The sequence below is a fragment of the Plesiocystis pacifica SIR-1 genome, from assembly GCF_000170895.1.
Taxonomy (GTDB): domain Bacteria; phylum Myxococcota_A; class Polyangia; order Nannocystales; family Nannocystaceae; genus Plesiocystis; species Plesiocystis pacifica.
In genome coordinates this window covers 1-49,026 of the sequence record NZ_ABCS01000076.1, presented here as the reverse complement: position 1 = coordinate 49,026, position 49,026 = coordinate 1, and the positions used below count along the sequence as shown (strand labels likewise).

Here is a 49,026-nt window from a genome sequence, read left to right as displayed (position 1 = left end):
AGACCCCGGGGGAGTGGCCGCGCTTGCCCAAGAAGCTGCCAGGCTTGCTCGCGCGAGTGCCCGCCCACCTCGTGCCGGTGGAGGCGGTGATGTACGCCGAGGTCCTGCGCCTGGGGGGCTCGGGCGTCGAGTTCGCGTGGCTCACGAGCGACTATGGCTACGTCCTCGACCCGACCCTGGCGCGGCCGAGCGCCCGCGATTTTTGGGAGGGGGCGGTGCGCTGGCTGGCCCGCCACCGCGCCGAGTTGGGGGAGGACTCGGCGATGGCGATCCTCGCGTGGGCCCGCCACGTCCACACCGAGCGCCACGGTCGGGGCGAGCGCTTTGACTGGACCGGCCGGAGCCCCCGGGCGGCCCGGCGAGAGGCCGAGCGCTACGCGATGGAGCGCAGCCACTACCGCTGGCGGCCGCGGCTGCGGTGGTCGGGCCAGCGCTGGGACTGGGAGCTGAGCGAGGGCGAGCGGACCTGGGCCTTCGTGGAGCTCGTCACCAGCGAACAGCTCGCGCGGGAGTCGGCGGCCATGGCCCACTGCGTGTACGGCTACGACCGCGCCTGCGCCGAGGGACACAGCGCGATCTTCAGCCTGCGCTGCGACGGCGAGCGCTGCTTGACCATCGAGGTTCGCCTGCCGACCAAGCGAGTCGCCCAGGCTCTCGGTCGCTGCAACCGAGCGGCGCGACCCTGGGAGCAGGCCGTGGTCCGTCAGTGGGCGGACCGGTTCTTGCGCGAGACCCAGCGCGAGTGAGCGGGGTGGTCTACTTGGAGAACAGGCGCCGCCACCAGGAGCGCTCGGGTTCGGGCTCGGGCTCGGGAGTGGGCTCGACGGCGAGGCGGCGCCAGCTCGAGACCAGCGCGTCGAAGGTCGGTCGTTGGTCCTCGAAGGCGATCGCGCCCGAGAAGCCCAGGCTGACGCGGAAGGACTCGCCGTCGTCGTCGACAAACCAGTAGACCAGGGTGTGCCGCGGTTCGGACTGGGTGCGCATGCTGACCTGGCTGCGCACGGCGACGGCGTGGGGCCCATCGCTGGCGACCTCGCTGTGGACCTGGACCTCCTCGGCCCCCTCTTCGGACCACCCGCGCAGGGTCTGATCGGCAAATTGGCGCAGCCCTCCGGGCCCGCGAAAGCGCTGCTCGAGGCGCCACACGTCGATCATCGAGTCGGGCGCGGGCTCGAGGCCGATCCGCACGAGGCTGGCCAGGGTGGGCGCCATGGGCAGGACCTCGCGGGGCACGAACAAAAAGCCCGGCGGAGGGACGATGGAGCTCGCGGCGGTGGGCAGCTCGACGCGCGCACCCGTGGCCTGGAGCGGAGGTGTATCGAGGACCTGGAGGCCGTCGTCGGGATCGAGCCACGCGCTCAGCCCCCGGCGGACGCAGCTGAGCCCGTGCTGGGGGAACTGGGCGTCGTGCTGCGGGTCGTCGTAGAAGGGCTGGCCGGGGTGCTCCATGGCCGCGGGGTCCTCGGCCGCTTCGAGCAGGGGCACGCTCAGGGCGCTCTCACGAAAGCCCGTCAGCCCCGCGCGGTGGATCAGGGACAGGCGCAGGTGGCCCTGGGCGAGGGGCAGGGCGAGCTGGCCGCGGATGAGCTCGTGGCCGGGCTCGTAGGTGATGCGGCTGAGGGTCCGCAGGACGCGGCCGGGCTCGCGCTCGACGAGCTCGCACTCGACCATGGGCGACCAGCTGGGGTCGGCGGTTCGAGGCGGGCGATCGAAGAGCGCGGCCTCGGCCTTGGCTCGTTCGGGGTCGGTGTGTTCGAGGGCCGCGCGCTGCGTCGCGTTGGCCGCGTGGGCTCGCTCGAAGATCGCCCGGGCTTCGGCCTCGAGCTCGGCGCGCAGCGTGGGTCTACGGGCGTCGGAGAGATCCAGGGGAAAGGGGCTGTGCGCGGCCATGCCGACGGCGCCGAGCTCGGGGTCGTGCCAGCGCAGGTGTCGAGGGCCCTGGTCGACGATCTCGAGCGTCGTTCCCTCCGTTCCAAGTTGCACGCGGACACCGAGCAGGCCCGCGCGCAGTCGATCGTGGAGCAGCATGGAACCATGCTACCCCAGTCGTCGGGTTTGCGGCCCCGCGGCGAGCCTGGGAGCATGCCCGCGTGTACGCGCGTCTGATCGCCCTTGGAGTGTCCTGCTTGCTCGGGTTCGGAGCGCTGGGCTGCGTGTCGGCGCCCGCGTCGACGACCCGCCCCGACGAGCCCAAGGCCCCGGTCGCCGCCCCGACCAGCGAAGAGCGAGCCGGCATCGAGGCGGCCATCGCCGACTACCTCCACGGCATCGCCGAGCCCGACCGCGCCCGCCTCGAGCGGGCCTTCGTCAGCGAGCACGCGACCATGGTCCGGGCGGTGCGCGACGGGTCCGGGGTCATCGAGGTGTCGACCTTCAAGGACATGGGCGCGGTGCTCGACGAGTGGGGCGCGCGGGAGGACCCGCCGCGCGGGGCGGTGGACAGCGAGATCCTGTCCATCGAGGTCATCGACGGGCGCCTGGCCCTGGTCTCGCTGCGCTACTGGAACACCGTCTACGACGCGCTGATTCTGGCTCGCTTGGAAGACCGCTGGGCGATCGTCGCCAAGGCCTACACGGACCAGTGAGCGGTCACGCGCAGCCCTGAGGCAGACCGAAAGTTCCAGGGTTCACGCGTCGGGGCGAGGGCTGGCCTCCGAGCGGTGTGTTGTGGGACAATCGCCGCGGAGCCCGCCATGCCTCGCTTGATCCCTTGTTCGACCTGCCACAACCACATCCGGGCGACGGATGGCAACTGTCCCCACTGCGGCGCCATCGTACGCACGACCGTGAGCCCGGCCGTGCCTGCGCTGATCCTCGGCCTCGCGCTCACGGGCTGCCCCGAGGCCGAGCCGGCCTACGGCGTCCCCGTGACCACGACCGAGGACGGCGACACGGCGACGGACGACACGGGCGACACCGGGACGGACATGGGCACGGCCGAGGACACGACCGAGACCACGACCCTCGACGCGGGCGAGTCGGAGTACGGCGTCGCGTCTACGGGCAACGAGGGCGAGGCGTCGAAGCCCGGCGCGCCCGCCCTGATCGACACCCACACCCCCACCGAGTAGGAGCTGTTCACCATGGCACGCATGACCACCTGTCCCAACTGCGCCAACCACATCCGCGTCACCGACTCGGTCTGCCCGCACTGCGGCACCCGACACCGGACGGTGGCCAACCCCGTCGTCCCCATGGTGCTGCTCGGGCTGACCCTCGTGGGCTGCCCCGCGGACGACGGCGACGACTCGACCAGCTCCGACACGACCACCTCGGACACCGACGGCGACGCGGACACCACGACGGAGACCGGGACCACCGGCGACACGTCCACGGACGAGACGACCACCGATCCCGGCGACTCGGAGTACGGCGTGCCGGACACGGGCTTCGAGACGGACACCACGACCGACTCGGAGACCGAGGCGGGCGAGGCGGAGTACGGCTTGCCGGACACCCTCGACACCGACACCGGCGGCTGAGTCTCGAGCCTGAGCGCGAGTGGTGGGCGTCCCTTCGGGGGCGCCCATCTTCGTTTGGGGGCGCGAGCTCGCGAGGTGCCCAGTCGCGGGCAGCAGGCGCCCGGATCCTGACATTGTCGGGCGCGCCCGGCCTCCTAGGCTGAGGGCATGTTTGATCGCCAGTTTCATCTCGAGCCCTTCGTCCGCTTCGAGGAGCTTCGCCGGCACCGCCCGGTGTTCTACGTCGAGGCGCTCGACGCCTGGCTGCTGCTCCGCCACGACCACGTCAAGCAGGTGCTGCAGGACCCGCGGACCTTCTCCTCGGACGATCCGCGCTGGCACACCGAGGAGTTCGAGACGGCGCCGACGATGATCACCTCGGACGACCCCACCCACCGACGGCTGCGCGCCCTGGCCCAGCCCGCGTTCACGCCGCGGCGCATCGCCAAGCTGGCGACCGCGGTCGAGGAGCTGTGCGAGTCGATCCTCGACGAGGTCGAGGCTCGCGGCGATCGCTTCGACCTCGTCGAGGCCTTCTCCGGGCCCTTCCCCGCCATCGTCATCGCCGAGCTGCTCGGGGTGCCGCGGGAGGACTACCCGCGCTTTCGTCGGATCGCGGCCCAGGCCGTGCTCGCGACCCGGCCGGAGCCCGAGCGCAGCGTCGGCATGCGCGCGGGCCAGGAGCTCAACGCCTACTACGGGGCCTTCCTCCGCGAGCGGCGGGAGTCGGGGGAGCTCGGCGACGATCTGACCAGCGACTTCATCCGCGCCCAGCGAGACGGCGCCGAGTGTAGCGACGGGGAGCTCGAGGCCATGGGCAGCCTGTTCTTGATCGCCGGCCACGAGACCACGACCAACCTGATCAACAACGCGGTCCGCTGCCTCGACGACGCCCCAAAGCTGCGCGCGAAGGTCGTGGCCGATCCAGACTGCGCCCGCGACCTGGTCACCGAGGTGCTGCGCTACCGCGGCCCCGTGCTCGGGAATTTCCGCTTCACCACGCGCACCGTGGAGATCGGCGAGACCGTGCTGCCGGCTGGCTCGCGGGTGTTGCCGATGTTGATGGCGGCCAACCACGACCCGAACGAGTACGAGGCGCCCGGCGAGTTTCAGCTCGAGCGCCGGGCCAAGGGGCACCTGGGCTTTGGGCGGGGGATCCATCGCTGCCTCGGCGAGCCGCTGGCCAAGCTCGAGGCCGAGATCGCCATCCCGGCCCTCTACCGGCGCTTCCCCGAGCTGCGCGTCGACACCGAGCGCGACATCCTGCCCGTCGAGGTGCCGGTGATCCACGGCTGCCGCGAGCTGCATGTGCGCGTGTGAGGTTGGCATGGACGGAGCTGAATCCAGGCCAGAGCAGGTGACGCTGATCCTCGAGGGCGAGCGCCACACCATCGCGGTCCCCGAGGGCGAGACGATCCTCAGCGCGGCCCTCGGCGCGGGCCTCTACGTCGAGAGCTCGTGCGAGGTCGGCGACTGCGGGACCTGCAAGCTGCGTCGCCTGTCCGGCGCGGCCGAGCAGGACAACGACATGGGGCTCACGGACGAGGAGGTCGAGGCGGGCTACGTGCTGTGCTGCGTCGGCCGCCCCCAGGGTCCGGGGCTGGTGCTCAGTGACGAGCGCTAGCAGTCTGCTAGCGCGGCTCTCGAGAGGCGCCGCGCAGGCGCATGGCCTCGACGCGGTCGAAGCCCGCGCGCTCGAGCAGGGCGCGCAGCTCTCGACCCCGCTCGGTGTCGCTGAGCCGCTGGCCCATGCTGCCGTAGATCCGCCCGGGCCCGCGGATGGTCTCCGGCAGCACGGGCACGAGGTCGCCGAGGGTCAGGCTGTCGGGCAACAGGGCGATGCCGCGGTGGGCGTAGACCATCTCGAGCACGGCGCTGGAGCTCGTCGACAGGAAGCGGGGGTTGACGGGCAGGGTGCCCCCGTCGCGCAGCGGCCAGGCGAAGGGGGACACGCCGCCCACGACCTGGAGGGCGATGCAGGCGTGGTCCTCGAGGGCCTCGGCCGACTCGGGGGCGCCGCTGCGCTCGAGATAGGTCGAGGTCGCCACGCAGCGCCACTCGAAGTCCGTGGGCGGCAGCCGAAACAGGTTGCCGTCCGTGGGCTCCGCGAAGCTGACGACCAGGTCGAAGTCGTCGCGGATCGGGTGGACCTCGCGGTCGGTGAACACCAGCTCGAAGCCCAGGCCGAACTGGGCGATTTCGTCGAGCTGCAGCGTGGCCTCGAGGCGCTCGAGGCCCAGGCCCGGGGGCAGCGCGATGCGGACGCGGTCCCCCGTGCCCGCGCGGACGCTGACCTCGAGCTGGCGGGCGGCGTCGACCAGGGGGGCGCCCTGCTCGACCAGGCGCGTGCCCGCGCTGGTCAGCCGCAGGTGTCTGGAGGTGCGCTCGACCAGGCGCACGCCCAGCTCCTCCTCGAGCTGGGCGAGGCGGCGGGTCAGGGTGCTGCGCGGGAGCCCCAGAGCGCGGCTCGCCCCCACGAGCGTGCCGTGGCGGGCCAGGGCCATGAGCACGACGACGCCGTCGAGGTTCAGCATCGAGCCAGCATAGCCCGACTGGGCGCCGGCTCGACGCGCCGTCGGGGGCACCGCGGGTCAACAGGGCGGGCCGTAGAAGTGCTGGCAGGCGAAGCCCGGCGTGCAGACGAAGGGCGTGGCCTGGTAGCACATGCCCTCGTACGTGTGGTGGCGTGGGTCATGCCTCCAGTCATTGCGACAGAACGCTGCGCGAGTGTCGGCGGGGCGCGATGACACCCGAGGCGCGGACGCGGGGTCTGGTTTTGCGATCAGACGACCGGCAGCGAGCGCTTGCGCGTCGGCGCCGGCACGGGGTCCGACCACGGCTGCTCGCGCAGCTCGAAGCGGCCGAAGTCGTAGGGGCTGTTGGGCGCGGCCTCGGCGTGGACGAGGACCTCGCGCAGGCCCTCGCGGCGCAGCTTGTCGGCGCGGTAGTAGCAAAAGGGGTTGTTGCCCCGGCGGCCCAGGGTGCTGTGGCTCGTGAACGAGCAGCCGGCCATGCAGGTGTCGGCGTAGTAGCAGCTGGCGCAGTGGCCCCACAGCTCGGAGGTGTCGCGGTCGCGGGTGAAGCGGATCGGCGCGGCGTCGGCCCAGATGGTCTCGATGTCGAGATCGCGGACGTTGCCGCCGACGTAGGGCGCGGTGGGCAGGGAGGGGCAGCCCTTGATCACGCCGTCGGACTCGATGCCCATGACGAAGCGCCCCGCCTGGCAACCGGTGAAGTAGCGGTCGCTCCGGTCCGGGCGTGAGCGCAGCTTGCCCTCGTGGCGGCCGTAGTAGCCGAGGTTGTTGCCGAGGGTGACCCGGAAGGCGCGCATCGGGTCGAGGCCGGCGGCCGAGGCCCGAGCCTGCGCCCCGGCCTGGATCTCGGCGAGGGTGTCGATGATGTCGAGGACCATGTAGGGCTGGACGATCCAGCCCGGTCGGTCGGCGGCGCGGCCCATGGGCGCGGTCAGCTGGGCGCGCCAGACCAGGGCGCCGGCGGCCTCGAGCTCGGCGGCGATGGCCGGGAGCTCGTGCATGTTGAGCCGGTTGATCTGCGAGTTGCTCGTGACCAGGAGCCCCGCGGCGCGGGCGTTGTGGATCGCCTGGATCGCGGCGGCGTGGCTGCCCGGGCTGGCGCGCAGGGTGTCGTGGGTCTCGGCGGTGCCGTCGACGGACACGCCCACGGCGGCCAGGCCCGCCTCTTCGAGCTTGCGCGCGCGCCCTTCGGTCAGCCCGCGGCCGCCGGTCTGCATGGTCACGCGCAGCCCGTGCCCGCGCAGGTGGGCGATGAGGGCGTAGACGTCGCTGCGCAGGTAGGCCTCGCCGCCGATCAGCGTGACCTCGCGGGCGCCCAGGCGGGCGAGGGAGTCGGCGACCTCGAACAGCTCCTCGGTGCTCAGCTCGTCCTCGCGCACCGGCCCCGCCCGCGAGCCGCAGTGGGCGCAGGCGTGGTCGCAGCGCAGCGTGATCTCCCAGACCACGTAGACGGGCCGGGGGGTGTCGCGCTCCTCGGGGCGGATGCTGCGGGGGCTGACCATGGCGCGATGGTAGCAGGGCCACGCAGCTCAGCGCCGCTTGGTAGCTTTTTTCTTGGCGGCCCTCTTCTTCTTCTTGGCGACCTTCGGCGGCAGCTCCTCCGCGAACGCGCGGGCCGGCTTTAGCCAGCTCTCGAGCTGCCGCTTGGTCTTCAAGCCCTCGACGCCGACGTAGACCATGCCCTTCATGGGTCGGCCGGTGAAGTCCATGGGCCGGGCGTGCTTGCGGCCGAGGACCTTCTCGAAGCGCGCTTCGCCCACGCGGAGCATGAGCTCGTCCTTGACCACGCCGGCGGTCATGTTGCCGTGGATCAAAAAGCACAGCCCGCCGAACATTTTTTTCTCTGCGTAGCCGGGGGTCGTCGCGAGGAGATCGCGGACCCGATCGGCGAGGCCTTCGTCGTACGCCATGGGGGGAGCATCGCCCAGACGCGGGGTTGGGTGCCAGGCGAGGCGGATCAGCCCCGGCGTCGGGCCCGAACGCGGCGGCGCATCGTCGCCGGAAACAGCGCTCCGTCGAGCAAGAGCGAGCGAAACCAGGACCGGGCCGGGTCGTGGTTTTGCGCCCGCGGCCACCACAGCACGACGGGCGCGGCGGGGAGCTCGATGGGCGGGGCGAGCACGCGGACGCCGAACAGGGCCTTGGCGCGCTCGGCCACGACGCTGGCGACGGTCGAGATCATGTCGGACTCGGCGACGGCCAGCGGGGCCGAGACGAAGTGCGGCACCCACAGCCCGACGCGGCGCTGGAGCTCGCGCTCGGCGAGCACGCGATCGACGACCCCGCGGCCGCGGCCTTCGAAGCGGACCACGACGTGGTCCGTGGCCAGGTAGGTCTCGAGCGAGAGCCGGCGGCCGATGCTGGGGTGACCCCGGCGGGCGATGACCTCGAAGGGCTCTTCGAACAGCACGGCGTGGTCGAGGCCGGCTCCGTGCACGAGCCCCGTGCCGGCGAGGATGAAGTCGAGGCCGCCGCCTTGGAGGGCCGCGGCCGACTCGGCGGTGAGGCGCTCGATCGACAGCCGGACCCCCGGGGCGTGGTCGCGCAGATAGGCCAAGACGGTGTGCAGCGCGGTGAACTCGAAGTAGTCGACGGAGGCGACGCGCAGGGTGAGGGAGGCGCTCGCGGGGTCGAAGGCGGGGCCGCCCCCGAGCGCGGCGCCGAGCTGCTCGAGGGCGTCGGGCAAGCTGGTCGCGATCTCTTGGGCGCGGGCGGAGAGCACGAAGCGGCGGCCCTGGGGGACGAGCAGGGGGTCGTCGAACTGGGCCCGGAGCTTGGCCAGGGCGTGGCTCATGGCGCTCTGGCTGACGCCGACCTCCCGCGCGGCGGCCCCAACGGCGCGGTGGCGCAGCAGCGCGGCGAGGGCCGGGACGAGGTTCAGGTTGAAGGACCGAATATCGAAATCGCTCATGTGTGACCTGATTAGATTTCACTTTTTATCATGTCCGGCCGACCCTAGGCTCCAACCCATGCGACGAAGCGCGCTTGGATTCATCGTCCTGTCTGTGCTCCTCGGGTGTCGCCCACGGCTGGACGCCGTGGCGGTCGAGTCGAGGACGCCGGTCGCCGAAGGGTCTGGGGTCCACGCCTGCTGGGTCGAGAGCCGGGCGACCCTGGGCTTCACGGCCTCGGCGATCCTGATCCACCACCCCACGGGCGGCTCGATCCTCATCGACGCGGGCAACAGCTCGAATTTCGACGCCGAGATCGAGCCCTACGAGGGCCAGACCAAGCGCTGGCTGGCGACCTTCCCGGCCGCGCTCGCGCCCAAGCTGCCCCTCGACGAGCTCTTGCGCGAGCTCGGCGTGGACCCGGCGAGCCTGACCGCCGTCGTGCCCACCCACGCCCACCTCGACCACATCGGGGGCATCTTGGATCTGCCCGAGCCGCCGGTGTGGGTCTCGGAGGAGGAGGCGGCGTTGATCGAGCGCGGCCGAGAGGCGGTCATCGAGGAGGTCATGCCTGCGCACGCGGAGGCGGTGGCGGGGCTCATCGAGCCGCTGCGCTTCGTCGACGAGCCCTACGAGATCTTCGACCGCCACGCCGACTTGTTCGGCGACGGCAGCGTGGTCGTCGTGCCCATGCCGGGGCACACCCCGGGCAGCGTGGGTGTGTTCGTCACGCTCCCCGACCACCGCCGCGTCTTTCACGTCGGCGACGCGGTCAACGAGCGCGCTCAGGTCAGGAAGCTCCGGGGCAAGACCCTGGCGATGAAGCGGACGGACTCGGACCGCGTGGCGGCCAACGTCAACGTGGGGCGGCTCCACGCCCTCGCGGAGGCGCTGCCCGAGCTCGCGATCTTGCCGGCGCACGAGCGGGCGGCCTGGGTCGACGCGTTTGGCGAGCCGACCTCGTCGTGTCCGGCCGGGTGAGCGCAGCCATGGTTGGGGTCCTGCCCCGCCCGCGCGTGGGCGTTGCTGTCCCTCGCGCAATTCTTCCCCGGCGAGGGGAGGCCTCGGCTATGCTCGCGCCATGCGCATGTGCCCCCAGTGCGATGGTTTTGTCCCGGCTAGCATCGATCGATGCCCAAACTGCGACCATCGAGTCGAGCCGCCGCGCGCCAAGGGCATGAGCTTGCGCGGCAAGGTCGCGACGACGCTGCTCGGCGCGGGCACGGCGATGACCCTGATGGCCTGCTACGGCGCGCCCTGTGGGGCCGACGACGAGTGCTTCGGGCCCATCGACGACACCGGCGGCCCCGAGGAGACCTGCAACCCGCAGGCGAACGTCACTGCCCTGACCCCAGGCACGACCACGCAAGGTGGCAGCCTCGCGGCGCTGGCGGGCAGCGACAAGGGCAGCTGCGGCGGCGACGGAGACGAGGACGTCTACCAGTGGACCCCGCCCGCGCCCGGCGACTACCGCCTGTCCGTCGACGCGAGCATGGACACGGTGCTCTACGTGCGCACCCCGGACACGGTCCAGGGCGGCAGCTGCGGGACGGAGCTGGCCTGCGTCGATGATGTCGACGGCGCGCAAAACCCCGTCGTCGACGTCACCGTCAACGACACGGAGCCGCTCATCGTCGTCGTCGACGCCTTCGGCACCGACGGCGCGGGCGACTACGCGCTGACCATCCAGGAGATTTGAGTCGTGGGCGTGGGGCAGGGAGGGCGCGGCGTCGTCCACGACGTCTAGAGTCGTCATGGCGGGCCGTCGCCTCGACGTGTTGTCGACGGACTTCTTCCCGGCCTACGTGGTCTGGGAGCTGACCTTGCGCTGTGATTTGGCCTGTCGCCACTGCGGCTCCCGGGCAGGGCCTGCGCGGCCGGTCGAGCTGACGACGAGCGAGGCCGTGGCGGTGGCCGAGGAGCTCGGGCGCATGGGCGCCCGGGAGGTCGTGCTGATCGGCGGCGAGGCCTACCTGCACGAGGGCTTCCTCGAGGTCGTCGAGGCCCTCGCCCGCGCCGGGGTCGTGCCCGTGATGACCACCGGCGGCCGGGGGGTCGACGAGGCCCTCGCGCGGGCCATGGCCGAGGCCGGGCTGCGCCGGGTCAGCGTCAGCATCGACGGGCTCGAGCCGACCCACGATCGCATGCGCGGCTTTAGGGGCAGCTTCGCGGCCGCGCTCGCGGCCCTCGATCACTGCGCCGCCGCGGGCCTGTCGATCTCCGCCAATACCAACCTCAACCGCCTCAACTGGGGCGACCTCGAGGCCCTCTACGAGCAGCACCTGCGCGGGCGCGTGCGCAGCTGGCAGCTCCAGATCACCACGCCCCTGGGCCGCGCGGCCGACCGCACCGCGATGATCTTCCAGCCCTTCGATCTGCTCGAGCTGCTCCCGCGGGTCGCCGCGCTCAAGCGCCGGGCCTTCGCCGAGGGCGTGCTGATCCTCCCGGGCAACAACCTGGGCTACTTCGGGCCGGAGGAGGGCCTTTTGCGCTCGCAAACGCCCGAGGGCACCGACCACTGGCAGGGCTGCCAGGCCGGGCGCTTCGTCATGGGCATCGAGTCCGACGGCGCGGTCAAGGGCTGCCCCTCGCTGCAGACGGCGGCCTACGTCGGCGGCAAGGTCCTCGAGCGCGGGCTCGCCGAGATCTGGAACGAGGCGCCACAGCTCGCCTTCACCCGCGAGCGCAGCGTCGAGGATCTGTGGGGCTACTGCCGCGGCTGCGTGTTCGCAAAGACCTGCCTGGGCGGGTGCAGCTTCACGGCCCACGCGGTGTTCGGGCGCCCAGGCAACAACCCCTACTGCCACTACCGGGCCCGGGACTTCGCCAAGCGAGGCCTGCGCGAGCGCCTGGTCCCGACCGAGGCCGCCGAGGGGACGCCCTTCGACAACGGGCTGTTCGAGGTCGTGGAGGAGCCCCTCGACGCGCCCGATCCCGAGGCGGCGCTGGAGCCCCGCGAGCTCGTGCAGATCACCCGACGGCCGGGGTCGACGCCTGCTCAGACGCCGCGGGATCCGGCCGGCGGGGGAGCGTGACCGTGAAGGTGGTGCCGCCGCTGTCGTTGCCGGCGTAGGCAATGTCGCCGCCGTGGGCCCGGACGATGTCTCGGACCAGGGGCAGGCCGAGGCCCATGCCCGAGGACTTGGTCGTGGCGAAGGGCGCGAACAGGTCCGGGAGGTCCTCGGGCACGCCGACGCCCTCGTCGATGACGTCGACGCGGACGCCCCCCTCTTCGGTGGCCTGGGCGCGCAGGCGCAGGACCTCGCCGCGCTCGTGCATGGCCTCGAGGGCGTTCTTGCACAGGTTGAGGAACACCTGCTCGAGCTTGTTGGCGCTGGCGAACAGGCGCGGGAGCTCGCCCTCGATCTCGGACTCGATGAGCAGGCCTCGATCCTTGGCCTGGAGGGTCAGGGTGTGCTCGACCTTGGCGAGGACCTCGGCGATGTCGGTCATCGACAGCTGCAGCTTGGTCGGCCGGTGGTAGGAGCGGAACTCGTCGAGCAGGGTGTTGAGGCGCTGGATCTCCCCGAGCAGGGCGTCGACCTTGGGCCCGAGCTCGCCGCGGTCGGGGCGATCGACGCGCCTGCGCAGGAGCTGGGCCTGGAGGAACATGGCGTTGAGCGGGTTGCCGACCTCGTGGGCGAACACCGAGGCCATCATGCCGATGCTAGCGAGGCGCTCGGACTGGGCGAGCTTGGTCCGCAGCTGCTCGCGCTCGGTGATGTCCTGGCCGACGCTGACCAGGCCGAGGACCTCGCCGGCCTCGTCGTAGACCGCGTTGCCCCACCACTCGATCAGCCGCTCCTCGCCCGAGCGGGTCCGGATCGGGTTGACGTTGCGCGCGACCTCGACACCGTCGATGCCCCGGGCGTAGAGCTCGCGCAGCCGCTCGCGCTCGTGCTCGGGGATGAAGCGGTCGAACCAGTCCTTGCCCTCGACCTCTTCGAGGGCGTAGCCGCTCAGGTCGCGCATGTAGTCGTTGAACAGCACGACGCGCCCCTGGGGATCCATGAACAGCACGATCGCGTTGGTTGAGCGCATCAACCGGGCGACGAAATTGGTCTCGCTCGAGAGTTCGGTCAGGGAGGTCATGGAGGCGCAACCACCAAACCACGATTCGCCAGCGGCGAAAAGCGCGGGCGCTGATTGGGCGGCGAGGGAGCGGCCGCGAGCGCGGGGGGCCCTTGGGGGCTCGGCTCAGCGCAGCAAGGTCAGATAGCCGTCGATGCTGTAGTGCCCGCCCGAGCCCTTGAAGTCGAGGCGGAACATCTGCGGGTTGAGCAGGCCGGCGCGGGCGAAGGCGCCGTCGTCGAGGCCCTCGAGCGCCACGCTGATGATGCGCGTGCCGATCAGGTCGTCCTGGGACCACTCGCGCATCCAGCTGACGAAGGAGCTGACGACCCAGGAGGTCACGGCGACGACGGGGACGGCTCGGGACGCCAGGCCGGCGACCCCGGCGACGGCCCCGAGCCGGCCGCGGACGTGGGGTTGGAGGCCGGACCACAGCTGGGCGACGTTTTGGTCGAAGCCCTCGACGTCCTTCTCGACCAGGGTCAGGGTGATCGAGTAGGTCGCGGGCCAGCTCGGCGCGGTCGCGAGCAGGGGGACCTCGGCGAGGACCTGGCCGCCCTCGTACTCGACGAGCTCGCCGACCTCGAAGTCGTCGTCGATCATCCGGGGGTCGAGGGGGGTGACGTTGCCGAAGGGGTCCGTGCAAAAGCCCCCGAGGACGATCTCGTCGGCGCCGGCCTCGTTGGTCTCGGCCCAGCAGCGGACCTCCGTGCCGACCAGGGCGATCCTCGGGCCGCGGGGCACGGCCGGGGCCTCTGGCTCTGGCTCGGGCGCGTTGGGGTCGATGATCTGGATGCCCGAGAAGCTGGCGGAGGAGGGCGGCGCGGCGCCGTCGAGCTCGGCGTGGGCGCGGGCCTGGTCGCGGCCCGGGGCGCGCTTGGCTCGGGCGGCGACGATGTTCTGGACCCCGCGATCGATGTCGTTCTTGGCGGCGCGACCGGGGGCGGCCGCGTGCGCCCGGAAGCTTCTTTGCAGATCGCCGAGGACCTGCTCCCCGACGGCGCGGATCTGCGGGTCGCTCGGGGCACAGGGCGTGGGGAAGGAGGGCAAGCCCGCGCCCGAGGGCTGCGCTCCAGCGGCGACGACGGCTCGGGGAGACACCGGAGGGAGAAAATACTTGGGCATGGCTACGAAGCCAGTATAGGCGCGTCCACGGGGGACGCCGCTGCCCAATCGCGTCGCCGTCATGGACCACGCGAAGCGGCCGGCTTTCACGCTGACCTCGGGGTGGGCTTGGTTGTCTCGATCGTCAGGGCATCAGGCTCAGCCAGCGCTCGACCTCGGCGACGGCTGCGTCGTCGTGGGCGGCCGCGTGGGCGTCTCGAGCTCGCTCGGCGAGGCGTCGGGCCCGGTCCAGATCGCCGCCGCTGCGGACGAGGGCCTTGGCGTGGACGAAGCGGACCTCGGCGGACGGTCGGGGCCCGGGGCGGGCGCGGTCGAGGATGGCCTCGGCCGTTTCGGCGCGGCGCAGGGCCTCGGCGCCGTCGCCCTCGAGGAGCGCGAGCTCGGCCAGGCCGACGAGGCAGGGCAGGGCAGGGGGTCCGAGCTCGAGGTCCCGGTCCTGGTCCCCGCGAGGGGAAGACCCGTTGTGGGGGGCGAGCTGCGCGGCGAGGTCGAGGGCGCGGGCATAGCTGGCCCGCGCGGCCTCGAAGTCGGCGCGGGCGCGCTGGCTGTCGGCGAGCTGGACCAGCGGCGTGATCAGCCGAGGGTCTCGCGTCCCGTGGGCGACCTCGAGGCGGGACAGGGCGTCTTGCCGGCGCCGCTCGGCCTGCTCGGGCTCACCTCGGGCGAGGTCGACCTGCACGCAGCGCTCTTGGACGCGGGCGAACTCGGGGTGCCCAGGCTCGAGGACCAGCTCGGCGATGGCGAGTCCGCGGGCGCAGTGGGCCTGGGCTTGGTCGAGGTCGCCGCGGGCCAGGGCGAGGGCGGCCTGGTCGACGAGCAGGGCGGCGGTCGTGGGGTGGCGCGGCCCGAAGGCCTTGCGACGGATCGCCATGGCCCGGGTCAGGCTGCGCGCGGCGTCCTCCAGGCGTCCGCTCGCGAGCTGGGCGCGGGCGAGGGCCGTGAGCGTGTCGGCCTGATAGGGCTGCTCGGGGCTGGGAATCTGGGCGTGCAGCTCGAGGGCTCGCTCGAGCAGCTCGCGGGCGCGGTCGACCTCGCCCATGGCGAGGGTGGCCTCGCCGCGCAGGGTGAGCAGCTGGGCGACGTAGGGGTGGCGCTCACCGACGATCGGGCGCCACAGCGCGAGGGACTCGTCGAAGCTCTGCAAGGCGGCGCGGGCCTGCCCGTCGGCGAGCTTGGCCATGCCCAGGTTGCGGATGGCCGAGGCGGTGATGGGGTGGCGGGCGCCGATGGCCTGGGTGCGCAGCTCGACGGCCGCGCGGCTCGAGTCGATGGCCGCCGCGTAGTCGCCGAGGCCCAGGTGGATCTTGAGCATCAGGTAGTGGCCCTCGGCCGCGTCGAGGCCCGTGGGGTCGGGGAGCTCGGCGGCGAGCACCTCGGCGTGGCGCATCCAGCTCTGGGCCTCGCGCGGGGAGCCCTGGTTGGCGAGGGTCGTGGCGAGGGAGCGCGCGCTCCGGAACGCGACCTCGACGGCGCCGGCGTCCATGGCCCCGAAGTAGGCGCGCTCGAGGCTGGCCCGCGCGGTGGGCAGGCCGTTGATGAGCTCGGCGCGGCCTTCGGCGAAGCGCGCGGTGGCCAGCAGCGGCGGCCAGTCGAGGGCCTCGGCCTCGATCCGGGCCTGCCGGGCGAGCTCGAGGGCCTCCTCGAATTCGCCCCGGTTGCGCAGCCGATCGGCGGCGACCACCTGGGCGCGCACGCGCTGGAGCTGCGGGCGAATGTCCGGGGGCGGGAGCGGCAGCCGGCGCAGGGCGGTGGGGTCGAGGCAAGAGTCGATGGGGTCGAGGTAAGACGCGATGCGGACGGCCCGGCGCGCGGTCTTGCGGTCGAGGGTCGCGAGCTGGTCGACGGTGGCCTCGAGCTGAAAGCGGCGGTCCTCGAAGCACCACGCGGCGCGATCGAGGCGCTCGGCGTCCCAGTCCCCGGCGATGCTCCCGTGGGCGCAGACCTCGGCCCGCCCGCTCCGCCACGCGCCGGCGTAGTCGTCGAGCCAGGGCAGCAAGGTCTCGAGGTCGTCGCGGGTGAAGTCCAGCTCCGTGGCCAGGAGGTTGGTCTCGATGCGCTCGCGCGCGGCGGGGTTCCAGATCGCGTCGATCACCGCGCCCTCGGCCTCGCACGCGGCGACGCGCGCTCGGGCCTGCTCGCGCTCGTGCTGCCGCCAGCCCAGGGCCAAGCTCGCGCCCACGGCCAGGACGCCGACGCCGGCCAGGGCGCCCTGCCAGCGCCACCGCCGGCGGCCGCGGTCGAGGGCGTCGAGGAGGGCGCCGAGGCTCGGCCAGCGCTGCTCGGGCTCGGGGGCGAGGCCGCGGCGCAGGACCTGCTCGAGCCAGCGCGGCGCTCGGGACCGGGCGTCCTTGGGCAGGGGCCGGACGCGCTGCTCGGTGATGTTGGTGTAGCGCTCGCCGAGGTTTTGACCGTCGAAGGGGCGCTCGCCGTAGAGGGCCTCCCACAGGCTCACGCAGAACGCGAACTGGTCGGCGGCGGGGGTCAGCGCGTCGGCGCGCAGCTGCTCGGGGGCCATGTAGGCCGGCGTCCCGGCGATGTGCCCGACGGTCGCCTCGGTCAGCACGGAGCTGGAGCCCGAGATGGAGTCGACGTCGGCGTCGTTGGTGGGCTCGGTGTTGGCGCTCGGGCGGGCGAGGCCGAAGTCCATGACCAGGACCTCCCGCCTGCGCGAGACCATCACGTTGTCGGGCTTGAAGTCGCGGTGGATCAGCTCGCTGGCGTGGGCCGCCCGGAGCCCCTCGCCGGCGAGCAGGAACAGGGCCAGGATGTCACGCCAGCGTCGCTCCCGATGCTCGAGCCACGCGCGCAGGGTCCGGCCCTCGACGAAGGCCATGGCGACGTAGACCCGGCCGTTGTGCTCGCCGACGTCGTGGACCGCGACGACGTTGGGGTGGGTCAGCTTGGCCATGGCCTGGGCCTCGCGCAGCAGGGCGCGGCGGTTGGCCTCGTCGGTCCCGCCGCGGAGGATCTTGAGGGCGACCCTGCGGTCGAGCTCGGGGTCGTAGCCGAGGTAGACCGTGCCCATGCCCCCCGCGCCGAGCTTGCGCAGGACGACGTAGCGGCCGAGGGCGTCGCCCTTGTCGAGGCGCCGGCGCAGGCCCGACGCGGCCGCGCGCTCGCCCTGGTGGTTTCGCTCGCCCGACCCCGACAGACGCACCACGGTGCTGGCCGCGGCCAGCTCTCCGGTGGCGGGCAGGGTGTCTTGCGAGGACTCCATCGCAGCGTCCGAGGGACGCGACGACCCTAGTGCGGTACCGCCGCAGGTGGCAAGCTGGGGAGACCTTCAGTCCTGCCCGGGCAGGCTGCCGCAGCGGTCGACGGGCCCATGATCGGGCGTCGTGAACGGATGGCTCGGCTCGGGCATGATGAGGACGATGAGACGCTCGCGCTTCACTGCACCGTTGACCACCCTGGGGCTCACCTTCGCGCTCACGATCAGCTTCGCAGGCTGCAAGTCCGAGTCGAAGCCCGTCCACGACGATCGCTGCGGCTGCACCTTCACCCCCGCGCCGATGATGCGGGCCGACCCCGAGGTGCGCGAAGACGGGCTGCTCGGCTACGGCAACGGCTTCGCCGAGCTCTACGCGCGCATGGACATCGTGCCCCGCAGAGAGGGCGAGGCGCTGTCCCTGGCCTCGTGGCTCTACCTCCAGACCGTCGCCGAGATCTCCGAGAGCCCCGAGACCATCGTCTCGCCCAAGCCGCGCTACTTCGAGGTGCCGGGGGAGGGCGGCAAGCGACCCGCGGCGATGCTCGAGACGACCTTCCACGTCAACGGGGTCCAGGTCCGCATGCGCCGGGTGATGGTCGACACGGGCCGCGACCTGTTGCTGTTGCAGCTGTGGACCCTGGCCAATCGCTGGGAACGACACGCCGACGCGATCGAGACGATGACCCGATCGCTTCGCCTCGACGACGTCGAGCGCAGCACCTTCGGCAAGCCGGCGGCCCTCGACTCGGCGCCCTTGTTCGAGGCGCGCGAGGCCTTCTCGACCAAGATCGCCGTGACCGAGGAGGCCGATCCGGAGCTCTCCCCGGAGGAGCAGGCGGCCGTCAGCGCGGCCCTCGACGAGCAGCTCCAGCCCCCCGAGGGCTCGGGCTACGAGCTGATCCGCTACGCCGCCGCGCCCGGGCCGATGCGCGCCTACCTGACCCAGGACCCCGGGGACGGCAAAAAACACCCGGCGGTGCTGTGGGTCGAGGGGGGCTTCGGCGGCCCCTCGGAGGCGCTGTGGACCGAGGCCCCCGCCGACAACGACCCGAGCGCGCTGGCCTTCTCCAAGGCGGGGATCGTCGTGATGTCCCCGGCCTTCCGCGGCGAGCTGGGCAACCCCGGCCAGGTCGAGCAGTGGTACGGCGAGACCGAGGACGTGCTCGCCGCCCTCGAGCACCTGCGCGCCGTGCCCTGGGTCGACCCCGAGCGCGTCTACCTCGCCGGCCACAGCACCGGCGGGACCCAGGTGCTGCTCGCCGCCGTGGCCGGCGCAGAGTTTCGGGCCGCGTTCGTATTTGGCGCCCGGGCCGATCTCGAGCCCGTCGTCCGGGAGGGGGGCTACGGCTTCGAGGTGTTCGACATCCAGGACCCGCGCGAGGCCTACTTCCGCTCGCCGATCCACTGGGTCCGCTTCCTCGAGCGCCCGGTGTTCGCCTTCGAGGGCGACCGCGAGTACGTCGCCGATCTCCTCGACATGGCCGAGCAGGCCCAGGCCGCGAACAGGCCGATGTGGACGTATTTGGTCCCCCTCGGCGACCACAACAGCATCCTCGCCCCCGTCGAGGGCCTGGTCGTCCAGCGCATCCTCGGCGACACCTCCCCGCATCCGGTGTTCACCTTCGCCGAGCCCGAGCTCTTCGACGCCATGCTCGCCGCGCAGCCCGACCTGCTCGACGACGTCGACACGCTCCTCACCGGGGAGTGAACGCCGCCCGCTGCGACCAATGCGCGTGTGGCTTTGGGGGGTTTTGAAGCTTTGACTTCACCAAGGTCGACCCTCATGGGGCTGCAAACGCCGTCCGGACCCGTGATAGGCTGGCGCCAACATGCGCAAGCTGTCTGCTCCCATCGCGCTGATCCTGAGCCTCGCGCTCCCGACCTCCGCTCTGGCCATGAGCCCCACGCCGACCGGGCCGCGAGCCGTCGTCGCCCCGGCCGATGAGATGAGCGAGGAAGAGAAGCTCGAGAAGGCCAAAGAGCTCTACGTCGCCGCCGAGGGCCTGGCCCAGGACGGCAACTGGACCGCGGCCATGCCCCTCTACGAGCAGGCCTACTACCTCGTGCCGGGCAAGCACGGCTTCGCCTACAAAGTCGGCATCGCGTCCCACAAGATCGACGACTGCGACAAGACCTACACCTACCTCACCCACTTCGTGACCTACGCGACCGACGAGAAGTACGCGGACAAGGTCGCAGAGGCCAACGGCATCCTCGCCGAGCTCGAGGAGCGCAACTGTCGGACGCCGGAGCCGGAGCCGGAGCCGGAGCCGGAGCCCGTCGCCGACGAGAACCCCCTCGACAACCCCCTCGCGGAGGACAGCGACACGCCCGGGGGCGGCAAGGACAAGGACAAGGAGAAGAAGGACAACGGCCTGCTCGTGGGCGGCGCCGTGATGCTCACCATCGGTGTGCTGGCCGCGGGCGCGGGCGGGGCGGGCTTCGCCGTCGCCAACAGCCGCGTCAACGAGCTCCAGAGCCTGTCCTCGCTCCAGACCAACACGGGCTTCCCCGTGGGCGACTACTCCTGCCCCAGCGGCGAGCCCTGCCCCTCGGACCTCGAGGGCCAGGCCCAGGGCATGAACGTGCTCGGTTACGTCGGCGTGGGCCTCGGCGGCGCCCTGGTCATCGGCGGCGCGGCGCTCATCGCCGTGCACGTGGTCAAGAAGAACAAAAAGGGCGGCAAGTCGGCGTCGACGAAGAGCGGCGCGGAGCTGACCGGGCTGGGGCCGATGATGCTCCCCGGCGGCGGCGGTGCGGCAGCGTCCCTTGCCTTTTAGGACCCCGCAGGCGGTTGGGGCTGGGGTCGCTTCGTCGCTCCGCTCCTCCGCTTGGGCTTGTCCTCAATGATGTTCGTGCCCTCTAGGGGGCGTGTGGTCGCCCCTAGGAGTCGCCCACCCCGGCCGCGCCGGGACCCATGATCCACGAAAGCATCGTCCACGGACTCAGCTGGCGCTGAACCCGTGGGCGGCTGCCTTTCTCGGCAGGGGCGTTTGTCTTTGTGGGGGTGTGGGCGTCGAAGGGGGCTGGGGGCCTCGAGCTGGTCGTTCGGCTGGCGCGGCCTCATTGCGCTGGTTGCTCGGCTGGCGCGGCCTCACTGGTCGGCGGTTGGGTGGGCGGCCTCGGGGGTCTGGCCGGTGTAGGCGAGGCCGAGGCGGAGCAGGGCCCAGGCGACGCCGGTGATCGCGGTTGCGACCAGGCTCAGGGCGAGGTCGGGGGAGAAGCGGCGGATGGTCGCCATCGGGGCGCCGATCATTCGGGGGACGAGGCCGGTGAGCAGGGCGGCGACGATGGCGGTGCTGAGCAGGGGGAACCACAGGCTGAACAGGCCAAAGGCGCTGCTGGTCTTGGCTCGGAGGGCGTCGCGGCCGAGCCAGGCCCACGCGGCGCAGGCGAGGAAGGCCAGGGGGGAGAGGGCGAGCAGGAGGAAGGTCAGCTTGGCGCCCCAGCGGCCGCCCTCGCCGTCGTCGTCGAGCTCGAGGGCGCGGGCGGTGATGCCCAGAGACAGCGGGGCGGTCTCGCCAAAGCCGACGCCGCTGCCGGCGTTGACGAGCACGACCGCGGCGGAGCGCGTGTCGGGGACGAGGGTGATGAGGGTCTCGGTGCCGGGGCTGGCTCCGGAGTGCCACGCGCTCCCGTTTTGGGGGTCCAGGAACCAGCCAAAGCCGTAGTGGGGCGAGGCCTCGCTGGCGGGTTGGAGCATGGCGGCCTTGCCCTCGGCGCTGAGGATGTCGTCCTGGCCGTTGACCATGACCTGGGCGTAGCGGGCGAGGTCTTCGGCGCTGGCGACGATGCCACCTTGGGGCGCGGAGCCCGTGGGGAAGGCGTAGGGAGGTCGCGGGCGCTTGGTCCCGAACCAGGGCAGGTGGCCGCGGGCGACCTCCGGGTGGGCGGTGCCGTCAGCGGCGAAGCTGTGCGCCATGCCGACGGGCTCGAGGATCTTGGACGCGACGTAGTCGGCGTAGGGTTGCCCGCTGCGCTCCTCGATCACGCGGCCGAGGATCTGGTAGTTCGCGTTCGAGTAGGCCCAGGTCGTGCCCGGGGCGTTGGCGGGCGTCAGCGCGGCGAGGGCCTCGACCTCGACCGCGAGCCGACCCTCGGCGTCGCCCGTGGCCGAGTTGCCCTGCAGGGTCGAGTAGCCGCTGGTGTGGCTGAGCAGCTGGCGGATGGTCGCGTCGCCAGCGGGCCGGTCGGCGAAGGCGTCGAGGTGCTCGGCGACCGCGTCGTCGAGGTCGAGGGCGCCGGCCTCGGCGAGCTGCATGATCGCGAGGGCGGTGAAGCTCTTGGAGATCGAGCCGGTCACGAAGGGGGTCTGGGCGGTGACCGCCTCGCCCCCGCCGAGCAGCGTCACGCCGTGGCCGCCAGCGGCCACGAGCTCGCCATCGACGACCACCGCATGGGCCACGCCGGGGGCTCTGGAGGCTGGCAGCGCGCCCTCGATGAAGGCGTCGATCGAGCCCTCGGGGACAGCTGCCCGGGGCGCACCGGCGAAGCCGAGGGCGAGGACGCCAAGGAGGGCGAGGGCCCCGAGCCGTGCGCGGGGTGAAGTGCTGCGGTCGCGGTGCATCATCGTGGCGACCTTCAGTCGAGGGCGGCGAAGTCGACCCCGGTCAGCTCCGCGGAGACCTCCCACAGGCGCTTGGCGACGGCGGGGTCGTGGGCTCGGGGCTTGGCCGCGACCTTGACCGGCGGGCCCTTGAGCTCGAAGGCGCCGCCGGGTCCGATGTAGTCGCCGCCGCGGACCTCGGGGTGGGTGGCGGCGTAGAGCGTGGGCAGGGCGCCCTGGGCCGCGGTCTGGGCGAAGCGGGTGTTGCCGATGTGCATCATCCGCTCGGACACCGAGGCCTTGGCCATGCGCGGGCCGGCGTACTGCAAGTTGGTGTCGGAGTAGCCGGGGTGCCCGGCGGCGGCGAGCATGCGCCGGGCGGCCTCGTCGCTCGCGGCCTCGAGCTTGCGCTGGAGCTCGAACATGAACAGCAAGTTGGCGAGCTTGCTCTGGCAGTAGGCCATCCACTTGTCGTAGCGGCGCTCTCGCTGGAGGTCGTCGAAGCGGATCTTGCCGAACTTGTGGGCCACGCTGGCCACGCTGACGACGCGCACCGAGCCGGCGGGGTCTTGGCTCCGGGCCGCCGACGCGGCGATCAGCGCCGGCATCAGGCGGCCGGTGAGCGCGAAGTGGCCCAGGTGGTTGGTGCCCAGCTGCATCTCGAAGCCGTCGGCGGTGGTCCGCCGGGGCAGGGCCATGACGCCGGCGTTGTTGATCAGCAGGTCGAGGCGCGGGGAGTCCTCGAGCACCCCCTCGGCGAAGGCGCGGATCGACTCGAGGGAGGCCAGGTCGAGGGCCCGGAACTCGAGCAAGCTGGCGTCGTGGGTGGGGACCAGGCGCGCGCGCAGCTCGGCGATGGCGGCCTCGGCCTTGTCGCGGCTGCGGCAGGCGAGGATCACCTTGGCGCCCTTGCTGACCAGGCCGAGGGTGGTCTCGAAGCCGAGGCCGCTGTTGGCCCCGGTGACCACCGCCGTGGTCCCGCTCAGGTCGGGGATGTCGTCGGCGCTCCAGGCTGCGTTGGCGGGCATGTCCGGGTCATAGCGCCTGCAGCGGGACCTGTCAGGCCCCTCCAGCCAAAAGGCGGGAGGGGCCCGTCACACCCCGCGCGAAGCGGGGGCTCGCGCTCGCTTCGGTCAGCGACGCCGACGAAGGCCCAGGCCCAGGGCGCCGAGGATGGCCAGGCCGAACAGCCCGTGGCCGCCGCGCTGCTCATCGCTGGCCGAGCAGGTGCAGCTGCCCCCCTCGGCGTTTTGGATCGCGTTGGCGCGGGCCTTCTCGTTGTGCTCCGCGAGCATCTGGTCGATGAGATCGGTGTTGTCGACGAGGTTGATCAGCGGGGCGTTCTCCGCCATGGACTCCTGGTCGACGTCCTCCTCCCAGGGCATCTCGTCGGGGAACTCGGGCCAGACCGGGTTGGGGTTGTCGAAGGCGACGACGCGGCCGTCGGGCAGGGTCACCTCGGTCACGCCGTTGCACAGGTTGTTCTGGCTGGCGATGCGGGTCCGCTGGACCTCGGGCAGGGTGTCGTTGATCCGGAAGATCGGGTCCTCCATCATCTCGGCCGGCGAGATGGTGGTGTACATCCGGGTCAGGTAGCTGTTCTCGTCGAGCAGCGCGCGGGCGGCCAGGCCGGGGTCGGTGATCCGCTCTTGCATGCGCTCGGCGAAGGCGGCGGCGTCCCAGGCGGCCAGGTCGACGTCCTCCTCGTAGCAGCTCATGCAGTCATAAAAGACCGACTCGTCGACGCCCTCGGGGGCCGGGATGAACTCCTGCAGCATCCCGCGCAGCAGCGGGTGGTTGTAGATGCACTCGTTGTTCCACTCGAGGTCGCACTCGAGGATGCCCTTGCCCTCGAGGGCCTCGATCACGCCCACGGGGCTGTCGGCGAAGGCGTCGAGGCCCGAGGGGTCCCAGCCGAGCTGGTGGACCCGGTTGCGGTTGATCACCGAGCTGGGGCCGGCGTACTCGGTCACGAAGGCGTTGCCGTTGGCCATGTCCGCGTCCACGGCCATGGTGATGACCTCTTTGTAGTTGGCCGCGTTGTTGAACCAGTCGATCTTGAGGGGGTTGACCAGGACGTGGCGGTAGTTGACCGGGACCGTGCGCGCGTCCTGGAGGAAGAACACGCGGATGTCCATGTTCTCGACGGCCGCGATCCGGGTCAGCTTGATCGGCACGCAGGACTCGTCCCCGTCGTAGCGCAGGGTGACGGGGTGGATCTCGCTGACCTCGGCGTCATTGGTCAGCTTGAGGGCCACGAACAGGTGCCCGTCGGCGAGGTACTCGCCGAGGATGGGCTCGGCGGCGGGGTCCTGCTGGTAGCCGTTGTCGTTGAGCCAGGTCATCACGCCCTCGACGGTGCCGCCGTCGAGCACGGCGATCTCGAAGGCGCCGACGGTGGTCTCGAGCACGACGTTGGGGTTGCCGTTTCCGCCGTCCGTGCCCTCGTCGCTGCCGGCCTCGTCTTCGCCGAGGTCGTCGCCGCCCCAGCCGTCCTCGGTCTCCTCACCGCAAAACTCGTTCGACACCGTGAGCCCGTAGCTGGGCACGGAGGCGTTGAGCATGGTGCTGAACAGGTTGTCCGAGCCGACGCTGAAGGTCGGGATGGCGGTCACGGGGATGACCCAGGCGAACTGCTCGGCCTCGGCGTCGGGGTCGTACTGGATCTGGATGTGGGCCTCGACGAAGCCGTCGCCGATGTGGAACAGGATGTTCTCGCCGGTCTGGTCGACGGGCATGGCCTGGGGGCCCTGGTCGCAGAAGGTCCCGCCGCAGGCCTGGGCGAGGTTGGGGAGGAGGAGGGCTCCCGCCAGGGCGGCGGTCGCGGCGAGGGGGGCGAGGTTCAGGGTCTTCATGGTGCGGGGGGGTCGCAGGCAAAGTGCCATGGGCGAGGGGTTTCGATCACGCGGTCGCAAGCGTTCGCTCCGCGGGGGCGCGCAAATTGCGGACCGCCCCGGCGCAGAGCGCTGGGGCGGTCCGATCGCGCCCGATTCGGAGCCGAGGCTCAGCGGGGCAGCGGGATGTCGTCGTCGGGGACGATGCCGGCGACCACCACGGGCTCCGCGTCGTTCAGGCCCAGGTCGAGGCTCGGCGCCAGGCAGGCGAAGGCCAGCACCAAGGCGGCGGCGAGGGGGGCGACGAGGAGGGCGGCGGTGGTGCGGGGAGCGGTCATCTTCGGTCCTGATTTGGCGCTCATCGAGCGGCTTCGACTTGGATGTGCCGTGACCCCGACGCATCGATCACGGTTGGGGCATTCTGGGATGAAAAAAATGTCGTGGTGCTTCTCTCGGCCCGATCAACCCGCCAGGCGCCGCTGATGGCGCCGACATGCACGAAGAGCGCTCGGCGCGGTTTCGCGCGAGCGCTCTTCAGAGTCACGTCTTCGCTGTGGGAGAGGGGCAGGCTCAACCCTCGAGCTTCTCGACGATGATGTCGATGAACTCTTCGGAGTTGAGATCCTTGTACTTGTAGCTGCTCTCGAACCACCCGACGATCGGATCGTCCTCGCCGCCCTTGGCCCGGCGGGTCAGCGAGCGGTGCTCGTTGCACAGATCCGCGAGCCGACCGAGCACGCCGGGCCCCGCGTCGTGGTCGCGGTAGCGCTTGCGCAGCCACTTGAAGATGAAATAGACGAGCACCGGGTCGGCGTCGGAGAGCTCGCGGAAGGACTCACCCGTGGTCATGGTGCCGAGCTCGATGCCCTCGAGGAGCCTCAGGGCGGTTCGTTTTTCGTGTTCGAAGGCCATCGCGTGCTCGGGCCAGCATAGCCGTCTTGGCCGCCAACGAAAGGGGCGATGGCCGAGCTTTTGCGACTTTATTGAGGCAGCCCGAGTCAGCCCTCGCGCAGCCAGGCGAGGGCCTGGGCCTGGTCTTCGAAGAAGCCGACCCGGTCCGAGCGACCGATGAGGGCGATGATGATCCGGGCCACGACGCGGTTGAAGTTGTCCATGCCGCAAAAGGCCATGCGGTGGTAGTCGAGCTCGGCGGCCCGGGCCTCGAGTTCCCTGCGCGTCGCCCTCGGGATGGCGCCCGGGCTCTCGGCGTGGTCGAGGAGCACCAGCCTCCGCTCGAGGCCATGGATGAGCGCCTTGGACTGATCCAGGAGCGAGTCGACGTGCTCGGGCCGGAACTCACCGACGAGCTCGATGCGCGCGCAATGGTTGGCCTCATCCCAGCGCACTCGGTGATCCATGCCCCATCGTACCCACGCGCGGCTCGTGGGGCGCGCTCAGTTTTGGCGTAGCCAGGTCAGGGCCTCGGTCTCGGTCGCGAAAAAGCCCGTCTTATGGGCGCGTCCGAGCAGCGCGATGATGATCCGAGCCACGATGCGGTTGAAGTTGCCCATGCCGTAGAAGGCCAGGCGGTCATAGTCGATGGCCTCGCCGCGCCGCTCGAGGACCTCGCGGGTTGCGCTCGACACCACCCCGGGGCTCTGGCTGTAGTCGATGACCAACAGCCGAGGAGCGCGGGAGGTCAAGAGCACGGCGGCCTGCTCCATGTTGGCCTCGGCCTGCTCCGGCAGCAGCTCGCCGACGACGCGAATGCGCACGCAGCCGTTGCCTTCATCCCACCAGACCGCGTGCTCCATGGGCGCCGGAAGGGCTCACTCGATGTCGCCCATGGACTGCAGGCAGGCGGTCAGGCCCTGCTTGAGGTTGCGGTGGGTCTGGACCTCGGAGATGTCGAGGCCGAGGCTGACCATGGTCAGGGCGACGGCCGGCTGGACGCCGGTGAGCATGCACTGCACGCCGAGCAGGCGCGCGGCCTGGACCACCCGGGTCAGGTGCGCGGCGGTGTCGGTGTCGACGAGCTCGATGCCGGTGACGTCGAGGAGCACGAAGCGGACCGAGCCCGAGTGGATCATCTGCAGGAGCCGGTCGGAGACGTCGTTGGCCCGGTCCGAGTCGAGCACGCCGATGATCGGCATGACCAGGATGTGGTCCCACAGCTGGAGCACCGGCGTCGACAGCTTGAGGATGGTCTCGCGCTGGCGCTGAATGAGCTCCTTTTGCGCGGTGATCTCTTCGAGCTTGGCCTGGAGCTCGCGCTCGTTCTTCGTCGCCCTGTCGATCTCCTCGTTGAGATCCTGCATGACGATGTTGACCCCGTACTCCACGGCAGCCAGGGCGTCGTCGTGATCGACCCGGATGGGCTGGAAGGTCCCGGCCGCGGCCGCGGCGAGGGATTCTTCGAGGGCCGTCAGTCTCTGGTTGAGATCGTCGATCGACATCGTGGGGAGCCGAGCTTAGCACCTCGGCTAGAGGCCAAACAGGTATGCGAGCTTCACGAACAGCACGTCCTCGTGGCGAGCATTGCCGGCGCCGAGGTTGGTGAACATCTTCTCCGGGCGATACTCGACGACACCCTCGGTCTCCGAGAGCACGGTCCGGTGTGTGTACGCGACAAACAGGAAGGAGCCGGGCAGGTACTCCCAGCGAAGGATCGAGTTGCTGGTCAGGCTGGTCAGGCCGCGGTCGACGGTGCCAAACCAAGGGTCGCGCTCGATGGCGACCAGGAGGTCGGGGGCGTCGAGCTGATAGAAGCTGTAGTGGCGAGCCGTCGAGTACAGCAGCTGATTGAAGCTCGTCAGTGACAGCCGGGGCGTGATCGCCAGCGTGAGCCGAAAATTGATGTTGGAGTTGATGAGCGCCGCCCGAGCGAAGATGGGCTTGGCGTCGATTTCGCGCTCCGCGACCCAGCGCGGCCGGTTGAACTGGGTGTTGACGCTCGAGCCCAGGCTCATCTGCAGGCGGTCGACGGGGCGCACGGCGAGATCGAGGAACACGTCGGGGCCCGGGTTGCCGTCCTGCTCGCCGTAGGCGCCCCCGAGGCTGCCCGATACGCGCTTGTTTCGGGGCGTGCTCACGCGAAAGCCGCTCCACCAGTGGAGGGGGACCTCCCAGGGGATGTTGCCCCGGGTCTCGAACAGGTTGTACTGGGGGAGGTGGCCGCCGGCGAAGGCCGTGATCCGCCACAGCCCGAGGGTCTCGAGGCTCCAGTCCGTGAACAGCTGCTTGCGCGTCAGCTCGCCCTGGAAGCTGGTCCCGACGATGACCTCGGCCCGACCGGACAGCTGGCGGACCTGGCCGATGGGTTGGGCGTTGAACACCGACAGCCCCGTCGCGGCGCTGACGTAGTTGTTCCGGGTCATGAAGCCCATGTCCGAGAAGTTGGCGTGGGGCGTCAGGAACTCGCTGTTGAGGTTCCAGCGGGTCCGCCGGCCCGAGCGGACGAGGGAGGTCTGGCCGCCCATGCCCGACTTCTCGCCGTCGTGGGTGGCGATGACCTGGGCGCCGTGGGTCCAGCGCTGGCGGAAGTTGATGTTGTAGTCGATGCCGCCCGTGGTCGCGCCGGGGTGGTCGGGGCTGGCCCGGGTGACGTTGGTGACGATGCCGCCGATCCAGGTCTGGGGGTCGAAGTGCTTGCGCACCCGGGCGACGTTCCAGGAGGTGAGCGGATCGGCCGGCACGCGCTGCTCGCTGCCGTCGCTGAAGCGCTGGACGCCCCAGGTTGGGCCGGTCACGGCCGAGAGCGCGCCGACGATCCAGCCGGGGGCGACCTGGCCCGTGAGTCTGGCCGAGCCGAGCACCCGCGAGATGGGGTCGAGGCCGACGAGCGAGGCCTGCTCCTCTTCGCCGAACACCACCCGGCTCGTGGGCGAGGCCGCGCCGGGGCTCGGGGCCGCGCCGACGCGGCGCGAGTAGAACAGCGCGAAGCCGGTCTCGAAGATCTCCTTGGACTCGAGGAAAAAGCGGCGCTTTTCGGGGAAGAAGACCTCGAAGGGGCCGAGGTTGAGGACGGCCGCGTCGACCTCGGCCTGGCCAAAGTCGGGGTTGACGGCCAGATCCAGGGTCAGGTCGCCGGTGATCCCATACTTGAGGTCGAAGCCGGCGTTGGGCAGGGCGCGCCACGACTGGTCGAGGCTGTCGGGGGGGCGCTGGAGGGCGAAGCGGCCGGAGGTGTAGGGCTGCAGCTCGAGGTTGAGGCCCGCGTCGATGCCGGTGATGTTGGTCCAGTCGATGGCCTCGGACACCCGCGCGGGCACGCCCTGGGGCACGAAGCTGAGCCGGTCGACCTCGTCGCCCTCGTTGATCGAGCGCTGGACGTTGACGCCGATGGTGTTGGCGTCTTGCCGCTCGAAGCGGAGGGTCGCCCAGGGCACGAAGATCTCGGCCGTCCACCCGACGGGGCTCTTGCTGCCCGCGGCCTGAAACACGCCGTCCCACAGCAGCTCCTGGTTGGTGTCGCGGAACAGCTGGCCGTCGAAGATCGCCCCCGAGGGGCTGACCCCGAACACGTAGCCGTTGGTGTCGTCGCCGTTCGAGTCGATCTCGACGACGACGAGATCCGAGGGCACGAGCTGGTCGCGCTGGAAGAAGGGGGCGATGACCGACTCGGGGTCTTGGTGGCAGACGAAGGCGAAGTAGAGGCCGCGCTCGCCGTAGGCGACCCGGACCTCGGTGCGCTTCGAGGGCGCGCCGCCGAACACCGGGGCGCGCTGGACCAGCTCCGGGAGCAGGGGGACCGGGGCCCAGGCGTCCTCATTGGGGACACCATCGATCTCGATGGCCGCGTCGTCGAAGCGGGTCGAGGGGATCGCGAGGCCGCGGCGGTCGTGAGCTCGCGTGGCGCGGGGTGCCGAGGTGGGTGTCGAGGCCGCGTCGTCGGGCCCGCTCGCTTCGGCCGGGGCGGCGGCGGCTCGCAGCGGGAGGGCGAGGGCACAGGTGCAGGCCCAGGCCAGGACCGCCAGGGAGCACGGGCGCGGGCGCGAAGGGGAGGGCATCGGCGGCTTGGGCGAGGCTCAGCGTGCGGTTCGCAGGCGTCGCTCCGGTCGGCGCAGGGCGATCAGGGTTCCGCAGCCGCCGTTGTCCTCGATGCGCGCCTGGGAGCTGCGTCGGACGTCGAGGCCCACGGCCCGCACGCGCTCGAAGATGGCCTGGTAGCGGGCATCGGACACGGGCGCTTGCGTCGAGGTGGGCACGGGGTTGTAGCGGTAGAGGTGGATCTTCACGCCCAGGGGGGCGGCGCGCTCGAGGAAGGCGTCGATCTCCTCGTCGCCGTCGTTGAGGTCCGCGAGCAGCAGGTAGGCGAGGGCGAGCTTGCGCTTGCGCGACCGGGACAGGCGCGGGATGGCCTCGCCGAGCAGGGAAAAGAGCGGCCCGAGGGCGGGCCCGCGGGGGACCGTGCGCGCCCGGGTGGCCTCGCGTCCGGCGTGGATCGAGAAGGTGATCCCGTTGTGCGGCGGCGCGGCGTCGGGGTCGAGCCACTCGCCGAGTCGGCGCAGCGGCCCGCCGGAGGTCGTCAGGCTCGCGGGCATGTCCCGCTCTCGACACCAGCGCACGAACTGCGCCACCGGCTCATGGTTGTGCAGGGGCTCGCCCACGCCCGACACCGTCACCCGGCGCAGGGCCAGGGCGGCCTCGGGCCCGTCGGTCGCCTCGATGTGGGCGCGGACGGCCTCGACCTGGCCGGTGAGCTCGCCGAGGCGCAGGGGTCGATCGAGGCCGTTGGCCCCAGAAGCGCAAAAAGGGCAGCCGACGGCGCAGCCGACCTGGGAGGACACACACAGCGAGTCGAGGCGGTAGAGTACGGCCTCGACCGAGGCGCCGTCGTCGAGGCCAACGACGAAGCGACGGTTGCCATCGCCCTCGCGGTGTTCCTCGACGATGCGGACCACGGGGGCTGGCTACCCCGTTCAGACCCGCGCGTCCAGGCACGCGCAGAGCACGGATGTAGCGGAAGCTGCGCCGAGCTGCCTCACATGTTGGGCCCCTGCGTCAGCGATAAGCTGTCCGTGTCCAACTTTTCATGACGGGTTGGACATCGTCTGACACTACCCACACGAAGTGGACGGGATGACCTACGCCGACAACCCCAGCAGCCCGACGGAGGGCGACGCGAAGTCGCGCCTGTTTGGCAGCGGGGACAGCAATCATCTGATGAAGCAGATGATCAAAGCCCGTTTGCTGCGCGATATCCAGCAGCCTACCCAAGCCGGCAACGACTCGGAGATGAACGCCGACACCGAGTGCGCCGACGACGACGCGGTCGACGAGACGACCGGGCCGCGCGGGAAGTCCGCACCGGTCGAGCCCGTGCGCATCGGTCGCTTCACCGTCCTGCGCAAGCTCGGCCACGGCGGCATGGGCGTCGTCTACGCCGCCTACGACGAGCAGCTCGACCGCAAGGTCGCCATCAAGGTGCTGCGCGGGGAGCTCAGCGACAGCGCCCGGACGCGCACCCGCATGCTCCGCGAGGCCCAGGCCCTCGCCCGCCTGTCGCACCCCAACGTCGTGCAGATCCACGAGATCGGCACCTGGCGCGACCACGACTTCGTGGCCATGGAGTTCATCCAGGGCCAGACCCTCGACCGCTGGGTCCACGCGCCGAGCCAGCCCCGACCCTGGCGCGAGACCCTGGCGATGATCATGCAGGCCGGCCGCGGCCTCGCCGAGGCCCACCGCGTCGGCCTGGTGCACCGCGACTTCAAGCCCGCGAACGTGCTCGTCGGCGACGACGGCCGGGCGCGCGTGCTCGACTTTGGCCTGGCCCGCGCCGCCGACAAGAGCGAGCCCGGCCTCGCCATGGACGAGATCGGGATCACCGAGGACGACTTCCGGTCGAACCGGTCGAACCGCTCGAACCACGGCTCGTGGTCCTCGGCGGCCGTGCACGACTCCCTCGGGATGTCCGTGGGCACGACCAAGAGCGCCTTCGATGCGGAGCTGACGGTCACGGGCGCGGTCATCGGGACGCCGGCCTACATGTCCCCGGAGCAGCACCTCGGCGCGTCGTCGACGGTGCTCAGCGATCAGTTCGGCTTTTGCGTCGTGCTCTACGAGGCCCTGTTTGGCCACCGCCCCTACAAGGCCGAGACCCGCACCGAGTACGCCGTGCGCGTGGCCGAGGGCGACGTCATCGTCCCGAGCGCCAACTCCGGGGTCCCGATCTGGCTGCGCAAGGCCGTCGTCCGCGGCCTCTCGCCCAACCCGGAAGATCGCTGGCCGTCCATGGACGCGCTGCTGGCCGAACTCGGCCGCGATCGTCTGCGGCGCGTGCGGACGGGCCTGGCCGCGGCCGGGCTGCTCGGCATCCTCACCGGCGGCCTGGCCCTCGGCGCCGCGTCGGCCCCGGAGGTCTGCGCCTACGACGACAGCGCCCTCGAGGGCGTGTGGGCCGAGGACGAGCGCGCGGCCGTCGAAGCGGCCTTCGGCGCGGCCCCGGTCCCGGGCGCCGCGGCCCTCGAAGCGCGCACCGTCGAGATCCTCGACGACTACGGCGCGCAGCTGATCGACGCGCGCAAGGACGCGTGCGAGGACCGCTGGGATCGCCAGGTCCAGACCGACGCGCAGCTGGCCCTGCGCAACGCCTGCCTCGACCAGCGCGAGCGCGAGTTCCGGGCCGTCGTCGACGTGCTCGCCGACGCCGACGAGCAGGTCGTGCGCCGCTCCGCGAGCTTGCTCGGCGGCCTCGGTGACATCGGCATGTGCGCGCAGATGGACGTGCTCGAGCGCACCGCCATGGGCGTCACGCTGCCCAAGGACAGCGAGTCCGCCGCCGCCGTGGCGGAGATCGAGCAAGAGCTCGCGCGCGGCCGGGCGGCGGTGTCCGTGGGTCGCTTCGCCGAGGCCAAGGCCGTGCTGACCCGGACGCAGCGCCAGGCGGAGGGGCTCGACTATCTGGTCATCGACGCGAAGACCGAGCTGCTCGCGGGGCAGCTCGACATGCGCGAGCGCAACAACGCGTCAGCGCGGGCGCACCTGCAAAAGGCGGCGGCGTTGAGCCTGGAGGTCGGCGACGACATGGTCGGCGTCGAGGCCTGGCTCAAGCTGGCCCTCGCTCAGTCCCGGCTCAACGACGACGACGCCGCCCTCGAGACCCTCGGCTACGCCGACGCGAGCATTCGACGGCTCGGCGAGCCGGCGACGCTTCGGGTCCGCTACCACATCATCCGCGGCAACGTGCTCAACGGCGCGGGCAAGTCCGAGTCGGCGCGCGGGGAGTACGACCGAGCCCTCGAGCTCGACGCCCGCGCGCAGCTCGACAACCCCCAGGTCACGGCGGGGTTGCTGGCCTCTCGGGCGGCCGCGTCGGCTCGCCTGGGCCACCGCGCCGAGGCGCGCGAGGACCTCGAGCGGGTGCTCGCCCTCGAGCCGACCCTGGGGCGCACGAACCACAAGATCCTCAACGCCTCCTTCGACCTCGCGATCATCGAGCTCGAAGAGGGCAACCTCGAGGTCGCCGACGAGCTGTTCAGCGACGCCATGGCCGGCTACCGGATCGTGTTCGGGTCCGACTACTCGGGCTTGCTGCAGGGCCAGCTGGCGCGGACCGAGATTGCTCGCCAGCGCGGGGACGTCGACGAGGCGCGCGTGCTCGTCAAGTCGACCCTGGCCAAGCTCGACGCCGACGCCCCCGGGCGCGTCGATGCCCTCGACGCCCTGGCCAACGTGGAGCAGGCCGCCGGCACCCCCGAGGCCGCGGTCGAGGCGATGCGCGAGGCCTTGAAGTTGGCGGAGACGCTGGGCGAGGACGAGTCGGTGCTCGCCTACCTGCACGCGCGCTTGGGCGAGTCGCTCGCCGCGAGCGGGGCGAGGGAGGAGGCCCTGCGCGAGTATGACGCGTCCCTCGACCTCTACGCGATCACCGAGTACGCGGAGTCGAGCGAGGTCGTCATTGCGCTCCTCGGTCGCGGCCGAATCCTTCGGGCGCAGGGCCACCCCCGCGCGGCACTCGAGGTCCTCGAGCGCGGTGTGAAGGCGCAGGGCGAGAGCTCGACGGGTCTCATCGCGGCGGAGCTGTACCTCGAGGTCGCGGAGCTCCTCGCCGAGCTCGGCGAGGACGAGTTGGTTCGCACGCGGCGAGCATCGGCGGCGCTCGAAGTCTTCTCGGGGATCTCCGGGCAGACCGCTCAGGCCGAGCGGGCTCGCGCGCTGGCCCAACCCTAGGTTCTGGTCCATATTCAAACCTCCACCGCACCGAAGAAGGTAGAACGTGAACTACAACTTCATCGACGAAGCCGCTCCGACCCTCGACACGACCATCGACCCTACCGGGAGTGTGACCCTCTCCAACGGCATCGAGCAGGGAGACCTGCTCACGGACAACTTCGGGGCGCGCTCCGTCTCGGTGTCCATCGCTCCGCCCAGCGGCTGGTCCCTCGACCGCGTCGTGTGGACCTCCGGGGGCACCGGGACCTTCGCCGTCCCCGCGGCGGGCGCGGAGACCGAGCACCCCTTCCAGTACACCGTCAGCCAAAACGGCACGTCGCAGACCGCGTCTGGCAGCTTCAAGATCAAGCGCCAGTCCGACGGCGACGGCACGGGCGACTGAGTCGTGGACGTGGGGCAGGGAGGGCGTGGCGTCGTCCACGACGGCCCAAACAGACAGAGACTGTGAATTTTCACAGTCTCTGAGCCCTACTCGCCCTTGGCGTGGATGGACCGCGCCCAGGTCTCGAGGTCCCCGAGGGTGCTCTGCAGCTCCTCGGGGTTTCGGGCCAAGACCTTCATCTTCTTTTCGAGCAGGGCCTTGCCCTTGCGGATGCGGCTGCGGACCGTGTTCTCGGGCAGGTTGACCACCTCCGCGATGGCCGAGCCGGGCAGCTCTTCCCAGTAGTAGAGCTCGAGCACGATCTGGTAGTCGAGGGGGATGCGGCGCAGGGCCTCGAGCAGCAGCTGCTGCTCGCGGCGGGCGCGGAACATGGTGCTCGGCCCGGGGGCCACGTCGCAGGCGCTGACCTCGGTGAACTCGAAGCGGTCGCGCTCGCGTCGGCGGGAGCGGAAGAAGGCTTTGAGCACGTTGTTCGCGATGCCGAACAGGAAGGTTCGAAAGCTCGCGTCCCCCCGGAAGCGGTCGCGGCTCTCGACGCAGGCCTGGAAGGTCTGCTGGACGAGGTCCTCGTAGCCGTCGACGACCTTGTTGCGGAAGAAGCGGTCGATGGCGTCGAAGTGACGCTCGAACAACTCGGACGCGGCCTGAACGTCCCCGCGCGTCCAGGCGTCGAGGAGTTCGCGGTCGGTCTTCCGAGTCGCGGGGGCCACCCGCGCACGCTAGCAGCCCGGGACCATCCGTGTCATGCGCAGCCCCGGCGAGGGAGGATTTGCCGCGCTTCGTGGCACCCATCGGGGCTGCGGGGCCTACCGAGAAAGGCAGCCGCCCACGGGTTCAACGCCAGCTGAGTCCGTGGACGACGCTTTCCTGGATCATGGGTCCCGGCGTGGCCGGGGTGGGCGACTGCTAGGCGCGAGCGCGCGGCCCAGCCGCGCTCTCGTCGCTGGGAGCGGCCGCGCGGTCAGGGCCGGCCAGCTCCCTGGCCAGGTTCAGCAGGTCCGACGGGGTCCACGGCTTGCGCAGCACGGTGTGAATGGCGAGGGCCTCCGCCCGCTCGGGGCTGACCGCGTCGGCGTAGCCCGTGCTCAGGGCGGCCGGCACCGCGGCGTCGCGCTCCCGGACGCGCTCGATCAGCTCGACGCCGTCCATCCCCGGCATGGTCTGGTCGGTGAGGATGAGCCGGATCTCGGCGGCGCGGGCCTGGTAGAGCGCCCAGGCCTCCTCGCCGTCGTGGGCCCGGAGGGTAGCGAAGCCGCCGGCTTCGAGGATCTCGCCGGCGAGGTCGAGGATGATGGCCTCGTCGTCGACGAGCAGCACGAGCGGGTCCGAGGAGGCCTCGGGGGCTGGCTGGGTCGCGGCCGAGAGCTGGGCGTTGAAGTCCCGGACCGAGGCGAGGGTCTCGTCGAGGGGGTTCAAGAGCACGCGGATGCGCGTGCCCTTGCCGGGGCTGCTCTCGATGAGCAGCTCGCCGCCGTGGCTGCGCACGGTCCCGATGACCGCGGCCAGGCCCAGGCCGTGGCCGTCGTCCTTGGTGGTGAAGAAGGGGTCGAAGATGCGGTCGATGGTCGCCTCGTCCATGCCGCAGCCCTCGTCCTGGACCTCGACGAAGGTCAGCTCGTCCTCGGTCCACGCCGGGTTGAGCAGGCCGGGGCCGACCTCGGACGCGGCGACCATGCCCGAGCGGACCCACACCCGCCCGGCCTCACCCTCGAGGGCCTCCGAGGCGTTGGTCAGCAGGTTCATGACCAGCTGCTGGAGCTGGACCGGGTCGCCGAACACCCGCGGCGTCTTGGCGGTCAGCTCGGTGACGATCTTGGTGTTCGGGTGCAGGCCCGGGCGCAGCAGCTTGCTCAGCTCGAGGCACAGCACGCGCAGATCGACGGGGATGTCCTCGGGCTGCTTTTTGCCGGCGTAGGTCAGCATCTGCTCGGCCAGCAGGGCCCCGCGCTCGGCGCTGTCGAGGATCGCGTCGAGGTGCCGGGCCTGCTCGCCCTCCCCGAGCTCGCCGCGCAGCAAGTGGGCGTGGCCGGCGATGGCGGCGAGGATGTTGTTGAAGTCGTGGGCCACCCCGCCAGCGAGCATGCCCACGCTCTCGAGCTTTTGGCTCCGGCGCATCTCGGCCTCGAGCTGCTCGCGCTCGGCCTTGGACTGAGCGCTCGAGCGCTCCCAGATGAAGGCCATCACGCTGATCGTGAACAGGGCGAGGAGCAGGTTGAGCCAGCGAAAGGCGATGGACTCCGGGGCGATGGCGCTCCCGAGCAGGTCCTCGGGCCACCCGCCGGGCAGCTCCGCGAGGGCCCAGAACGCGGTCAGGATCAGCGCCGAGAGCATGGTGAACGCGGCGGTCCAGCGCGCGCCGAGGACGAAGCTGGCGACGGTCGGGATGAGCAGCAGCCAGACCGTGAGGATCGAGTGCAGGCCGTGCTGCAAGGTGGTGGGGATCACGGTCCCGACGACGGCCGCGAGCAGCAGCCAGCCGGCGGCGAAGTTGACCGAGTGGCTGCGGCGGAGGACGGCGGGGGCGAGGGCGAAGGCGAGGGCCACGGGCCAGGTCGAGGCCGGGGTGGCGGGTCCGGGCTGGCCCTCGATCCACTGGCCGAGGTAGGGGACGACGGTGACCAGCGTGGCCATGGGCGCGAACGCGACGATGGCCCGAGCGCGCGCGGCGACCTGGGGTCCCTGGTCGAGGACGGCCTTCGGTACGAAGTGGTCGACCCAGCCCGTCGCCCGCTCCCAGGCGCGCGTCGCAAAGGATGCGAGCGATGGGCGATTGGCCTCAGACTCCACCTCTCCGTTTTACTTCCATCATATTTTCGGCGTCCACACCCGGGTGAGATAGCCTGCGAGGGTGCCGACCTACCGCGCGCGCGTGCTCTCGCCCCGGTCTCCGGAGGCCGTGGACTACTGGGAAGACGGCGTGGTCGTCGTCGAGGGCGAGCTGATCGCGGAGGTCGGGCCCTACGACGGGCTGCCCGTGGACGAGGACCTGCGCCCGGGGCTGCTCACGCCGGGCTTCGTCGACGCCCACGTCCACTACCCGCAGTCGCGGATCGTGGGCGCGGCCTCGGGGCCGCTGCTCGAGTGGTTGGCGCGCTCGGTGTTTCCACAAGAGCAGCGCTTCGCCGACGACGGCTACGCGCGCGAGGTCGCGGACAGCTTCGTCGAGGGCCTGGCCCGGGCGGGCACGACCCTGGCGATGATCTACGGCTCGGTGCACGCGAGCGCGACCCAGATCTTGCTCGAGGCCCTCGAGGCCCGGGGGCTGCGGGCGATCGCCGGCCCGGTGCTCATGGACGTCGACTCGCCCGAGGCCCTGATCCGCCCCCCGGAGCTCGCCCTGCCCGAGCTCGAGGCCCTCGCCGAGCGCTGGCGCGGGCACCCGCGGCTGCAGGTCGCCGTGATCCCGCGCTTTGCCCTGAGCTGCTCCGTCGAGATGATGGAGGCGGCCGCGGAGCTGGCCCGCGCGCGGGACCTGTGGGTGTCGACGCACATCTCGGAGAACGCCGACGAGATCGCCCTGACCTGCGCGCGCTTCCAGGCCCAGGACTACCTCGAGGTCTACGAGCGCCACGGCCTCATCCACGCCCGGACCGTGCTCGCGCACTGCATTCACTTCAGCCCGAGCGAGTGGGAGCGCATGGCCGAAGCGCAGGCCGTGGTCGCGCACTGCCCCGACTCGAACGCCTTCCTCGGCAGCGGGTCCATGCCCGTGGGCGAGGTGCTGGCTCGGGACATCCCGCTGGCGATCGGCAGCGACGTCGCCGCGGGGCGGAGTTTGAGCATCCCCCACGGCCTCGCTCACGCCTACGACAACGGCCTGCGCACGGGGACGCGCCTCGATCCCCGCCGCTTGCTGTGGTGGGGCACGGCCGGCGGGGCGCAGGCCCTCGGCCACGGTCCCACGGGCACGGGCGGCGGCCTCGGGGCGGTCGGCAGGCTCGCGCCAGGCTATGCGGCGGACATGGCCTTGCACCCGGTCCCGAGCTACGTCGAGGGCGAGGACGGGGCCCTCGGCGCGCTGCTCTTCGACGCCGATCGGCCCAGGCCGACGCGCACCTGGGTGGCCGGGCGCGAGGTCTACTCGGCGGGCGCTGGCGCTGCGGACGGCGGCGCCGGCTGAGGTTCGTCGCTGAGCTCGGGCGAGTCCTCGCCGGGCTCGGCTTCGGGCTCTTCGCCCTGCTCGGCTTCGGGCAGCGGCGCCGCGAGCTCCGGAGGCGGCGGATCGGGAAAGCGCGCTGGCGGTGCCCGATCGGCACACGCGAGCGCGCTCGCCAAGAGGATCAGCGCCGCGAAGCCTCCGCTCACGCGCAGGCTCGAGCGGCGACGATCAGTCGTCATCGTCGTCGAGGTCGTCGCTCTCGAGGTCGTCGACGTCGACGTCCTCGAGGTTCGCCGAGTCGTCGCTGCTGGTGACGGTGCCGTCGCTGCTGTCGGCCGAGTCGGAGTCGCCGTCCTCGTCGTCGTCATCGTCGTCGTCGTCGTCCTGGAGCTTGTCCGGGTCCGCCGACAGCTCCTTGACGTCGTCCTCGTCGTCGTCGTCGTCGTCGTCGAAGGAGGCGGCGTCGATGAAGGTCGCCTCGTTGCCCGAGCTGGCCATCAGCGAAGCGCGCTGCTCCTCGATGTAGCCCTTGATCGTCTCCTCGACGTTCTCGGTGTAACGGACGACACCCTTGGCGACCTCGCGGAGCGCGACCACGCCCGACTTGTTGTCGCTCTCGACCTGGGCCGTGCCCTTCCCCTCGCTGAGGGCTCGGGCCCGGCGGGAGGCGAGGACCGTGAGCGCGAAGCGGTTGGGGACTTGTTCGAGGCAGTCTTCGACGGTGACGCGTGCCATGGGAGGGGCGGAGTATGGTGGTCCACGGGGCGCTTGTCCACCCAGCCTGCTTCGCTGGGCGGTTTCGACGCCGGTTGCGGCGAGGAGGACGTGAACGCATGTTCCGAGAGATCGCCCAAAATGCCAGCTGTTAGGCTCTGGGGGCGATCGAGCCCGAACCATGAAATCGAAGCAAGTGGCCCAAGCGACCGTGGACTGGCCCACGCTGTTCGCCTCGCTGTCTGCGGCATCGGCGGAGCAGGCGAGGGTGGTGGCCGACACGCGGGCTCGGCTCGAGCGCGCGCGGAGCTTGATGCACGGGCGCTACGCCGAGCCCCTCGACCTCGAGCGGCTCGCCCGCGCCGCCCACTTCTCGCGCCACCACTTCGTCCGCAGCTTCCGCCGCGAGTTCGAACTCACGCCTCATCAGTACCTCACCCAGCGCCGCGTCGCCGCGGCCAAGGAGCTGCTCGAGGGCACCGAGCTGAGCGTCACGGAGGTCTGCCTGGCGGTGGGCTTCTCCAGCCTGGGTTCGTTCTCGACGCTGTTTCGTCGCCACGTCGGCCACGCGCCCGCGCACTACCGCCGCCTCGTGGTCCCGAGTGCCGGCGTGCCTGGCCCCGCGCTGTTCGTGCCTGGCTGCTTCATGGCGCGCCATCGGCCGCTGAGCAACTTTCGAGAAGCGTCGCCGCAGGGCCTCTCTTAGAGTCGCCGCGCGATGATCAAGTCCCTGTCTCACGCCACCATCTACGTCACCGATCACGACGAAGCGCTCGATTTCTACACCAAGAAGCTGGGCTTCGAGGTCCGCATGGACGCGACCATGGACGGCTTTCGCTGGGTCACGGTCGCGCCCAAGGACCAGCCTCAGCTCGAGCTCGTGCTCATGAAGCTCGCCCCGAGCCCGGTCATGGACGAGGGCACGGTGGCGCAGATGCGCGAGCTGCTGAGCAAGGGAGCCTTTGGCACCGGGGTGTTCGCAACCGCGGACTGCCGGGGGACCCACGCCGAGCTCTCGGCCAAGGGCGTCGAGTTCATCCAGCCCCCGACGGAGCGGCCCTACGGCACCGAGGCCGTGTTCAAGGACCCCTTTGGCAACTGGTTCTCGCTGACCCAGCACCGCCAATGAAAAAAGCGAGCCACCCGTCGGCGCAGGGTCTCCCCCAAGCACCTGCGCCGACGAGTGGCTCGACGGGTCGTTGCCGACCGAATCGCATCCTGGCCACAAATGGGCCGTATATGTGGGTTTCCCCCTTCGGTCAGCTCAACTTCGACACCGACTTCGCTGCACTTTCCGGGTGCGAGTCGTCGGTCGCCCCGTGAGGGACGCTGTGATCGAGTAGTGCCTTGGGCTCGGCGACTCGATCACGAGGCGGACGAGAAAAATCGTGCGCGGGTTGTTCGGCCCTTGCGTCGGCCCATCCAGCCCAGGGCGAGGAGCAGCCAGAGCAGCCGGGGGCGCGGAGTCTCGGGCACCGAGCAGCCGGCGTGGCTCCCGCTTTCGCCATCTTCGCCGGAGTCGGAGCCCGAGTCGTCTGCGCAGCCTCCGACGCAGGGGCGCAGCTGCGCGGGCTGGGAGAGGTGGGCGACGGCGCTGCGTCCGAGGGCATCTGTCACTCGCACGCGCAACAACAAGGTGGGTTGGTCGCTGGCCTCGGCGTCGCGACCGGGGGGCCCGAGGGCCTCGAGGGGCGGAGCGGTGAGCGCGAGGCTGAAGCTACCGTCGGTGATCGCCTCGGCTTCGAGGAGCGGCCGCCAGTCGAGCTCGGGCGCGAAGGGAGACCAGTCCACGCTGGCGAGGGCAGGCTCGAGGAGATCGGCGCAGCCCTCGAGGGTGAAGGCGCCGTCGGCTTCGAGGATCAGCTCGGGGGAGCTCAGCGCGAGGGCCGGGAGGTCCTGCTCGGGATCGTCGAGGTCGTCGACGATCTTGATGAAGCCAGGGCGCGGGGACCACAGGTTCAAGGGCGGCTCGAAGGTGTAGCCGGCGACGCGCCACACCCCGACGGGGACGTCGGCGAGGGTCCAGTCGACGCCGGCCTCGGCGGCTGCGAAGGTGATCGGGCGGCGGTCGTCGTCGGCGGTGATGCGCCGGGCGCAGCTCGACCACTCGGGGTGGGCGTCGAGGATGCCCAGGTCCGAGATGATCGCCTCGGCCTCGGCGGCGTCGAGCAAGCCCGCGTCGAGGCTGCGGGCGAGGTCGTCGGCGGTGATCCACTCGGGGAGCAGCTCGGTGCTTGGACGGTCCCGACACAGCGCGAGGAATTGGTGCGTGCGGCTGTCTTCGAGCTCGTCGGCGGTCAGCAGCGTGTCCTCTGCGGGGATGGCGTAGTCGAGGTGCAAGGCGGCGTCCTCGGAGCCTCCGCGCTCGACGACCTGGCCGCAGCTGGCCCCGGGCCACAGCACGGGGGTGCGGACGTGGAGCTCGTTGCCGGCCTGGGCGCGCGCTGGAGCCAGCGCCCAGGCTGAGAGCCCCAGGAGCCCCGCGAACGCGGCGCGCAGCGCCTGTCGGCTGTTCCGTGCTCCGGCCACGTTTGGACCTTAGCAGGTACTGGGCGAGCGGCCGGGCAGACGCGGGCGCGCAGCTGTGGCAGGTTGGGAGAGGTGACTTCGCGCGTGTCCACGGCTTCGACGGCTTCGACGGCTTCGGCTTGGCTGGCGCTGGGCTTCGCGCTGGCGCTCGTGGCCTGCCCGGACCCGGGCGGCGACGAGGGAGGCTCGGACGGGGACGAGGCCGAGACGGAGGCGGCGGGCGAAGACGAGATCGGCGAGAACACGCCCCCGCCCGCGCCGATCTTGCTCAGCCCCGAGGACGGCGCCGTGGATGTCCCGCCCCAGTCCCAGCTGTGTTGGGAGGAGAGCGTCGACCCCGACGGCGACGCCGTGGGCTACCGGGTGTGGGTCGACGGGGTCGAGCTCGCCAACGGCAAGACCGGCGACTACGGCTTCGCCTCGACCTGCACGGGCCCCCTGGACTTCGCCGACGACCGGACCTTCACGTGGTGGGCCCGGGCCTTCGAGCTCGACCGCCCCGGCGATCCCGAGGCCGAGTCTCCGGACAGCGAGACCTGGAGCTTCACGACGGCGTGGACGAGCGGGGCCATGCCGGTGTTCGAGGCGGACTTCGAGGACGACCCGAGCGCGGCGGGCTGGACTGTGTCGGGGGGCGCGAGCTCGGGGGACTGGATCTGGGGCACGCCCGCGGTGGTCTACGACAACGACAGCGCGGTGTCCCAGCCCGAGGGCTGCTCCCTGGGCCAGGGCTGCTTCTATACCGGGGCCAACCCCGACGGCCTGCTCGGCGAGGCCGACGTGGACGGCGGCGCGGTCGTGTTGACCTCGCCGCCCTTCGACGCCGGCGAGGCGACGAGCCTGTCCGTCGGCCTCGACCGCTTCTTTTACCGCTCGGACCTCGTGCCCACGGGCGTCAGCTTCGAGCTCGCGCTGTTGGTCCCGGCCACGCCCGGGGAGGCCGTCGATCCCGACGACCCGGACAGCTACACCGCGCACGTGCTCGAGAAGCTCGACGGCGGCCCGACGGCGACGCCCGCCAACGCCTGGAGCGCGGTCGCCTTCGCGGCTTGCGGCGTGGCCCTCGGCCCGGACATGCGCCTGCGGATCACCGCCGCGGACCTCGTCGACCCCGAGGCGGTGATCGTCGAGGCCGCGATCGACAACGTCGAGGTGCTCGGCTACATCGACGATGACGTGTGCGCGCCAGGGCCCGGGGCGCTGTGCGACCCCGACAACCCGGCGGTGGCTTGCGGGGAGGAGCTGCTGTGCTGCGCCGAGGGCCCGGTGTTCGACGGCGTGTACCGCTGCGAGCACCCGGTCCCGGCCATGGGCGACACGCCGCCCGCGGAGCCTGGGGATCCGCTGACCGGACCCTTGGGCTGCGACGCCCCCGACCTGGTCGTGCTCGACGAGGACCTGATCGTCTACCTGCAGAACCTGTTCGTGGCCCCGGGCTCGTGCACTCTCTACGAGGGCTGCGTCGGGGGCACGGGCTGGCGACGGGTGCTGCGCTTCGACACCAAGACCGCCAACCTCGGGGCCCGCGACCTGCTCCTGGGCGTGCCCGCCAACCACCCCGACCTCTACAGCTACTCGCCCTGCCACAACCACCATCACTTCGACAACTACGCCTCCTATGTGCTGCTCGACCCCGCGGACGACAGCGTCGTGGCCGAGGGGCACAAGCAGGCCTTTTGCCTGCTCGACTTTGAGAGCTGGGCGTGGGAGGGGATGTCGCGCCAGGAAGACGGGACCTACACCTGCATCAACCAGGGCCTGTCGCTGGGCTGGTCGGACACCTACGCGGCGAGCGTGGACTGCCAGTGGATCGACGTCACCGGGGTGGAGCCGGGGGAGTACACGCTGCGGATGGAGATCAACCTGCCGCCCGAGGGCAAGGCCCACTCGACGCTGGTCGAGTTGCGCTACGACAACAACGTGCTCGAGATTCCCGTCGAGGTGAACTGATTTTGCCCCCGCAGGCGGCTGGGACCGGGGACGCGCTGTTTTACCCCCGCCGACGGGTCGGACCGGGGACGCTTCGTCGCTGTCCGCTCCTCCGCTTTGGTTTGTCCTCAAACTCGTTCGTGCCTCCTCAGACCGCATGTGGTCGCCCCCCGAGGGGGCGTTTGTGTGTCGGGGCTCGTGGTGGTGGCGGGCGGCGGTGGTTTTGGGCGGTCCGTGGGGGCGCCTCTTGGTGCTGGCTGCTGGTAGAGTCAGCCATGCTCGACCGTAGAAGCTCCGATGACATCAATGGTCCGCGGCGTGGCGATCGGGCTGGCCGCGCTGAGCTCGTGGCTGCTCGGCATGTTCTGAGCCTCACCGCGTGAATTGACACCTCGTGTTGGGCTGGCGTGCATCGGTGGCCTCGCTATGATCTCGCCATGGTTGCCCCCCAAAACTTGCGTGATTTGACCTCTCCCATGCTGCGGCGTTGCGGCATCGCTTGTGTCGTCTACCTGTCTGTCGCGGCGCTCGCGTGCACGGTGGAGGTGGTCGAGGACGAGGGGGCAGGGGAGACCGCGGGGGACTCGGCCGATGACGAGGGGGGCGACGGGGGAGATGGCGGTGACGCGTCGGGGGACGGGGGTGATGGCGGGGACTCCGAGAGCAACCCCGACAACCCCCACGATGATCCTGCTCAGGAATGCGTCGACCGCATCAACATGTTCCGGGCGACCATCGACCTGCCGCCGCTCGAGCGCTGGGTCGACGCCGAGGTCTGCTCCAACGGCCAGTCCGAAGATGACGCGGCCACGAACACGCCCCACGGCGCCTTCGGGGCGTGCAACGAGTCGGCCCAAAACGAGTGCCCCGGGTGGCCAGGGCCGCCCTCGGCCATGCTCGAGGGCTGCCTGCAGCTGATGTGGGACGAGGGCCCCGGCGAGGACTTCTCCGAGCACGGTCACTACATCAACATGAGCAGCACGCAGTACACCAAGGTCGCCTGCGGCTTCTTCGAGACCGCCGAGGGCAGCTGGTGGTCGGTGCAGAACTTCAAGTAGCTCGAGTCGGCAGGCTGGTCGGGCCCCAGTAGCGGCGCACCGGGAAGGCCGCGCCGTCCCAGCAGGCCGCGCCAGCGTAGTCGCCCGCGCAGGGCAGGTCGACGAGCTGCCAGCGCGAAGGGTCGTCGCCCTCGCGCTCGGTCCGCATCACGCGGGGCGCCTCGTCGCGGCCGAAGGTGATCGAGAAGCGGTTGGAGGGGAAGCTCATGCCCGTGCCCAGGGCCTTGAGGTAGGCCTCCTTGCGGGTCCAGGCCCGGTAAAAGGCGGGGCACTGCTCGGCCGCGGCCACGCGCCGGAAGTAGGCGAACTCGTCGGCGGCGAAGAAGGTCTCGGCGATGCCGATGAGGTTGCGATCGCAGCGCGCGTGCTCGACGTCGACGCCGAGCTCGTGGGCGCGCAGATCCAAGATCACGGCGACGAGCCCCGCGGCCTCGGAGTGGCTGAGGTTGAAGCTCAAGGTCGCGGTGGCGAGGTCGCTGCTGGTGCTAGCGAGGGTGCACAGGAGCTCGAAGCCAGGCCCCTCGCGCCGCGCGGAGGGCTGCAGGGCGGGGTCGAGGTCGGGCTTGTCGTGCTCGCCGTAGACGAAGCGGACCTCGCCAGCGGGCATGCCCAGGTAGTGGCCGAGGACGCGCCGCAGCTCGGCCCGGGCGCGCAGGCTTTGGGTGGCCTTGCGCGGGATGATGATGCGATCGCCCTTGGCCTGCTCGGCCTCGGTCAGCAGGGCGCGGTCGTCCGCGGACTCGCGCTTGCCCAGGTCGAGCTCCCACACGTCGACGACGCGAGCCGCGAAGCGGTGGGTCTCGAAGGCGGCGTGGGCGGGCGTGGGCGTGCCGGTCCAGCGGTCGGGGGTCGGGGTCTGGATCATCGCTCGCGCTGGTTTTGCAGGACGTTGCACTGCTTGCGGACGAACAGCGCCGTGCCGCCGATGCTGTTGCTGCGTCCGGGCTCGGGGTGGGGGGCGACGCTGCGGGACTCGTCCCACTCTCCGGCGACGCGCAGCCACACGCGGTGACCGTTGGGGACCTGGAGGGTCTGCACGCGGGTCGAGCCGACGCGCACCGTGGGCGTCGCCGCGCTCGGGAGCTCGGCGGAGACGGCGAGCACCACGGCCTCGGGGCAGCTGTTGCGCACGGACACCTGGAGGCCCATGCTCGAGCGCTCGGCCGGACCCCCGGCGGCGCCTCCCTGGCCCGCTTTGCCGGCCTCGCTGGGCCCCTGGGGCCCGCAACCCAGCAGCAGGGTCAGGCTCATGGTCCAGGCGACGAGGCTCCCTTTTGTCGGGGGCATCGACGGAGTGTAGCCCACGCGCGCATGCGCTGGTGACGTTGTCACCACGGGCCGCGCACGATTGTCGCGCGCCGAGCGGTCCGGGACGGTGGAGGCGCGGCCCGGCGCTGGCATACTCGCCGCGATGACTGCCCTCCGCCCCCGTGTTCGCGCGCTGCTCCCGGCTCTCGTTTTGACCCTGGTCTCCCTGGAGCTGGGCGCCTGCGTCAGCGCCAAGGAGTACGACGAGCTCGCGGCCGATCTGGCCAAGGCCCGCGACGAGCTCACGGCCGCGCGCGCCGAGTCGAAGGACCTGAGCGTCGCCCTGCAGGAGGCCGAGACCGCGGCCCAGCTGCTCGGGGCCAACATCGCCGACCTCGAGGACCAGCTGCGCACGGCGGAGGTCCGCGCGCAGGAGGCGGAGACCGAGCTCGCGGGCGTGCTCAAGGACAAGAGCAACCTGAGCGCCTCCGTGGAAGAGATGCAGCAGGCCCTCGCCGAGCTCCAGCGCCTGCGCGCGGCGGCCGAGGTCCGCGCGGGCATGTACCGCTCGGTGCTCAACAAGTTCAAGACCCTCATCGACAACGGCACCCTCAAGGCCAAGATCGTCGACGGGCGCATGGTGCTCGAGCTGCGCACCGACATCCTGTTCGACTCGGGCAAGGCCAAGCTGTCCGACGAGGGCGCGGCCACGGTGGGCGAGGTCGGCAAGCTGCTCGCGGAGCTGTCCGACCGCCGCTTCCAGGTCGAGGGCCACACCGACAACGTGCCGATCAAGACCAAGGCCTTCCCCTCGAACTGGGAGCTGGCCTCGGCCCGGGCGATCACCGTGGTCAACGAGATGATCGCCGCGGGCATGCCAGCGACCAACATCAGCGCGGCGGCCTACGCCGACACGCGCCCGGCCGCGAGCAACGCGACCGACGAGGGGCGCGCGCAGAACCGGCGCATCGAGATCGTGCTGATCCCCGATCTGTCGGACTTGCCGGGCGCCGAGGACATCGAGAAGATGTTCAACGGCCCGCGGAGCTGACAATCGGCCGTCGTGGACGGAGCTGCGCCCGCTTTGTCGCCGCGGGCGCGGCTATACTCGGGCCATGAAGCGCGAGCTCTTCGACGAAGATCACGAACTCTTTCGCCAGTCCGTCCGCGGATTCATGGAGCGCAACGTCGTTCCCAAGCAAGAGCAGTGGATCGAGGCGGGCTCGGTGGATCGCGAGGCCTGGCTGCAGGCGGGCGAGGCCGGGCTGCTGTGCCCGTGGATCGAGGAGGAGTACGGGGGCCCCGGGGGCGACTTCCTGCACTCGACCATCGTGTCCGAGGAGCTCAGCCGGGCCTACGAGTCGGGCTTTGCCATCCCCCTGCACTCGGACATCGTCGTGCCCTACATCCACAGCTTCGGCAGCGCCGAGCAAAAAAAGCGTTGGCTGCCGGGCTGCGTCAGCGGCGAGCTGATCACCGCCATCGCCATGACCGAGCCGAACACCGGATCGGACCTGGCGGGCCTCGAGGCGACGGCCAAGAAGATCGAGCGTGACGGCGAGACCCGCTACGTGCTCAACGGCTCGAAGACCTTCATCTCCAACGGCATGCTCTGCGACCTGTGCCTGGTCGCGGCCAAGACCGAGAACAGCGAGGACCCCCACCGCAACGTCTCGCTCTTCGTCGTCGAGGCGGGGACGCCGGGCTTCGTCAAGGCCAAGAAGCTGGCCAAGATGGGCCTCGCCTCGCAGGACACCGCCGAGCTCGCCTTCGAGGACTGCGAGATCCCCGAGGCCAACCGCATCGGCCCCGAGGGCGCGGGCTTCATGATGCTGATGAACAAGCTCCAGCAAGAGCGGCTCGTCGTGGCCATCATGTGCCAGGCCTCGGCCGAGCAGGTCCTCGCCGACACCTTGAAGTACGTCGGCGAGCGCGAGGCCTTCGGGCGCCCCATCGGCAAGTTCCAAAACACCCGCTTCAAGCTGGCCGACTGCGCCACGGAGGTCGAGGTCGGCCGCCACTTCCTCGACGCCGTCGTGCGCCGCCACGCCAAGGGCGAGTACCTGGTCAAGGAGTGCTCCATGGCCAAGCTGTGGCAAAGCGAGATGCTGTGCCGCGTCGTCGACGAGTGCCTGCAGTTCTTCGGCGGCTACGGCTACATGCTCGAGTACCCGATCTCGCGGGCGTACATGGACGCTCGTGTTCAGCGCATCTACGCCGGGACCAACGAGATCATGAAGGTGATCATCGCCAAGCAGCTCGGGCTCTGAGTTCTGTTTTGCCCCCACAGCCGCCTGGGACCGGGGGCGCTTCGTCGCTGTCCGCTCCTCCGCTTTGGCTTGGTGGGCAATGGGGTTCGTGCCTTTGAGAAGGCTGGTGGTCGCCCCCGCAAGCGGGGGCGTGGATTCCTTGACAATCTCTGAGTCGTGGACGTGGGGCAGGGAGGGCGTGGCGTCGTCCACGACGGCTAAAATAGTCAGGGGCTGTGGGTTCATCCATAGCCCCTGAGTCGTGGACGTGGGGCAGGGAGGGCGTGGCGTCGTCCACGACGGCTAAAATAGTCAGGGGCTGTGGGTTCATCCATAGCCCCTGAGTCGTGGACGTGGGGCAGGGAGGGCGTGGCGTCGTCCACGACGGCTAAAATAGTCAGAGGGTTGGCCGAACTCGTTTTGGCCGACCCCCTGAGTCGTGGACGTGGGGCAGGGAGGGCGTGGCGTCGTCCACGACGGCTAAAATAGTCAGAGGGGTGGCCGAACTCGTTTTGGCCGACCCTCTGAGTCCCGCTGTGTTCCCACGCAGGCGTGACCGTGGAGTTTGGCCGCAGCGAAAGTGGGGCAGGATTGGACGCCCTCGAAACCTGCGTCCGGCGCCGCTTCGGGGCGCACCCATCCAAGGGGAGGGGAGCGCAAAAAAACTTGGAAGCGGCGAAGCAGCCGTAGCTGCGGGCTCGGGACCTTGGTCGACGCAGAAGCTCGAAGACGCTCACGCCTCGAGCGTCGACGAGCGGCCCTTCTCTCGACCCGTGGTAGCCTGGTCAGACGCAGTAGGTCGTCGTCCATGGATCCGGGGTGGGTCCGAAGGCAAAGGGAGTTCGTGATGTCCCCGTCGACCGGCCGCTGACTCGAACGTGGTACAGGCGCCGTGAACCGATCCTCGGACTCCATGAAGATCTTGACCTGGCAGGACTTCGACGAATTTTGGGAGGCCCTCGAGGCCTCCCACGCCGAGACTCCCTACACCTTCGACGCCTACGACGAAGAGGTCGCTCGCGTGGCCT

Annotated in this window: 46 protein-coding genes; 21 read left to right on the top strand and 25 right to left on the bottom strand. The window is 71.0% G+C overall.

Features of this window, described 5'->3' with window-relative positions:
• Nucleotides 1-746, top strand: a 746-nt coding sequence (locus tag PPSIR1_RS29605; RefSeq protein ID WP_006974896.1) for a PcfJ domain-containing protein, incomplete at its 5' end; no start/stop codon positions are given.
• A gap of 10 nt (nt 747-756) precedes the next feature.
• On the opposite strand, the gene PPSIR1_RS48410 is transcribed toward PPSIR1_RS29605, so the two are convergent.
• On the bottom strand, nt 757-2,028 hold the full coding sequence (locus PPSIR1_RS48410) for a hypothetical protein (RefSeq protein ID WP_006974895.1): 1,272 nt from the start codon (nt 2,026-2,028) through the stop codon (nt 757-759).
• A 62-nt stretch (nt 2,029-2,090) separates the two neighbouring features.
• On the opposite strand from PPSIR1_RS48410, the gene PPSIR1_RS29595 reads away from it, so the two are divergent.
• The 5 genes from PPSIR1_RS29595 to PPSIR1_RS29575 all read left to right on the top strand — a co-directional run bounded on the left by PPSIR1_RS29595 (nt 2,091) and on the right by PPSIR1_RS29575 (nt 5,085).
• Nucleotides 2,091-2,585 carry a nuclear transport factor 2 family protein gene (locus PPSIR1_RS29595; protein ID WP_086001810.1) on the top strand — a complete coding sequence of 165 codons (495 nt, stop codon included), beginning with the start codon at nt 2,091-2,093 and terminating at the stop codon, nt 2,583-2,585.
• Between the two features lie 108 nt (nt 2,586-2,693).
• Nucleotides 2,694-3,071: a hypothetical protein gene (locus PPSIR1_RS29590; RefSeq protein WP_006974893.1), complete on the top strand. Its 378-nt coding sequence runs from the start codon at nt 2,694-2,696 to the stop codon at nt 3,069-3,071.
• 21 nt (nt 3,072-3,092) lie between these two features.
• The gene (locus tag PPSIR1_RS29585) at nt 3,093-3,482 is read left to right on the top strand and encodes a zinc ribbon domain-containing protein (RefSeq protein WP_006974892.1); all 390 of its coding nucleotides are present in this window, start codon (nt 3,093-3,095) and stop codon (nt 3,480-3,482) included.
• Between the two features lie 147 nt (nt 3,483-3,629).
• Nucleotides 3,630-4,781: a cytochrome P450 gene (locus PPSIR1_RS29580; RefSeq protein WP_006974891.1), complete on the top strand. Its 1,152-nt coding sequence runs from the start codon at nt 3,630-3,632 to the stop codon at nt 4,779-4,781.
• 7 nt (nt 4,782-4,788) lie between these two features.
• The gene (locus tag PPSIR1_RS29575; RefSeq protein ID WP_045117000.1) at nt 4,789-5,085 is read left to right on the top strand and encodes a 2Fe-2S iron-sulfur cluster-binding protein; all 297 of its coding nucleotides are present in this window, start codon (nt 4,789-4,791) and stop codon (nt 5,083-5,085) included.
• A 7-nt stretch (nt 5,086-5,092) separates the two neighbouring features.
• Here PPSIR1_RS29575 and PPSIR1_RS29570 read toward each other — a convergent pair whose 3' ends face one another.
• The 4 genes from PPSIR1_RS29570 to PPSIR1_RS29555 form a co-directional block, all read right to left on the bottom strand.
• Nucleotides 5,093-5,995 carry a LysR family transcriptional regulator gene (locus PPSIR1_RS29570; protein ID WP_006974889.1) on the bottom strand — a complete coding sequence of 301 codons (903 nt, stop codon included), beginning with the start codon at nt 5,993-5,995 and terminating at the stop codon, nt 5,093-5,095.
• 248 nt (nt 5,996-6,243) lie between these two features.
• Nucleotides 6,244-7,497 (bottom strand): radical SAM/SPASM domain-containing protein, encoded by a 1,254-nt coding sequence (locus PPSIR1_RS29565; protein WP_006974888.1) that lies wholly within the window; start codon nt 7,495-7,497, stop codon nt 6,244-6,246.
• Nucleotides 7,498-7,524: 27 nt separating this feature from the next.
• Nucleotides 7,525-7,905, bottom strand: a complete 381-nt coding sequence (locus tag PPSIR1_RS29560) for a TfoX/Sxy family protein (protein WP_006974887.1) — start codon at nt 7,903-7,905, stop codon at nt 7,525-7,527.
• Between the two features lie 47 nt (nt 7,906-7,952).
• Nucleotides 7,953-8,906, bottom strand: coding sequence for a LysR family transcriptional regulator (locus PPSIR1_RS29555; RefSeq protein WP_006974886.1), 954 nt, complete (start codon nt 8,904-8,906; stop codon nt 7,953-7,955).
• 58 nt (nt 8,907-8,964) lie between these two features.
• Here PPSIR1_RS29555 and PPSIR1_RS29550 point away from each other — a divergent pair, with 58 nt between their 5' ends.
• The 3 genes from PPSIR1_RS29550 (at nt 8,965) to PPSIR1_RS29540 (ending at nt 11,921) form a co-directional block, all read left to right on the top strand.
• Nucleotides 8,965-9,867 carry an MBL fold metallo-hydrolase gene (locus PPSIR1_RS29550; RefSeq protein ID WP_157596106.1) on the top strand — a complete coding sequence of 301 codons (903 nt, stop codon included), beginning with the start codon at nt 8,965-8,967 and terminating at the stop codon, nt 9,865-9,867.
• Between the two features lie 100 nt (nt 9,868-9,967).
• Nucleotides 9,968-10,585 (top strand): hypothetical protein, encoded by a 618-nt coding sequence (locus PPSIR1_RS29545; protein WP_157596105.1) that lies wholly within the window; start codon nt 9,968-9,970, stop codon nt 10,583-10,585.
• Between the two features lie 55 nt (nt 10,586-10,640).
• Entirely contained in the window at nt 10,641-11,921 is a 1,281-nt protein-coding gene (locus tag PPSIR1_RS29540; protein ID WP_006974883.1) for a radical SAM/SPASM domain-containing protein, read from the top strand.
• Here PPSIR1_RS29540 and PPSIR1_RS29535 read toward each other — a convergent pair.
• The 3 genes from PPSIR1_RS29535 to PPSIR1_RS29525 all read right to left on the bottom strand — a co-directional run bounded on the left by PPSIR1_RS29535 (nt 11,857) and on the right by PPSIR1_RS29525 (nt 17,299).
• Nucleotides 11,857-12,978 carry a two-component system sensor histidine kinase NtrB gene (locus tag PPSIR1_RS29535; protein ID WP_006974882.1) on the bottom strand — a complete coding sequence of 374 codons (1,122 nt, stop codon included), beginning with the start codon at nt 12,976-12,978 and terminating at the stop codon, nt 11,857-11,859. The genes PPSIR1_RS29540 and PPSIR1_RS29535 overlap by 65 nt on opposite strands.
• Before the next feature lie 105 nt (nt 12,979-13,083).
• Nucleotides 13,084-14,082: a hypothetical protein gene (locus PPSIR1_RS29530; protein ID WP_157596104.1), complete on the bottom strand. Its 999-nt coding sequence runs from the start codon at nt 14,080-14,082 to the stop codon at nt 13,084-13,086.
• A 124-nt stretch (nt 14,083-14,206) separates the two neighbouring features.
• Complete coding sequence (locus tag PPSIR1_RS29525) at nt 14,207-17,299, bottom strand: serine/threonine-protein kinase (protein WP_006974880.1); 3,093 nt, start codon at nt 17,297-17,299, stop codon at nt 14,207-14,209.
• 184 nt (nt 17,300-17,483) lie between these two features.
• Between PPSIR1_RS29525 and PPSIR1_RS44195 the strand changes: the two genes are divergently transcribed.
• Together PPSIR1_RS44195 and PPSIR1_RS29515 are read left to right on the top strand one after the other, a co-directional pair.
• Complete coding sequence (locus PPSIR1_RS44195; protein WP_006974878.1) at nt 17,484-19,001, top strand: alpha/beta hydrolase family protein; 1,518 nt, start codon at nt 17,484-17,486, stop codon at nt 18,999-19,001.
• A gap of 121 nt (nt 19,002-19,122) precedes the next feature.
• Complete coding sequence (locus PPSIR1_RS29515) at nt 19,123-20,073, top strand: hypothetical protein (protein WP_006974877.1); 951 nt, start codon at nt 19,123-19,125, stop codon at nt 20,071-20,073.
• A gap of 314 nt (nt 20,074-20,387) precedes the next feature.
• Here the strand turns inward: PPSIR1_RS29515 and PPSIR1_RS29510 are convergent, their stop codons facing one another.
• Complete coding sequence (locus tag PPSIR1_RS29510; RefSeq protein WP_198154641.1) at nt 20,388-21,686, bottom strand: serine hydrolase; 1,299 nt, start codon at nt 21,684-21,686, stop codon at nt 20,388-20,390.
• On the opposite strand from PPSIR1_RS29510, the gene PPSIR1_RS49650 reads away from it, so the two are divergent.
• Entirely contained in the window at nt 21,648-21,839 is a 192-nt protein-coding gene (locus tag PPSIR1_RS49650) for a hypothetical protein (protein WP_006974875.1), read from the top strand. The genes PPSIR1_RS29510 and PPSIR1_RS49650 overlap by 39 nt on opposite strands.
• 35 nt (nt 21,840-21,874) lie before the next feature.
• Here PPSIR1_RS49650 and PPSIR1_RS29500 read toward each other — a convergent pair whose 3' ends face one another.
• The 9 genes from PPSIR1_RS29500 to PPSIR1_RS29465 form a co-directional block, all read right to left on the bottom strand.
• Nucleotides 21,875-22,867, bottom strand: a complete 993-nt coding sequence (locus tag PPSIR1_RS29500; protein WP_006974874.1) for an oxidoreductase — start codon at nt 22,865-22,867, stop codon at nt 21,875-21,877.
• A 105-nt stretch (nt 22,868-22,972) separates the two neighbouring features.
• A complete protein-coding gene (locus PPSIR1_RS29495; protein WP_006974873.1) occupies nt 22,973-24,694 on the bottom strand; it encodes a DUF2330 domain-containing protein in 1,722 nt (573 codons plus the stop codon).
• Between the two features lie 149 nt (nt 24,695-24,843).
• Nucleotides 24,844-25,011 (bottom strand): hypothetical protein, encoded by a 168-nt coding sequence (locus PPSIR1_RS48405; protein WP_006974872.1) that lies wholly within the window; start codon nt 25,009-25,011, stop codon nt 24,844-24,846.
• Between the two features lie 232 nt (nt 25,012-25,243).
• Entirely contained in the window at nt 25,244-25,585 is a 342-nt protein-coding gene (locus PPSIR1_RS29490) for a hypothetical protein (protein WP_006974871.1), read from the bottom strand.
• An 86-nt stretch (nt 25,586-25,671) separates the two neighbouring features.
• On the bottom strand, nt 25,672-26,031 hold the full coding sequence (locus tag PPSIR1_RS29485) for an STAS/SEC14 domain-containing protein (RefSeq protein ID WP_006974870.1): 360 nt from the start codon (nt 26,029-26,031) through the stop codon (nt 25,672-25,674).
• A gap of 36 nt (nt 26,032-26,067) precedes the next feature.
• Nucleotides 26,068-26,427 (bottom strand): STAS/SEC14 domain-containing protein, encoded by a 360-nt coding sequence (locus PPSIR1_RS29480; RefSeq protein ID WP_006974869.1) that lies wholly within the window; start codon nt 26,425-26,427, stop codon nt 26,068-26,070.
• A 15-nt stretch (nt 26,428-26,442) separates the two neighbouring features.
• Complete coding sequence (locus PPSIR1_RS29475; RefSeq protein ID WP_006974868.1) at nt 26,443-27,069, bottom strand: STAS domain-containing protein; 627 nt, start codon at nt 27,067-27,069, stop codon at nt 26,443-26,445.
• A 27-nt stretch (nt 27,070-27,096) separates the two neighbouring features.
• Nucleotides 27,097-29,622, bottom strand: coding sequence for a DUF5916 domain-containing protein (locus PPSIR1_RS29470; protein WP_006974867.1), 2,526 nt, complete (start codon nt 29,620-29,622; stop codon nt 27,097-27,099).
• 18 nt (nt 29,623-29,640) lie between these two features.
• Nucleotides 29,641-30,516 (bottom strand): hypothetical protein, encoded by an 876-nt coding sequence (locus tag PPSIR1_RS29465; RefSeq protein WP_006974866.1) that lies wholly within the window; start codon nt 30,514-30,516, stop codon nt 29,641-29,643.
• A 178-nt stretch (nt 30,517-30,694) separates the two neighbouring features.
• Here PPSIR1_RS29465 and PPSIR1_RS29460 point away from each other — a divergent pair, with 178 nt between their 5' ends.
• Both PPSIR1_RS29460 and PPSIR1_RS29455 read left to right on the top strand, forming a co-directional pair.
• Nucleotides 30,695-33,787: a serine/threonine-protein kinase gene (locus PPSIR1_RS29460; RefSeq protein WP_232296566.1), complete on the top strand. Its 3,093-nt coding sequence runs from the start codon at nt 30,695-30,697 to the stop codon at nt 33,785-33,787.
• 46 nt (nt 33,788-33,833) lie between these two features.
• Nucleotides 33,834-34,172 carry a hypothetical protein gene (locus PPSIR1_RS29455; protein WP_006974864.1) on the top strand — a complete coding sequence of 113 codons (339 nt, stop codon included), beginning with the start codon at nt 33,834-33,836 and terminating at the stop codon, nt 34,170-34,172.
• Between the two features lie 86 nt (nt 34,173-34,258).
• Here the strand turns inward: PPSIR1_RS29455 and PPSIR1_RS29450 are convergent, their stop codons facing one another.
• Both PPSIR1_RS29450 and PPSIR1_RS29445 read right to left on the bottom strand, forming a co-directional pair.
• Nucleotides 34,259-34,882, bottom strand: a complete 624-nt coding sequence (locus PPSIR1_RS29450) for an RNA polymerase sigma factor (protein WP_006974863.1) — start codon at nt 34,880-34,882, stop codon at nt 34,259-34,261.
• 196 nt (nt 34,883-35,078) lie between these two features.
• Nucleotides 35,079-36,959 carry an ATP-binding protein gene (locus PPSIR1_RS29445; protein WP_006974862.1) on the bottom strand — a complete coding sequence of 627 codons (1,881 nt, stop codon included), beginning with the start codon at nt 36,957-36,959 and terminating at the stop codon, nt 35,079-35,081.
• A gap of 61 nt (nt 36,960-37,020) precedes the next feature.
• Between PPSIR1_RS29445 and PPSIR1_RS29440 the strand changes: the two genes are divergently transcribed.
• Complete coding sequence (locus PPSIR1_RS29440; protein ID WP_045116998.1) at nt 37,021-38,292, top strand: guanine deaminase; 1,272 nt, start codon at nt 37,021-37,023, stop codon at nt 38,290-38,292.
• Here the strand turns inward: PPSIR1_RS29440 and PPSIR1_RS29435 are convergent.
• Both PPSIR1_RS29435 and rpoZ read right to left on the bottom strand, forming a co-directional pair.
• Nucleotides 38,250-38,510: a hypothetical protein gene (locus PPSIR1_RS29435; RefSeq protein ID WP_045116997.1), complete on the bottom strand. Its 261-nt coding sequence runs from the start codon at nt 38,508-38,510 to the stop codon at nt 38,250-38,252. The genes PPSIR1_RS29440 and PPSIR1_RS29435 overlap by 43 nt on opposite strands.
• The gene (gene rpoZ, locus PPSIR1_RS50870; RefSeq protein ID WP_006974859.1) at nt 38,500-39,006 is read right to left on the bottom strand and encodes a DNA-directed RNA polymerase subunit omega; all 507 of its coding nucleotides are present in this window, start codon (nt 39,004-39,006) and stop codon (nt 38,500-38,502) included. The genes PPSIR1_RS29435 and rpoZ overlap by 11 nt, the downstream gene beginning before the upstream one ends.
• Before the next feature lie 160 nt (nt 39,007-39,166).
• Between rpoZ and PPSIR1_RS29420 the strand changes: the two genes are divergently transcribed.
• The gene (locus PPSIR1_RS29420; protein WP_006974858.1) at nt 39,167-39,691 is read left to right on the top strand and encodes a helix-turn-helix domain-containing protein; all 525 of its coding nucleotides are present in this window, start codon (nt 39,167-39,169) and stop codon (nt 39,689-39,691) included.
• Nucleotides 39,692-39,703: 12 nt separating this feature from the next.
• Nucleotides 39,704-40,114, top strand: coding sequence for a VOC family protein (locus tag PPSIR1_RS29415; RefSeq protein ID WP_006974857.1), 411 nt, complete (start codon nt 39,704-39,706; stop codon nt 40,112-40,114).
• 236 nt (nt 40,115-40,350) lie between these two features.
• On the opposite strand, the gene PPSIR1_RS29410 is transcribed toward PPSIR1_RS29415, so the two are convergent.
• Nucleotides 40,351-41,514 carry a hypothetical protein gene (locus tag PPSIR1_RS29410; RefSeq protein WP_006974856.1) on the bottom strand — a complete coding sequence of 388 codons (1,164 nt, stop codon included), beginning with the start codon at nt 41,512-41,514 and terminating at the stop codon, nt 40,351-40,353.
• Nucleotides 41,515-41,598: 84 nt separating this feature from the next.
• Between PPSIR1_RS29410 and PPSIR1_RS44190 the strand changes: the two genes are divergently transcribed.
• Complete coding sequence (locus PPSIR1_RS44190; protein WP_006974855.1) at nt 41,599-43,464, top strand: lysyl oxidase family protein; 1,866 nt, start codon at nt 41,599-41,601, stop codon at nt 43,462-43,464.
• Nucleotides 43,465-43,880: 416 nt separating this feature from the next.
• A complete protein-coding gene (locus PPSIR1_RS48400; protein WP_157596103.1) occupies nt 43,881-44,501 on the top strand; it encodes a CAP domain-containing protein in 621 nt (206 codons plus the stop codon).
• Here PPSIR1_RS48400 and PPSIR1_RS29395 read toward each other — a convergent pair.
• The gene (locus PPSIR1_RS29395; protein WP_006974852.1) at nt 44,494-45,366 is read right to left on the bottom strand and encodes a 4'-phosphopantetheinyl transferase family protein; all 873 of its coding nucleotides are present in this window, start codon (nt 45,364-45,366) and stop codon (nt 44,494-44,496) included. The two genes, PPSIR1_RS48400 and PPSIR1_RS29395, sit on opposite strands and share 8 nt — an antisense overlap.
• Complete coding sequence (locus PPSIR1_RS29390) at nt 45,363-45,788, bottom strand: hypothetical protein (RefSeq protein ID WP_157596102.1); 426 nt, start codon at nt 45,786-45,788, stop codon at nt 45,363-45,365. Before PPSIR1_RS29390 ends, PPSIR1_RS29395 begins: the two co-directional genes overlap by 4 nt.
• A gap of 124 nt (nt 45,789-45,912) precedes the next feature.
• Between PPSIR1_RS29390 and PPSIR1_RS29385 the strand changes: the two genes are divergently transcribed.
• Together PPSIR1_RS29385 and PPSIR1_RS29380 are read left to right on the top strand one after the other, a co-directional pair.
• On the top strand, nt 45,913-46,800 hold the full coding sequence (locus PPSIR1_RS29385) for an OmpA/MotB family protein (protein ID WP_086001807.1): 888 nt from the start codon (nt 45,913-45,915) through the stop codon (nt 46,798-46,800).
• A gap of 64 nt (nt 46,801-46,864) precedes the next feature.
• Nucleotides 46,865-48,019 carry an acyl-CoA dehydrogenase family protein gene (locus PPSIR1_RS29380; protein WP_006974849.1) on the top strand — a complete coding sequence of 385 codons (1,155 nt, stop codon included), beginning with the start codon at nt 46,865-46,867 and terminating at the stop codon, nt 48,017-48,019.
• Nucleotides 48,020-49,026: the final 1,007 nt, after the last annotated feature.

What these genes read in the sequence shown, in the direction of transcription:
- PPSIR1_RS48410 (WP_006974895.1), bottom strand. Translation starts at nt 2,028, where the DNA reads ATGCTGCTCCACGATCGACTGCGCGCGGGCCTGCTCGGTGTCCGCGTG.
- PPSIR1_RS29590 (WP_006974893.1), top strand. Translation starts at nt 2,694, where the DNA reads ATGCCTCGCTTGATCCCTTGTTCGACCTGCCACAACCACATCCGGGCG.
- PPSIR1_RS29585 (WP_006974892.1), top strand. Translation starts at nt 3,093, where the DNA reads ATGACCACCTGTCCCAACTGCGCCAACCACATCCGCGTCACCGACTCG.
- PPSIR1_RS29580 (WP_006974891.1), top strand. Translation starts at nt 3,630, where the DNA reads ATGTTTGATCGCCAGTTTCATCTCGAGCCCTTCGTCCGCTTCGAGGAG.
- PPSIR1_RS29575 (WP_045117000.1), top strand. Translation starts at nt 4,789, where the DNA reads ATGGACGGAGCTGAATCCAGGCCAGAGCAGGTGACGCTGATCCTCGAG.
- PPSIR1_RS29570 (WP_006974889.1), bottom strand. Translation starts at nt 5,995, where the DNA reads ATGCTGAACCTCGACGGCGTCGTCGTGCTCATGGCCCTGGCCCGCCAC.
- PPSIR1_RS29565 (WP_006974888.1), bottom strand. Translation starts at nt 7,497, where the DNA reads ATGGTCAGCCCCCGCAGCATCCGCCCCGAGGAGCGCGACACCCCCCGG.
- PPSIR1_RS29560 (WP_006974887.1), bottom strand. Translation starts at nt 7,905, where the DNA reads ATGGCGTACGACGAAGGCCTCGCCGATCGGGTCCGCGATCTCCTCGCG.
- PPSIR1_RS29555 (WP_006974886.1), bottom strand. Translation starts at nt 8,906, where the DNA reads ATGAGCGATTTCGATATTCGGTCCTTCAACCTGAACCTCGTCCCGGCC.
- PPSIR1_RS29550 (WP_157596106.1), top strand. Translation starts at nt 8,965, where the DNA reads ATGCGACGAAGCGCGCTTGGATTCATCGTCCTGTCTGTGCTCCTCGGG.
- PPSIR1_RS29545 (WP_157596105.1), top strand. Translation starts at nt 9,968, where the DNA reads ATGCGCATGTGCCCCCAGTGCGATGGTTTTGTCCCGGCTAGCATCGAT.
- PPSIR1_RS29540 (WP_006974883.1), top strand. Translation starts at nt 10,641, where the DNA reads ATGGCGGGCCGTCGCCTCGACGTGTTGTCGACGGACTTCTTCCCGGCC.
- PPSIR1_RS29535 (WP_006974882.1), bottom strand. Translation starts at nt 12,978, where the DNA reads ATGACCTCCCTGACCGAACTCTCGAGCGAGACCAATTTCGTCGCCCGG.
- PPSIR1_RS29530 (WP_157596104.1), bottom strand. Translation starts at nt 14,082, where the DNA reads ATGCCCAAGTATTTTCTCCCTCCGGTGTCTCCCCGAGCCGTCGTCGCC.
- PPSIR1_RS29525 (WP_006974880.1), bottom strand. Translation starts at nt 17,299, where the DNA reads ATGGAGTCCTCGCAAGACACCCTGCCCGCCACCGGAGAGCTGGCCGCG.
- PPSIR1_RS29515 (WP_006974877.1), top strand. Translation starts at nt 19,123, where the DNA reads ATGCGCAAGCTGTCTGCTCCCATCGCGCTGATCCTGAGCCTCGCGCTC.
- PPSIR1_RS29500 (WP_006974874.1), bottom strand. Translation starts at nt 22,867, where the DNA reads ATGCCCGCCAACGCAGCCTGGAGCGCCGACGACATCCCCGACCTGAGC.
- PPSIR1_RS29495 (WP_006974873.1), bottom strand. Translation starts at nt 24,694, where the DNA reads ATGAAGACCCTGAACCTCGCCCCCCTCGCCGCGACCGCCGCCCTGGCG.
- PPSIR1_RS48405 (WP_006974872.1), bottom strand. Translation starts at nt 25,011, where the DNA reads ATGACCGCTCCCCGCACCACCGCCGCCCTCCTCGTCGCCCCCCTCGCC.
- PPSIR1_RS29490 (WP_006974871.1), bottom strand. Translation starts at nt 25,585, where the DNA reads ATGGCCTTCGAACACGAAAAACGAACCGCCCTGAGGCTCCTCGAGGGC.
- PPSIR1_RS29485 (WP_006974870.1), bottom strand. Translation starts at nt 26,031, where the DNA reads ATGGATCACCGAGTGCGCTGGGATGAGGCCAACCATTGCGCGCGCATC.
- PPSIR1_RS29480 (WP_006974869.1), bottom strand. Translation starts at nt 26,427, where the DNA reads ATGGAGCACGCGGTCTGGTGGGATGAAGGCAACGGCTGCGTGCGCATT.
- PPSIR1_RS29475 (WP_006974868.1), bottom strand. Translation starts at nt 27,069, where the DNA reads ATGTCGATCGACGATCTCAACCAGAGACTGACGGCCCTCGAAGAATCC.
- PPSIR1_RS29470 (WP_006974867.1), bottom strand. Translation starts at nt 29,622, where the DNA reads ATGCCCTCCCCTTCGCGCCCGCGCCCGTGCTCCCTGGCGGTCCTGGCC.
- PPSIR1_RS29460 (WP_232296566.1), top strand. Translation starts at nt 30,695, where the DNA reads ATGACCTACGCCGACAACCCCAGCAGCCCGACGGAGGGCGACGCGAAG.
- PPSIR1_RS29435 (WP_045116997.1), bottom strand. Translation starts at nt 38,510, where the DNA reads ATGACGACTGATCGTCGCCGCTCGAGCCTGCGCGTGAGCGGAGGCTTC.
- rpoZ (WP_006974859.1), bottom strand. Translation starts at nt 39,006, where the DNA reads ATGGCACGCGTCACCGTCGAAGACTGCCTCGAACAAGTCCCCAACCGC.
- PPSIR1_RS29420 (WP_006974858.1), top strand. Translation starts at nt 39,167, where the DNA reads ATGAAATCGAAGCAAGTGGCCCAAGCGACCGTGGACTGGCCCACGCTG.
- PPSIR1_RS29415 (WP_006974857.1), top strand. Translation starts at nt 39,704, where the DNA reads ATGATCAAGTCCCTGTCTCACGCCACCATCTACGTCACCGATCACGAC.
- PPSIR1_RS48400 (WP_157596103.1), top strand. Translation starts at nt 43,881, where the DNA reads ATGGTTGCCCCCCAAAACTTGCGTGATTTGACCTCTCCCATGCTGCGG.
- PPSIR1_RS29395 (WP_006974852.1), bottom strand. Translation starts at nt 45,366, where the DNA reads ATGATCCAGACCCCGACCCCCGACCGCTGGACCGGCACGCCCACGCCC.
- PPSIR1_RS29390 (WP_157596102.1), bottom strand. Translation starts at nt 45,788, where the DNA reads ATGCCCCCGACAAAAGGGAGCCTCGTCGCCTGGACCATGAGCCTGACC.
- PPSIR1_RS29385 (WP_086001807.1), top strand. Translation starts at nt 45,913, where the DNA reads ATGACTGCCCTCCGCCCCCGTGTTCGCGCGCTGCTCCCGGCTCTCGTT.
- PPSIR1_RS29380 (WP_006974849.1), top strand. Translation starts at nt 46,865, where the DNA reads ATGAAGCGCGAGCTCTTCGACGAAGATCACGAACTCTTTCGCCAGTCC.